Annotated in this window: 30 protein-coding genes and 1 tRNA gene (1 of these 31 running past the window's edge); 12 read left to right on the top strand and 19 right to left on the bottom strand. The window is 35.3% G+C overall.

The window, feature by feature from the left end:
- Positions 1-777, bottom strand: the 5' portion of a protein-coding gene (locus BMZ76_RS05485; RefSeq protein ID WP_091203709.1) for an acyl-CoA dehydrogenase family protein. The gene continues 363 nt to the left of window position 1, outside the view; only the first 777 of its 1,140 coding nucleotides appear in the window; it begins with the start codon at positions 775-777; its stop codon lies beyond the left edge, outside the window.
- A gap of 88 nt (positions 778-865) precedes the next feature.
- Here BMZ76_RS05485 and BMZ76_RS05490 point away from each other — a divergent pair, with 88 nt between their 5' ends.
- The 3 genes from BMZ76_RS05490 to BMZ76_RS05500 all read left to right on the top strand — a co-directional run bounded on the left by BMZ76_RS05490 (position 866) and on the right by BMZ76_RS05500 (position 4,546).
- Positions 866-1,936, top strand: coding sequence for an anhydro-N-acetylmuramic acid kinase (locus BMZ76_RS05490; RefSeq protein ID WP_091203710.1), 1,071 nt, complete (start codon positions 866-868; stop codon positions 1,934-1,936).
- A gap of 67 nt (positions 1,937-2,003) precedes the next feature.
- A complete protein-coding gene (locus BMZ76_RS05495; RefSeq protein ID WP_091203711.1) occupies positions 2,004-3,230 on the top strand; it encodes a Glu/Leu/Phe/Val dehydrogenase dimerization domain-containing protein in 1,227 nt (408 codons plus the stop codon).
- Positions 3,231-3,646: 416 nt separating this feature from the next.
- Entirely contained in the window at positions 3,647-4,546 is a 900-nt protein-coding gene (locus BMZ76_RS05500; protein ID WP_091203712.1) for a hypothetical protein, read from the top strand.
- Positions 4,547-4,845: 299 nt separating this feature from the next.
- Here the strand turns inward: BMZ76_RS05500 and BMZ76_RS05505 are convergent, their stop codons facing one another.
- Together BMZ76_RS05505 and BMZ76_RS05510 are read right to left on the bottom strand one after the other, a co-directional pair.
- Complete coding sequence (locus BMZ76_RS05505) at positions 4,846-5,241, bottom strand: ExbD/TolR family protein (RefSeq protein ID WP_091203713.1); 396 nt, start codon at positions 5,239-5,241, stop codon at positions 4,846-4,848.
- A gap of 1 nt (position 5,242) precedes the next feature.
- Complete coding sequence (locus tag BMZ76_RS05510; RefSeq protein WP_091203714.1) at positions 5,243-5,938, bottom strand: MotA/TolQ/ExbB proton channel family protein; 696 nt, start codon at positions 5,936-5,938, stop codon at positions 5,243-5,245.
- A gap of 129 nt (positions 5,939-6,067) precedes the next feature.
- Between BMZ76_RS05510 and BMZ76_RS05515 the strand changes: the two genes are divergently transcribed.
- Together BMZ76_RS05515 and BMZ76_RS05520 are read left to right on the top strand one after the other, a co-directional pair.
- Positions 6,068-7,288 (top strand): bifunctional folylpolyglutamate synthase/dihydrofolate synthase, encoded by a 1,221-nt coding sequence (locus BMZ76_RS05515; RefSeq protein ID WP_091203715.1) that lies wholly within the window; start codon positions 6,068-6,070, stop codon positions 7,286-7,288.
- Between the two features lie 87 nt (positions 7,289-7,375).
- A tRNA-Val gene (locus BMZ76_RS05520) sits at positions 7,376-7,450 on the top strand.
- 182 nt (positions 7,451-7,632) lie between these two features.
- Here the strand turns inward: BMZ76_RS05520 and BMZ76_RS05525 are convergent.
- The 10 genes from BMZ76_RS05525 to BMZ76_RS05570 form a co-directional block, all read right to left on the bottom strand.
- A complete protein-coding gene (locus BMZ76_RS05525; RefSeq protein WP_091203716.1) occupies positions 7,633-8,388 on the bottom strand; it encodes an NUDIX hydrolase in 756 nt (251 codons plus the stop codon).
- A gap of 742 nt (positions 8,389-9,130) precedes the next feature.
- Complete coding sequence (gene bglX, locus BMZ76_RS05530) at positions 9,131-11,374, bottom strand: beta-glucosidase BglX (RefSeq protein ID WP_091203717.1); 2,244 nt, start codon at positions 11,372-11,374, stop codon at positions 9,131-9,133.
- A 68-nt stretch (positions 11,375-11,442) separates the two neighbouring features.
- Positions 11,443-13,191 (bottom strand): cellulase family glycosylhydrolase, encoded by a 1,749-nt coding sequence (locus tag BMZ76_RS05535; protein WP_091203718.1) that lies wholly within the window; start codon positions 13,189-13,191, stop codon positions 11,443-11,445.
- A 181-nt stretch (positions 13,192-13,372) separates the two neighbouring features.
- Positions 13,373-14,830, bottom strand: coding sequence for a glycoside hydrolase family 30 protein (locus BMZ76_RS05540; protein ID WP_091203719.1), 1,458 nt, complete (start codon positions 14,828-14,830; stop codon positions 13,373-13,375).
- A gap of 27 nt (positions 14,831-14,857) precedes the next feature.
- On the bottom strand, positions 14,858-16,315 hold the full coding sequence (locus BMZ76_RS05545; RefSeq protein ID WP_244281755.1) for a glycoside hydrolase family 30 protein: 1,458 nt from the start codon (positions 16,313-16,315) through the stop codon (positions 14,858-14,860).
- Positions 16,316-16,817: 502 nt separating this feature from the next.
- The gene (locus tag BMZ76_RS05550) at positions 16,818-17,906 is read right to left on the bottom strand and encodes a family 16 glycosylhydrolase (RefSeq protein ID WP_244281756.1); all 1,089 of its coding nucleotides are present in this window, start codon (positions 17,904-17,906) and stop codon (positions 16,818-16,820) included.
- Between the two features lie 79 nt (positions 17,907-17,985).
- Positions 17,986-18,942 (bottom strand): hypothetical protein, encoded by a 957-nt coding sequence (locus BMZ76_RS05555; protein ID WP_091203721.1) that lies wholly within the window; start codon positions 18,940-18,942, stop codon positions 17,986-17,988.
- Positions 18,943-18,949: 7 nt separating this feature from the next.
- The gene (locus BMZ76_RS05560) at positions 18,950-20,047 is read right to left on the bottom strand and encodes a hypothetical protein (protein ID WP_143071052.1); all 1,098 of its coding nucleotides are present in this window, start codon (positions 20,045-20,047) and stop codon (positions 18,950-18,952) included.
- Positions 20,048-20,061: 14 nt separating this feature from the next.
- Positions 20,062-21,570, bottom strand: a complete 1,509-nt coding sequence (locus BMZ76_RS05565) for a RagB/SusD family nutrient uptake outer membrane protein (RefSeq protein ID WP_091203723.1) — start codon at positions 21,568-21,570, stop codon at positions 20,062-20,064.
- 14 nt (positions 21,571-21,584) lie between these two features.
- Positions 21,585-24,695: a SusC/RagA family TonB-linked outer membrane protein gene (locus tag BMZ76_RS05570; RefSeq protein WP_091203724.1), complete on the bottom strand. Its 3,111-nt coding sequence runs from the start codon at positions 24,693-24,695 to the stop codon at positions 21,585-21,587.
- 348 nt (positions 24,696-25,043) lie between these two features.
- On the opposite strand from BMZ76_RS05570, the gene BMZ76_RS05575 reads away from it, so the two are divergent.
- The gene (locus BMZ76_RS05575) at positions 25,044-27,914 is read left to right on the top strand and encodes a triple tyrosine motif-containing protein (protein WP_091203725.1); all 2,871 of its coding nucleotides are present in this window, start codon (positions 25,044-25,046) and stop codon (positions 27,912-27,914) included.
- Positions 27,915-27,978: 64 nt separating this feature from the next.
- Here the strand turns inward: BMZ76_RS05575 and BMZ76_RS05580 are convergent, their stop codons facing one another.
- Positions 27,979-29,265 (bottom strand): UDP-N-acetylmuramoyl-tripeptide--D-alanyl-D-alanine ligase, encoded by a 1,287-nt coding sequence (locus BMZ76_RS05580; RefSeq protein ID WP_091203726.1) that lies wholly within the window; start codon positions 29,263-29,265, stop codon positions 27,979-27,981.
- 67 nt (positions 29,266-29,332) lie between these two features.
- On the bottom strand, positions 29,333-31,018 hold the full coding sequence (gldJ, locus tag BMZ76_RS05585) for a gliding motility lipoprotein GldJ (RefSeq protein WP_091203727.1): 1,686 nt from the start codon (positions 31,016-31,018) through the stop codon (positions 29,333-29,335).
- A 208-nt stretch (positions 31,019-31,226) separates the two neighbouring features.
- On the opposite strand from gldJ, the gene porU reads away from it, so the two are divergent.
- From porU to BMZ76_RS05610, 5 genes are all read left to right on the top strand, one after another.
- Positions 31,227-35,057, top strand: a complete 3,831-nt coding sequence (gene porU, locus BMZ76_RS05590) for a type IX secretion system sortase PorU (protein WP_091203728.1) — start codon at positions 31,227-31,229, stop codon at positions 35,055-35,057.
- A 38-nt stretch (positions 35,058-35,095) separates the two neighbouring features.
- On the top strand, positions 35,096-36,265 hold the full coding sequence (gene porV / locus BMZ76_RS05595) for a type IX secretion system outer membrane channel protein PorV (RefSeq protein WP_091203729.1): 1,170 nt from the start codon (positions 35,096-35,098) through the stop codon (positions 36,263-36,265).
- A gap of 82 nt (positions 36,266-36,347) precedes the next feature.
- Positions 36,348-36,830 (top strand): cytidine deaminase, encoded by a 483-nt coding sequence (gene cdd / locus BMZ76_RS05600; protein ID WP_091203730.1) that lies wholly within the window; start codon positions 36,348-36,350, stop codon positions 36,828-36,830.
- Between the two features lie 156 nt (positions 36,831-36,986).
- Positions 36,987-37,985 carry a pyruvate dehydrogenase (acetyl-transferring) E1 component subunit alpha gene (pdhA, locus tag BMZ76_RS05605; protein WP_091203731.1) on the top strand — a complete coding sequence of 333 codons (999 nt, stop codon included), beginning with the start codon at positions 36,987-36,989 and terminating at the stop codon, positions 37,983-37,985.
- A gap of 7 nt (positions 37,986-37,992) precedes the next feature.
- Positions 37,993-39,648 (top strand): pyruvate dehydrogenase complex dihydrolipoamide acetyltransferase, encoded by a 1,656-nt coding sequence (locus BMZ76_RS05610; protein ID WP_091203732.1) that lies wholly within the window; start codon positions 37,993-37,995, stop codon positions 39,646-39,648.
- Positions 39,649-40,013: 365 nt separating this feature from the next.
- Here BMZ76_RS05610 and BMZ76_RS05620 read toward each other — a convergent pair whose 3' ends face one another.
- The gene (locus BMZ76_RS05620) at positions 40,014-41,261 is read right to left on the bottom strand and encodes a glycosyltransferase (protein WP_091203734.1); all 1,248 of its coding nucleotides are present in this window, start codon (positions 41,259-41,261) and stop codon (positions 40,014-40,016) included.
- 110 nt (positions 41,262-41,371) lie between these two features.
- Between BMZ76_RS05620 and miaE the strand changes: the two genes are divergently transcribed.
- Positions 41,372-41,953 (top strand): MiaE family protein, encoded by a 582-nt coding sequence (gene miaE / locus BMZ76_RS05625; RefSeq protein WP_091203735.1) that lies wholly within the window; start codon positions 41,372-41,374, stop codon positions 41,951-41,953.
- Positions 41,954-42,032: 79 nt separating this feature from the next.
- Here miaE and BMZ76_RS05630 read toward each other — a convergent pair whose 3' ends face one another.
- The 3 genes from BMZ76_RS05630 to BMZ76_RS05640 form a co-directional block, all read right to left on the bottom strand.
- Entirely contained in the window at positions 42,033-43,895 is a 1,863-nt protein-coding gene (locus BMZ76_RS05630; protein WP_091203736.1) for an OmpA family protein, read from the bottom strand.
- A gap of 19 nt (positions 43,896-43,914) precedes the next feature.
- Complete coding sequence (locus BMZ76_RS05635) at positions 43,915-44,832, bottom strand: PorP/SprF family type IX secretion system membrane protein (protein ID WP_091203737.1); 918 nt, start codon at positions 44,830-44,832, stop codon at positions 43,915-43,917.
- Between the two features lie 61 nt (positions 44,833-44,893).
- Positions 44,894-46,339 (bottom strand): T9SS type B sorting domain-containing protein (locus BMZ76_RS05640; RefSeq protein ID WP_143071053.1); only part of this gene is annotated, 1,446 nt, incomplete at its 5' end.

Raw genomic sequence — 46,339 nt, forward strand, 5'->3', positions numbered from 1 at the left:
TTCATAAGCACCAGTTGCAATTCCTAACGCTTGTGAGGCAATTCCTATTCTTCCGCCGTTTAAAACATTCATTGCAAAAGCAAATCCAAATCCGTCGGCACCAATTCTATTTTCTTTAGGAACCTTTACATCCGTAAACATTAAAGAATGCGTATCGCTTCCACGAATTCCCATTTTTTTCTCTTTTGGACCAATATCAAATCCAGCCCAACCTTTCTCTACGATAAAAGCATTAATTCCTTTGTGTCCTTTTTCAATATCCGTTTGGGCAATTACTAAATAAGTGGATGCAGTTGACCCATTAGTGATCCAGTTTTTAGTTCCATTCAACAAATAATGATCGCCTTTGTCAATAGCTGTAGTTTTTTGCGAAGTCGCATCGCTTCCCGCTTCTGGCTCTGACAAACAAAAAGCACCAATCACTTCTCCTTTGGCAAGCGGCACTAAATATTTCATTTTTTGCTCTTCACTGCAATATTTTTCAAGACCAGCACAAACTAAAGAGTTATTTACTGACATGATTACAGCTGCCGAAGCATCAACTTTTGCGATTTCTGTCATTGCCAAAACATAAGAGATGCTGTCCAAACCAGATCCACCATATTTAGGATCTACCATCATTCCCATAAAACCTAAATCCGCCATCATTTTCACCTGCTCAGTTGGGAATTTTGAATGTTCATCACGTTCAATTACGCCTGGTAATAATTCTGATACTGCAAAATCTTTAGCGGCTTGCTGAATCATTAAATGCTCTTCAGTTAGATTAAAATCCATATTTTTATTGTAAATTAATTGTTCTTAAATTTGTCATCAAAAGTAATTATTAAATATCAGATTTCAAACGATTTCGTAAATTTAGCCTATGTTTAAAGAAAACTATACTATAATAGGAGTCATGTCCGGAACTTCGCTGGACGGCGTAGATTTGGCACACATTGTCTTTACTGTAAAAAATAATAAGTGGGAATTTGAAATCTTGGAATCTGAAACTATTTCTTATACAACCGATTGGTTAAACAAATTAAAAATAGCCGTCGATTTTTCTAAAACTCAACTAGAGCAATTGAACCGAGATTATACGCAACTTTTGGGTACGATTATTTCAAGTTTTATTAAAAAATACGAAATAAAAAATCTCAACGCCGTTTGTTCCCACGGACACACTATTTTACACCAACCACAAAACGGATTTACTTTACAAATTGGCAACTTGCCTGAAATTGCGGACTTAATTATCCAAACGGTAGTTTGTGATTTTAGGGTTCAGGATGTACAACTGGGCGGTCAAGGCGCGCCTTTGGTTCCTATTGGTGATCGAATTTTATTTCCTGAGTATGACTACTGCATGAATTTAGGTGGTTTTTCGAATATATCTTTTGAACAAAATAACAAAAGAATCGCCTTTGATATTTCACCTGTGAACACTGTTTTAAATTTTTATGCCAATCAATTGGGATTGGATTATGATGACAAAGGCAGTATTTCAAGAACCGGAATTTGTAACGAAGATTTATTAAATGGATTAAATGCTTTGGAATACTACCAAAAAAAACATCCTAAATCATTGGGTTTCGAATTTGTAAAAGAAATTATTTTGCCTATTTTCGAAAGTTATTCCATTCCAATTAAAGACAAATTATACACCTTTACGGAACACGTGGCTTTGCAAATTACTTTGGCTTTGCCAAATAAAAACGGCAGTCTTTTTATAACTGGCGGTGGCGCTTACAATGATTTTCTCATCGAGAGAATTCAATATCATTTACCAGAAATGAAAATCATAATTCCTTCAGGTAAAATATTGGAATTCAAAGAAGCGTTGATTTTTGCATTACTCGGTGTTTTAAAATTACGCGGAGAAATCAATGTTTTGAATAGCGTTACAGGAGCAAAAAAAGATCACAGTTCTGGAACTATTTATTCTCCTAAATAAAATTAAAAATAGATAATTCACATTATTCTATTTTTTATATTTGCCAAAATTAAACATATCGCAACAAATGAAAGATTTATTAAAGAAATTCGAAAATAAAGAACCTGAAATAGTTTTCCATTGGAAAGATACAGAAACGGAAGCTGAAGGATGGACCGTCATTAATTCGCTACGTGGTGGCGCTGCCGGTGGTGGTACTCGTATGAGAAAAGGGTTGGATATGAATGAAGTTTTGTCTTTGGCAAAAACCATGGAAGTGAAATTTTCGGTTTCTGGACCTGCAATTGGAGGCGCTAAATCTGGAATTAATTTTGATCCGAATGATCCAAGAAAAAAAGGCGTTTTACAACGTTGGTATAAAGCCGTTTCTCCTTTATTAAAGAGTTACTACGGAACTGGCGGCGATTTGAATGTAGATGAAATTCACGAAGTAATTCCTATGACGGAGGAATGTGGAGTTTGGCATCCCCAAGAAGGTGTTTTTAACGGACATTTCAAACCGACCGAAGCAGATAAAATCAACAGAATTGGGCAGTTACGTCAAGGTGTGGTGAAGGTGATTGAAAATCCAAAATTCTCACCTGATGTTTCCAAAAAATATACTGTTGCCGATATGATTACCGGTTATGGTGTTGCTGAAGCCGTTCGTAATTATTACACGATTTATGGTGGAGATGTGAAAGGAAAGAAAGCAATCGTTCAAGGTTTTGGAAACGTAGGGTCAGCTGCCGCATTTTACTTAGCCGAAATGGGTGCTAAAGTAATTGGTATCATCGACAGAGATGGTGGAATAATAAACGACGAAGGATTCTCTTTCGAAGAAATTAGAGCTTTATTTTTAGCCAAAGACGGAAACAAACTAGTTGCTGAGAACATGATTCCGTTTGAAGAAATCAATCAAAAAATATGGACAATCGGTGCTGAAATATTCACTCCGTGTGCCGCTTCCCGATTGGTCACTCAATCACAAATTGACAGCTTAATTGCAAATGGTCTTGAAGTAATTTCCTGTGGTGCGAATGTACCTTTTGCCGATGCAGCAATATTTTTCGGTCCAATTATGGAAGATGTAGATCATAAAGTGAGTTTGATTCCTGACTTTATTTCTAATTGTGGGATGGCGCGTGTTTTTGCCTATTTCATGGAAAAGAAAGTACAAATGACGGATGAAGCTATTTTCCAAGACACCTCAGAAATCATCAAAAAAGCAATCGAAAAAGCGCATGCTTTAAATCCAAGTAAAACAAATATTAGTGCCACTGCTTTTGAAATTGCACTAAAGCAGCTTACTTAAATTAAAATAGTATTCTTTAAGCCGATGGGTGTAATTCAATTTGTTTAATTTTTTAACCACATAGAAACATAGATTTTTACATTAAGGAAGGCGTTTCACTTTTTTAGTAAAAACCATAGCTAGGTGAACCCAAGAATTGGGCTATCTGACTCTTTTTTTCTATGTTTCTATGTGGTTCAATTTTTTTATTTAAAATTAATTTAAATTTTTATTACTATTATCCAACGGATTATTCTTTAATATTTATCGGAACTGGGATGAAGAAGATTTTATAATCTTTTTAGTCCCTTTTCTTTTTTTTTAGTTTTAAGCGAAAGCGATCTTATTTATATTCCAGCAGTAGCTTTTTACTCTTAACAATTTTTAGTACTTTTCAACGTTTTTTAGTAGTACACTTTTTAAAATTTAAAATACAAATGAGTTCCACCATTTCATCAGATCAAAAGAAATCCTTAGCAATATCCATTCTTTTGTATGCGACAATGTTGCTGATTTTATTTTTCATCCGATTTTGGCCTCCCGCAAACATGGATGAACTTGCCGGTGGCGGCGGTGGCGGTGGCGTTACGGTGAATTTTGGCGACAGCGATTTCGGTTCTGGAGCAGATTATAAGAGTGAAATTTTAGAAGTAAAAAACCTAACCAGACAAACGCCTGCAAAATCAACTCCGGACGAAGCTATTTTATCGCAAGAAAACAGCACCGAGGAAAGTGTTGTGATTCCGACGAAAGAAAAAACTAAAAAACCAACAGTAGTTGTAAAAGAAGAAACAAAACCCGTGGTTGTAAAACCTAAAGTTTCCAACAATACAAATGATGCTTTATCGAGCATCATGAAGGGCTCCAATAAAGGCGGTGATGGGGATGATAAAACAGCTGGAAACAAAGGAAAATCTAACGGAAGCTTAAGTTCTAACGGTTATTATGGAACAGGTGGTTCTGGTGGAGGAACAGGTGGAGGAAACGGCAGTGGAACTGGAATAGGCACTGGCAGTGGCTATGGCTCCGGAAGCGGCGGCGGAACAGGGAGTGGTTCTGGCGGCGGAGTTGGATATTCGTTAGGAAACAGAAAAGCAGTTTCTAAACCCGCACCAAAATACACGTGTAATGAACAAGGAAAAGTTGTTGTTGAAGTATCGGTAGATCGAACCGGAAGGACTGTGAATGCTGTTGCCGGTGTAAAAGGAACCACTAATACCGCAAAATGTTTACTAGATCAAGCCCGAATTGCTGCTATGAATACGAGATGGGATGCCAGCAGCGATGCTCCGGAAAAACAAGTAGGTAAGATTGTTTACAATTTCAATTTGAATTAAAACAATTAGGAGCAGTACTTTTTCGTTTTTTAAACAATACATTTTCTCGTCATCGCGAGGAACGGGCGCCATCGCTTAACGAGAGCAACAAGAAAGATTGCTTCGTTCCTCGCGATGAAAGCAAAAATAATCTGGCAGATCACGAATCTGCGTGAGGGATAGCAGCAAGTACCGAAGTACTGCGGATAGCCCGACCGCAATATGAAAAGGGGCTAATCAGCATAAAGTTGATTAGCCCCTTTTCATATTGTGGTCACGCCCAAATGAAACAATTGCTTCTTAAAAACGCTCAATAAAGCTTACTTGGGACTGGTAGCAATCACAAACTTCAGATTGTTTTTTACTCCTATTTGCAGTACATCGACTAAGTCTTGTACTTGCAAATTGAATGGAATACGAACAATAACCGTTTGATCCTTCGTTGAGCTCATTTTAGACATCAGCGTAGTTTCCAGTTCTTCAAATGAAACAGGCTGTTTGTCGATGTAGAATTTTTTATCCTCAGTAACGGATAAGCTAATGTATTGCTTGTTCGTCTTCTCGTTAGATTGTGCTTTTGGCAACGTCATCTTGATAACATTAGGATTAGCCAAGGTTGATATAATCAAGAAAAACAACAACAGAAAAAACATAATATCACTTAATGAAGAAGTCGCGACCTCGGCATGAAATCTTCTTTTACGTTTTATAGACATGTTACGATCTTTGAATAATATTTACAAACTCTAATATTTGTTTTTGAATTTTTAAAGCAAAATTATCAATCTTGCCGTTTAATAAATGATACCCGCTGTAGGCGATAATACCAACGATTAATCCAGCACCACTACTGATCATTTTTTCATACAATCCTCCGGAAATATTACCGATACTAATATTTTCAGTTACCGAAATGCTGTAAAATATTTTTATAACTCCTGAGATCGTTCCAATAAACCCTAACGTGGGCGCAATTCCGGCAATAAGTCCCAGATGGCCTAAATGCTTTTCCATTTCTCCGATTTCGATATCGGCAGCACGATCCATATTGGATTCAATCTCAACAATAGGTCTTCCTATTACCAGAATTCCTTCTTTGATAATATTTCCTGACGCAGTATTATTTCGTTCGGCAATAGATCGAGCCAAATCAAGATTTCCTGAATTTAAATTATCGCGTACATCACGCATCAAAAGAGTATCAATTTTGGATGCTTTACTGACAAACAAATAGCGTTCAATAATCAAATAAAAAGTGTAAAATAAGAGAATCCCAATTGGGATAAGCCACACACCGCCTTTTAAAAGAAATCCTAAAGTAGATATTTCGGTATTTGGAGCAATTTTTTCGATAACTACGTTTGAAGCAGCGTTGGTAATTGTGTCGGCCTGTAATTGTATAAAACTAAACATATAATATTACTGTATTTTAATCATTAATTCTAAAAATTATTTCAATTTTGCACTAAAGATACTTTTCGATGTACTATTAAACTAAAAAAATCGAAAAATATTTTAAACAACCCCTATTTTATTACAAAAATGAATTATCAGGAAACCACAAATTGGATGTTTAATCAGCTCCCGATGTACCAGCTTCAGGGCGCTTCGGCCTACAAAAAAGATTTAACCAACACGTATTTACTCTTAACTCATCTTGATAATCCACAGGAAAAAATAAAGTGCATTCATGTTGGGGGGACTAATGGAAAAGGCTCCACATCACACATGTTGGCATCCATACTTCAAGAAGCCGGGTATAAAGTTGGATTGTACACTTCCCCACATTTAAAAGATTTTCGGGAACGCATAAAAATTAACGGAAAAGATATTTCTGAAGAATTTGTCACTGATTTCATCAATAAACACAAAAGTTTTTTTGAATCCAATGACATGAGTTTTTTTGAAATGACCGTTGGATTGGCTTTTGATTATTTCTCCAAAGAAAAAGTAGACATCGCCGTTATTGAAGTGGGAATGGGCGGAAGACTGGATGCAACCAATATCATTACCCCTCTCGTTTCAGTAATAACAAATATAGGACTGGATCACATCCAGTTTTTGGGCAACACGCTGGAAGCTATCGCATTTGAAAAAGCGGGCATCATAAAACCTAATATTCCAATAGTAATTGGCGAATACTCACTTAATACCAAACCCGTTTTTCTGGCTAAAGCCAAAGAATGCACTTCAGAAATCTATTTTGCTTCTGATTTGATTTTAGAAACCTATCCTTCTGATTTAATTGGTGATTATCAGATGCAAAACAAGAAAACAGTTTTACAGACTATTGCTGTTTTAAATGCCCAAAAGGAATTTATAATTACTCCAGAAAACATAAAATCCGGATTATTACAAGTTGTACGAAACACAGACCTTCAAGGCAGATGGCAACAGATCAATGAATTTCCAAAAGTTATTTGCGATACCGCACACAACAAAAACGGATTGGAAATTGTTTTAAAACAAATACAAAAAGAAGAATTTGATGATCTACATATCGTTTTGGGAGTCGTAAACGACAAAGATTTAGATGAAATTCTACCTTTATTTCCAAAAAAAGCCAAGTATTACTTTTGCAAACCAAATATTCCTCGCGGACTAGATGCTGTAATTCTAAAACAAAAAGCAGCAACTTTTGAATTAGTAGGAGAAGTATACTATTCTGTTTCAGAGGCTTATCAAAAAGCAATTGAAAACGCTGGGAAATCTGATTTTATATACATTGGCGGCAGCACCTTTGTAGTTGCAGAAATTTTATAATTTTTTTGGTTTTTACTTGCAAATCTAGAAAAGTGGCGTATATTTGCACACGCAATAACGGAAACGAAAGTAACTAACATTGCATTAGGGCGATTAGCTCAGCTGGTTCAGAGCACCTCGTTTACACCGAGGGGGTCGGGGGTTCGAACCCCTCATCGCCCACAAAAAACTCCATTAGAAATAATGGAGTTTTTTTATGTCTAATATTGTCCACTCCTAAAATAGGATCAAGTTCAAAAGTTGGGGGTTGTACAAAAAGATTAGATAACCTCAACAAGAAAAAAATAGCGATATACAAAAAACTCCATTAGAAATAATGGAGTTTTTTATGTTTTTTTTTTAAATTACCAACCTTGGGTCAATCCGTTTTTAACGACTTCTTCGTATTTTTTTTTATCGAAACTGTATAAATTTGGGGCTTTGTGGGCTACATTACTTTTCTTCTCGTCCAGCTTTATTAAAATCCCGATTGCCGTTATCTTACGTAGAAAATTTCTACGGTCGAGTTTTCTACCTAAGATGGTTTCATATAATTTTTGTAATTCTGGAATCGTAAATTTTTCGGGTAGTAAATTATATCCTACCGGCATTAAATTTAATTCCATACGAAGGGTTTCCAATGCTGTATCCAGAATTTGTCTGTGATCTAAAATCAATTCTGGCACCGCATTATGGTCAATCCACTCTACAATTTCGTTGTTATCTAAAGGCTGCGGAATTGTTTGCAAGAAATCGACTAACGCATAATAACCAACCGTTACAAAACGGCTAGCATACCATTTTCCTTCTCCTAAAGGTATCCCGTAAAATTCCAGTACTGAATTACTGACAACAACACTAGTCCTTCTGGCTGCGCCAAATGTCGAAAACTGCCTCAGAAAAATTCCTTTCAATCCAGTTCTACCATGTAAAACAGTTACTGCAGCCTGATCAATATCTTCATTTACAGGCACAAACCCTCCCGGCAACGCCCATTTATCACTGTACTTTGTTTTTATTAACAACACTTTGAGCTGATTGTCATGAAATCCAAAAATCACACAATCTATCGACAAACCCGGTTGATACTTTTCCTTATTATCTAAAATGGCTTTTAACATGTGATTTATTCTAGCAATTAAATTATACCCTTCGAAAGACGCAATTTAGTTCATTTTTTTTAAGCAATTGAAGGACGTAACAATTTTAAAAACTTATCATTCTTTATTTTTATCTTAAAACAAAAAGATAGGACAAAGAAACAAATCCATTCGATGAAAAAACTTATTTATAGTGAATAACAGCTAAAAAATTCATTTCATTAATTATTGGACCAAGACTGGAATCACAATCGTACACCCACGCATGGACTATCAAGTAATTCATCATTGTTTTCCAACAACATTATCAGTTGCCGCTTCTTAAAATACTGTTACGGCACAAAAAATGGATAAACCTTTCGGAATTGAATTTAAATCCAATAATGTTCAAATAGTGTACTATTCAGATTAGGTATGAAGTGCGCCCTTATTGGTGGAAGAAACTGGCAATATATTTCTGAAGTTTTAGTTTTGAGAGAAGAAATTGCTAATGGTTTTATTAATGGAGTTACACGTTTCACAAGTGCCAATAAAATACCAAAACGGACGAGGAAAAAAAAGCAGCTACTTTTTTAAAAGCAATGTTAGCCAATAGGCCAAAAAATAAATTCTTTTTTTTATCAGGAGGGAAATTTGCAGACGCAGCTCTTGATGGCATTTTGACCGCTATCAACCAAAATTAAAAAGTATTAATAAATGTTGTTATAAAAGTATTTAAAACTCAATCGACAGGACTTATAGGTAAACTGTCGATTGAGGTTTTTTATTTTACTAATTCAAAAGTGTTTTTCAAACGAATATCTGTCGAAGATGAGCCAATCATTAAATCAAAATCTCCTGGTTCAGTAATCCATTGTAAAGCTGCATTGTAAAAAGATAATTTTTCCTTGTCTATGATAAATTCCAACACTTTAGTTTCACCCGCATTCAATTGTATCTTTTGAAAATCTTTCAACTCAATAATTGGCCGAACCACAGATCCTACTTTGTCTCTTAAATACAGCTGTACCACCTCTTCTCCAGCTACATTTCCTGAATTTTTCACGTGTAATGAAACCGTGATTTTTTCCGTACTCTTTATCTTATTTTTAGATAGTTTTAAATCTGAATATTCAAAAGTAGTATAACTTAATCCATAACCAAAAGGAAATTTAGGGCTGTTGTTTAAATCCGTATACGCTGAAACATAATTAAAAGCGGTGTCATTTGGAGCGGGTCTTCCTGTATTAAAATGATTGTAATAAATAGGAATTTGTCCTTCTGCTCTTGGAAAAGTCATTGGCAATTTCCCCGAGGGATTGTAATCACCAAACAAAACATCCGCGATAGCATTTCCTGCTTCGCTACCCAACCACCAAGTATACAGGATTGCGGGAACATTATCAGCAGTCCAATTGAAAACAAGCGGTCTTCCTGCGTTAATTAAAACCACAACCGGTTTCCCGGTCGCTTGAATTGCTTTTACCAATTCTTCCTGAACGCCTGGCAAATGTATATTACTACGACTTTTAGCCTCGCCACTCATATCCGCTCTTTCACCAATACTTAAAATTACGATATCCGCTTGATTGGCAATGGCGACTGCTTCTGCAAAACCATCTTTGTTATCCCCATCGATCTCACACCCTTTGGCGTAAAGCAATTTACTGGAGCTACCTACCTTATTTTTCACCCCTTCCCACTGCGAAACAACTTGTGTATTATAATCCAACTCTGGTAATTCTACCGCCCAAAAACCCATATTTTGTTTGTGTTCTTTTACCAAAGGGCCAATAAAAGCAATTGTTTTCGTGTCTTTGGAAAGGGGTAAAATATTTTTCTCCCTCGCCGACGGGATAACGTTTTTTAACAATACGATGCTTTTTGCTGCAATAATTCTTGCTGCTTTTCTGTGCTCCGGATTATTCATTGCGGCTTGTTCTCTTTCAAGATTGGAGTATTTATACGGATTGTCAAAAAGTCCTAATTCGAATTTCTTCCGTAAAATTCTTTTTACAGCGTCATCAATCAAGGTAATTGGCACCTTGTTTTCTTGAACCAATTCCGCTAAATGGTATCGATAAGCATTGCTTTCCATATCCATATCACTTCCAGCTGTTATGGCTTGTAATGCAGCTTCTTTAGTGTCTTTTGAGTATCCGTGATTGACCATTTCCCCGATCGAACCCCAATCAGAAACTACAAAACCTTGAAAGTTCCATTTCTCTTTTAGAATGTCGCGTTGTAAATATTTATTTCCGGTTGCAGGAATTCCGTTAAGGTCATTAAATGAATTCATAAAAGTGGCCGCACCAGCATCCAAAGCAGATTTGAAAGGCGGCAAATACGTTTCCCAAAGCATTCTTTCGCTCATATCAACTGAGTTGTAATCTCTCCCGCCAATTGCAGCGCCATAAGCCGCAAAATGTTTCACGCAAGCCATTACCGAATTGACATTGCCTAATTTTTCTTGAAAACCTTTCACTCTGGCATAAGCAATTTTAGAACCTAAATAGGTATCTTCTCCCGCGCCTTCCATTACGCGTCCCCAACGCGGATCACGAGCAATATCAACCATGGGCGCAAATGTCCAATGAATTCCACTTGCCGATGCTTCGACAGCAGCAATTCTAGCCGAAAGTTCCATTGCGGCTAAATCCCAACTTGCGGCTTCCGCCAAAGGAATTGGAAAAGTAGTTTTGTAACCATGAACGACATCCTGACCAAACAACAAAGGAATTTTCAATCTCGACTGCATCGCTAATTCCTGATATTGGCGGGTATATTTAGTACCAATAACATTCAACATCGAGCCTATTAAACCTTTTTTGATTTCGGTTTCCTTATTTGGATTTATCGTTATGGGTCCTGTCGCCTGATTATTTCCCGTATATTGATTGAGTTGCCCAATTTTCTCTTCAAGTGTCATTTGCTTCAACAACGCATTCACTTTTTCGTCAATTGTTTTTTGTTGTGACAACGCAATAAAGCAAGTCAATAAAAGAGTTATAGTTCCTATTTTTTTCATTTCTAAATACTATTATTTTTATAATCAAATTCATTTATTCCATAATCCAAAGAGTAGGAAATGGCCTTTCATTTTTTTAACTCGACTGGAATTTTGAATTCTAAAAAGTTTAAATTGAAATTTCCTTTTTCAAAATGCACTTTAACTTTATTCATTCCTTGTTTTAAAACCACATTTTTTAATGTCACCGTTTTCCAATTATTTATTTCACCTGAAGATGGAATTGTTATTGTTTCAGAAATTCTCCCATTTTCATCTTCTAAATAAAGTTTCCCACCAGCGACATCACTTGCATACCGAATAGCAACATCAAAAGTAGTTTTGGCGTTCACCTCAACGGTGTATTGCAGCCATTCGCCATCTTCAATAAACGCAACATGAAATCCATTTGTCATTGCATCGTTACAAGACTGAATATCAACCCCATCATTTCGCATCATTCCGCCTTTGTTCCATTTGGTAAATTTAGTACCATCATAATTAGCGACATCTTTATCCAAATACGCGAATCCGTTTTGTCCTAAATCATATTCTGTTGCGAATATTCTCCCCGGCAACGAATGATTTTTATAATTCTTTGTTTCGGTTGTTTGAACTTGTCTGAACATTGCATCAATCACATCATGCCTAATAGTCAGTTTATTCATTTTGAAGTTTTCAGCAATTTGCAGTAAGGCGTTTTTAGCAAAATCCACTGTTGGCTTTTTTCCTCCGTTTTGCCAATATTCCAGCAATTGATCGTATTTTGGAGTTTTTGTTACTGACGTAACTCCAGCTAAGCTTTCAATTTTTTTCATTGGCCAAAAAGCCCAACCAATGTTATTAGACTCCATTAAAGAGATGGCTTCCTTGAACCAAACATTTGAGTTTTCGCCACTTTCTCCCAACCAAATTGGCACATTGTATTGGGTTCTGTAGTCCAACATTTTTTGGATCGACGCGGTGTTATTTTGATTCCAATATTTGTGAAAACTCAGCGCCATATTTTCATCCCAAAGCGGAAACATACCATTGTAATTATTCCCCCAGCAATTTCCTTCAATGAAAATTAAATGATTTGTATCAATGGCTCGAATCGCATTTGTAACTCGAACTTGCAACGCTTTTAAAGGCGCATTCGACGTTTCATCACAACCATTTTGATTCGTTCCCGTAAAATTCCAATTGGGCTCGTTGATAATATCATAAGCTCCAATCCAAGGATTGTCTTTGTAACGCACTGCTAACTTTTCCCAAAGTGCCACCATTTTATCCTGATTTGCTGTACTTTCCCAAAGTGATGGTTTTTCGGGGTCATAATCTGAGATATTGGCATCTTTTCCCTGACCGCCGGGAGCTGCATGCAAATCTAGAATCAAATAAATTTTATTCGCAGCACACCATTTCAATAAATCATCGGTCATTTTAAAACCCTCTTCCAGCCACGTATTTTGACCTGAAACCACTTCTTGTTCAATAGGCAAGGTATATAAATTATAATGCATCGGCAAGCGAACGGAATTAAATCCCCAAGCCGCTAACGAATCAATATCTCTCTTAGTTATTCCGTTTGCTTTGTAAGCATCATAAAATTTTTCGGTATTTTTGGCACCAATTAAATCCGTTATTTTTTGCTTAATCACATGTTGAGGACCAGCAAACGAACCGGTTTGAAGCATATAACCTTCCTGCACCATCCATCCGCCCAATCCCAAACCTCGCAAGATCACTTTTTGGTCATTCCCATCGACAATTTCTTGTCCATTTCTATGCAAAAAACCTTGTCCAAACGAGGCAACTGAAAAAGAAATAAAGGCTATTAAAACTATTTTTTTCATAAAGTTCTTTTTTTAAAATATATACCTGTTTACAATGTTACCTAGCAACAAAAAATAGCACACAGATTGAATGCCATATCACCGATTACTTTTTTTTAAAATCAGTGACAATTTGTGTAATTCGCGACGTCTATTTAGATATTACTACTGCGGATACTAGTAAAATAAGCAGTTTTGGAATTTAGTAAACCAATGTTTGAATCCCATGAGCCGGAATTATCACGACCGTTTTCTCCGTTGCAATGATTAAATTATATGTGACTTTTTTATCGCTTTGATTCATTACCACCGTAACCATTTTTCCATCTGTATTAAGGAATGACGTACTTATCAAACTGCTTCGACTTACTGCTGTGCTGATTCTCTTCGCATCTGGTCGAATAAATTTTGAGAAATGCCCAATGTAATAATAAGACGGGGTATAGATTAATTCTCCTGAATTAGTATCGGCATGAATAGGTGCAAAACAAAAATTCCCTACGTGATTGGGTCCGCCATTTTGGTCCAAAAGAATGTTCCAATCCGTCCAACCCACAGTTCCATTATTAAAATCGTTAATCATAGAAGTGCCGTATCGTTCTCCGTTTGCCCATAATTGGTATTTCTTAGCATCAAATCTTTCGACGCAACCTTCGGTAAATAATAAATTTTTCGAGGGGTAAGCTTCGTGTACTTTTCGAACATTATCAAACATTGGGGCTCCTCCTGCCCAAGTTTCATACCAATGAAATCCCATTCCCCAAGCATATTTTGAAGCTTCCGGGTCAGAGAAAATAACATTGGCTCTATGGTTCATCAAATCTCGATTATGATCCCAAACCACAATTTTTTTATCTCCTAAACCTTGTTTTTTCATTGTTGGACCAAGGAAATTCTTCAGGAAATCTCTTTCTGCTTCCGCCGAATACACGCAAGATTCCCAAGTTTGCGTTGCCATAGGTTCGTTTTGAACGGTTATTCCCCAAATTGGCATTCCTTCTTTCTCATAAGCTTTGATGAACTTCGTATAATAATTTGCCCACGACTGGTAATATTCAGGAAGTAAAGCACCCCCTTTCAGCATGTTGCCATTACTTTTCATGAAAGCAGGAGGACTCCATGGCGATACATAAAGCAATAATTTCCCGCCCGCCGTTTTTATGGCTTCTTTAATCATGGGTATGCGATATTGTTTGTCATGATCAATATTGAATGTCTTTAAATCCGTGTCACCCTCTTTGATATACGTATAACTACCGCTACTAAAATCCGAACTATGAATGGTGGTCCGCAACAAGGAATATCCAATTCCTTTTTCTTTATCATAGTAGGCGTTTAAAAATTCTTGTTGTTTCTCTTTGCTTAATTTTGCAAAAACCTCACCACTGGCATCTGTAATTGCGCCACCAATTCCCATAAATTTTTGAAACATTTTTGTTGGTTCCACAAAAACAGAAATCTCGGTTTCCAAAGGTTGTTTTGAAGTACCAAAGTTCAATTTATCGGTTTGTGTTAATCGTAAATCTGTATTTTCAGCTGTGGTATAAACGGTAATCGTTTTGTCTTTTGTAGAAAAATATTTAAGTTTAGCTTGGTTTTTTTGCTGCGAAAAAGCTAAAAAAGACGTTGCTAAAAGTACTACTGCGGTTATTTTTTTCATGATATTCATTGTTATGCGATTGCTATTTTACCAGATATACGTTGCTACTGATCCTGCTTCCAGTGAAGTAGTAATCCAATTTCCATTGTATTTAACATTAAAAATTTCAGAAGTGCTTCCATCATTTTCAACGATTAAAACTTTTTTCCCATCAGGCGTTTTAAATGCCACATTATTCAAATTTCCACTAAAGTTACTCAAAATTCGCACTGAACCAGCAGGAACAAATTTGGAAGCATGAGCAATTATATAATAGGCTACATTTCTTGTAAAACTATCACTGCTGTTGATCGTCAATGCACCTTTACAAGTAGTGCAACCACCGGGAGTATTTGGTCCAAAAGAAGCATTATTTGCTAAGTTCCATTCCAATGCTGTTTTACTCCAATTTCGCATGGAACCAATAATTACATTTTTTACATGCCATTTTAAATCCCCTTCAAAACTGCCTGTCGAAGACGTGTATTGCTCCGTAAAATAGATATTTTTATTAGGGAAAGCATTGTGAACTGCAGATAAAGCGCTTATATCTCCTTCATACAAATGAAAGGCAGAGCCGTCAATATAAGGATTCGCGCCCGGATCATTCAGCACCGCAATAGGATATTCCGGTTTGTTGCAATTATGGTCATACGCTACAATTTTAGTGGACAAATTTGCAGCCTTGAAAGCGGGACCTAAATGATTTTTTATAAAATCAGCCTGATGCAACGCAATCATCAACATGCTAGGATTATTGCCCGGATGCAACGGTTCGTTTTGTGGCGTAATGGCATCTATGGTGATTCCTTCGGCTTTCATTGTTTGAATGTATTTCACAAAATATTTTGCATAAACGGCGTAAAATTCCGGCTTCAAGCTTCCGCCTACAAATCCATTATTATCTTTCATCCAAACTGGTGGCGACCATGGAGCTGCCATAATTTTAATATTTGGATTGATTGCCACGATTTCTTTTAGCATTGGAATTAAATCCGTTTTATCTGGTGCCAAACTAAAATTATCCAAATTTACATCCGTTTGTCCGCTTGGCAAATCATCATAGGTAAATGGCGCTGCATTCAAATCTGAGGCGCCAATACTGACTCTCAAATAGCTAATTGCAATTGAATTATCATTATTTCCAAACAATTCTTTTAATAATTCTTGTCTCTTTTGCGCGTTTAATTGATTAATAACCTGTGCGCTGCCTCCCGTTAAAGTATATCCAAAACCATCGATTGTTTGAAACGTTTTAGTATCGTCAACTTCAATATTTGCATAATTATTATAAGCTGTGCCAAATGCTAAAATTGAGGTTTGCTTTTGAAGTGCCACACTTTGATTTCCTCTGGTCAACCAAAAATCCATTTGATTTGTTACTGCCACTGGCGGAGTTGGCGTTGGCTGTGGATCAACAGGCTCTCCTGACGGAGAACATTTTGACATAAGCAGCGTAAGGGTTAATACAGCTAAAAATTTCATACTATTTTTTATAGTGTTCATAATTTATTTAAAGTTTATTTCAACATAAACCAGTAAATGATGTGATGGATATTTCAAGTCTTTTGCATCGCATAAAACGGCATTTTTGTCTACATTCAAAATATTATTTTTCGAATGAAAAAAAATCTAGCAATTTAATTACGGATTCGTTGTGTTTAAAACTAGTGACTATTCCAAAAGACCCTAAAAATTTTATTTGTGTAGCATCGCGGCGCTCATCCATTTCTTTTTTAAGTATTATTATTCTGTCTACTCTAAACTTCAGGTGTATATCGCCATCAAAATAACAGGGCGATTTTTTGGAGTTGAGTTTTTTAATTTTCGAAAGAATAATTTAAATTTCTTATGCAAACAAACCACCGAGACAGTTATTTTTTCACCTGAATCATTTATACAGTTTTGATGAATTTATAGTTGTTGTTGCATACAACACTCCACTTGAGCTTCTGTCCAACTTACAAGCAGAAGCTCTTTATGAAGTCCTAACTAAACAAAAATATAATTAATTATAAACCCTAATGTAATCTACCTCAAAAGTGGAAGCCACGAAATTAGGATCTATTGCTCCGCCAAAATTTCCTCCCATTGCACAATTTATGATTAAGAAAAATTTTTGATTAAAAGGAAAACTAGCCGAATTTACAAACGTATAAAACAGTTGACTATCAACGTAAAACTTGATTGATTTTGCTGACCAATCTATAGAATAAACGTGAAATTCTGTGGCAGCATTTGAAATTAGCAAGTTTCCTGAATCGGGTGAATTTCCCGAACGTCCGGTAGAATGTAAGGTTCCATGAATCTTATTCAGATCGTTGCCAACATGTTCCATCATATCAATTTCTCCACAAGCCGGCCAACCCGCTGTACTTAAATTACTTCCTAACATCCATAAAGCGGACCAAGTTCCCGCACCCAACGCCAGTTTCGCTCTAATTTCTACTCTTCCGTATTTGAACGAAAATTTATCTTTTGTAAGGATTCGAGCCGAAGTATAATTGCTTCCACTGAAACTTTCTTTTAGCGTTTTAATTTTTAACAAACCATCTTGAACAATTATGTTTTCTGGTCGTTTAGTGTAATATTGGGATTCATTATTCCCCCAACCACCTGCGCCTAAATCATATCCCCATTTTGAGCTATCGGGTGCTCCATTAGCATTAAACTCATCTGACCACACTAAAACAGAACCTACGAAAACCGTTACTGAAACAGTGGAAGAAACAAATTGTCCTGAATTATATGCTGACACATATATAACATAAGTATTTGTACCCGCTGTTGTATAAGTGTAAGTAAAACTTCCGTTTGTTAACTCTTTGGTTTCTCCGTTACCAAGTAAAATTTTATAGGAAGAGGCATTAGTTGCACTGATGTTGAAATTAACGGTCCCGCTACCATCGCCGTTTGGATTTTGTGCTGTTGCACCAGCTACAGTTGCTGACACCATAAGATTTGAAGGTGCAGTCACAGTTCCGTCTTCCGTATTATTGCTTCCACTGCAAGAAAACAACAGGAAAAAATTAGTTAAAGCCAATAAAAATAAACAATTCGTATTTTTTGAAAATTGAAATGGCATATTATTTCCCATCCTTTAAAAATTTTATAAGATTAATTCTTACAATTAAGCTCAGACTTTTGACAGATCTGAGCTTACATTTTATTATTTATTATAGTGCCGGTTTCAATTTTAGATACCAAGCATTTCCAGTTTCGGTTCCTTGTACACGGAGAAACAAATACGTTGGTGTTATAACCAAAATCTCATATTCCTTTTGAACTGCACCATATCCTATGAAAGTATTCGCGCCAGACAATAAAATACTGGTTTGAGTAGAAGTGGAATTATCTTTATTAGTAGGTACTTTTGGCGCTCCTGATGACGCTGGGATGAAACTAAAAACAGAAGTTCCACCACCGTAACTATAACATCCTTCATCTCCTGAACCTGGAATACCCGGAAGTGTCGTCAGTGAACCTGTTTTTGTGAACGCACCGTCCGGAGTAGCAACTTTCAGTGAGAACGTTCCAGAAACGGCAACTGTGGCAAAAGTAAAAGTAGCTGTGTAAAAACAATTTGCTGAAGCTACTTTTTCATTAACACCACCGGCCCACCATTCTGGTCTGATAGAAGCAATGTTCCAAGGACCAACACCAATATGTCCTGCAACACTTTTATCTACTACCCATGTTTTTGAAGCATTATTCGTTAAAGCAGTAACAATTTCTGGAACAACAGTAAAATCACTTCTTACCGTTATATCTTTAGTAAGATTAGTCGAAGTCCCTCCTTTGCCAAAAGCAATAACAGTGATTCTATACGTGTTTATCCCAACAGACGTATATTTTTTAGTAGTCTTACCCGTTGGTAAATAAACTAAATCCATTGGAGTATTGGCATCATAATCTATTTTATACGAAAGAGCATTGTCTCCAGTTACAGAAATTTTTACGTTTCCTGAACCGTCACCATTTGGATGCGCTGCATTAACTCCGACAACCTCAGTATTGATTACAACATTTGCAGGTGCCGATAAATCGCCCAAAGTATATTCTTCTTCGTTGCAGCTACTAAATATTAGTGCTATTATGAAAAGCCCTAAAATGTATTTGATATTTGTTTTCATATTTTTTTTAATTAGTTAATCTAATATTGTCTATATAAATTACTTCTCCTGATCCTTTCGCTGAATCATCGTATCTAAATACAAGTTGAGTGAATTTGGCATTAGCAGGAATTGCTGCAATTGTACTGAAATCAAAAACTAATTCTTCCCAAGAATTGGCTACAGTATTCGCTACTTTTAAAACAGCAACACCATTTGCAGGCGTTCCACCTACAGCCCATTCCAATTCTACATTTAGACTTTTACCAACTTCGGTTGCGTACAGCAATAATTTGATTTTCTTTCCTATTGCAAAATCTATTGGAGTATCTAATGGAGAATAGGTTCCGCTCCAAGATTCTGCCCCTAAAGATTTAGTATATCTCCACACCTTGGCGCTAGTGTTTAACCCTGTTGGAAAAGGATTGGCTAATACGGCTGTTGAAACCCCTCCAAAAGTTCCGCCAACTCCATAATTTTGAGTCGCTAATTCATAGGTGATTGGTAACCCATAAGCATTGTATATAATTGTTGGTGTCATTTTTTCCGTTTTGGCGGCACCACCGCTTAACGCAACAACTTTTACATTATAAGTTCCGGCAACTGCATAATCATGAGAAAGTTCTCCGTCATTAGATAATGGCGTTCCAACTTCATTAGTAACATCCCCAAAATAAACTAAGTATGATTTTGCATAATCTGCTTTGGCTTTTACTTTTAAATTGTGAATGCTTTTATTTAAAGTAACAGTTACGTTTTCAGGTGCTCTATAGACAACATCTAATGGAAATGTTTGCTCAGTTGTGGCTCCAGAAATTGATTTGGCACTAATTTTTACCGTATACTTCCCTTCCGGATAAATATGGGTTGTACTAGCTCCAGGAACTACCGTCACTGGCGATACCGTTCCATGACCATAGTCTACTTTAAACGAAACAGCACCATTTGCGGTAGGAGTGATTATTACTTTTCCTGAGTTATCAGAGCTGATATCAAATATTTTATTAAGATTAGCAGATGATTCTGTGCCTAAAAGAGCCGTATCATTGTTAATTCCCTCAACGGTACAACTTGTGGCTACAACTAGCATTAGTATAAAGCTGAAAATTAATTTTATCTTTTTCATAATTTTATCTTTTATTAATTATAGCCTGGATTTTGTTTCAATTTAGTTCCCTGCAGTTCTCTGAGTGGTATAGGGAAAATTTCATCTTTACCGGCAACAAAACCTCTGTTTGATAATTTAGAAGCTGCATCACCCCATCGAACAAGATCAAAAAATCGGTGTCCTTCCCCTGCAAGCTCCACTCTTCTTTCATTTTTAATGGCCGCAAGTGTAACGGGAACAGAAGGCAAACCAACTCTTGATCTAACTGCATCAAGCAAAGCTTGTGCTCTTGCTCCTGAACCTAATGCTTCGGCTTCCATTAAATAAGTATCCGCTAATCTGATGATATAAGAATTTTGTTTGTAATTCAATTCTGCAGCTCCACCACCCGTTCTTACATCTTCTTTGCGAGGAAGAAATTTGTTTAAAAAATATCCTGTATCTTGATATCCTCCAATATAATCCGCTTTACCAGCAGCTTTTAAAGCTTTCAAATCTAATATTGTAGCACCAAACCTTGGATCCAACTTTATGGCATCATATAAATCTTGTGTAATAACATTAAAACTCCATCCAGAAGGTAAATTTGGCGCTGTAGAACCTGAAGTTCTTGAATAACTTCTAGGACCTACCATAACATTCAACGAATTTCCTTCGTCGCGACCAGAACCCCAGAATCCCCAGTCAGAATTACCGGCACTGGTATGAGAAACCTCAATAAGTGACTCTTTATTGAACTTATTAGAAACTATCCATAAATCATTAAAATTGGTCAACAATTTATTCCCATATTGATTTGTTCCACCTGGCGTACCATTTACTAATGCTAGAACAGCTGCTGCTTCCGTTTTTTTACCCTCTTGTAAATACACTTTTCCAAGCAAAGCTTGTGCAGCACCTTTTGTAAGACGTCCAGATTCTGTATCAGCAGGAACAGTTGAGGGTAAAGTGGCGATTGCATCGATCAAATCTTTTTCTATTTGAGCATAGACTGCATCGGGTGCTGCTTGCTCAACTTCATACATATTAGTAGCTGTCAAAGGATCTAATAATAATGGAACATTCTTAAATATTCTAACCAAGTTGAAATAATACATCGCTCTTAAAGCCTTTGATTCTCCAGAAAATCGAGCTTTCACATCATCGGGCATAGCAACACCCGGTAATTTTAATAATAAAGTGTTGGCCCTAAAAACTCCTTGGTAATGATCATTCCAAAAACTTTCAGGAACAGTTGTACTTGTGAGAGTATGTGTAGAAAAACCTTGAATTCCTGCTCCATCCGAAGCGCCACCACCACCAGCAAAATGATCATCTGAACCAGCATTCATCATGCCTACCATGTTTTCGAAACCACTTGTGTTTTTTCTAATTGGGTCATAAACGCCCACCAAAGCTGCGGTAGCTTGGCCTTGATTTGCATAATAATTATCCGAAAGAAATGACCCCTTTGGCGTTACCTCTACAAATTCTTCAGAACAGGAACCGAATGAAACTACAGCTGCTGCAATAAATAAATATTTAAATTTTATCGTTTTCATAATTCTTAATTTTATTAAAATTGTAAATTAGCTCCAAGCATAAATGTTCTTGCTTGTGGGTAAATCCCTTTGTCTATTCCAAAAACACCTCCGCCAATTTCAGGATCATATCCTGTATATTTAGTCAAAGTCAACAAGTTTTCAGCGGTTACATAAAAGCGTACTTTACTGGCGCCTATTTTGCTCACAGCATCAGTTGGCAATGTATACCCTAATTGAACTAATTTCAGTCTCAAATAATCTCCGTTTTCAAGATAAAAATCGGACATTTTACCAAAGTTACCATTGGTATCGTTATTTGTAAGTCTAGGAAAATCATTTGAAGTTCCTTCACCAGTCCATCGGTTCAAGGCGATTGTTTGATAGTTGGCATTTCCAACATCCAATCTGCGCAATCCTTGAAAAATTTTATTTCCTGCCGCACCTTGGGTAAACACCATGAAATCGAAGTTTTTATAATCTAAGTTCAAGGTCAAACCAAATGTGTATTTTGGAATATTGCTTCCCAAAAATTGCTTGTCATTATCTCCTATTGAACCATTACCGTCTGTATCAACCCAACGGAAATCGCCAGGACGTGCATTTGGCTGAATTAAACCATCTGATGAATTCTTATATGCATCAATTTCTGCTTGATTTTGAAAAATACCTGCTGTCCTGAATCCGTAAAATGAATTGTACGACTGCCCTACTTGAGTTCTTGTTACTGCTCCCATTGCCTGAAAAGAAGCATCACCCACCAAATAATTAGAATCTGAAGCCACATAAGTGACTTTATTTTCTAAGTACGCTACATTCCCATTGGCAGAGAAATTAAAATCCCCAAAAGCCTTTTTATATCCTAGCTCAACCTCAATCCCTTTATTATCCATATCAGCTACGTTTCCTGTAGGATTTGAAGCAACCCCAACATAACCTGGGATATTTATAGGACGCAAAATTCCGCTGGTTGTTTTCTTGTATAAATCTACCGTAAGGTTTACATTAGTAAAAAATTTCGATTCAAAACCAATATTTGTTTGAGATGTTTCCTCCCATCTCAAATCAGGATTATCAAGTGTAAGGTTCGCATAACCTGTAGTTATTGCTCCTGTATTTCCAAAAGAATAATTATAACCCCCTGCTACTAAAGAAAGATACCTGAAATTTGGTATTGCATCATTTCCAACCACTCCATAACCACCTCTAATTTTCAACGTATTAAGCACATTGCTTTCTTTCCAAAAATCTTCTTTGGTCACTACCCATCCTAAATTAAACGATGGAAATACCCCAAATTTATTATTTGCTCCAAAACGACTTGAACCATCGCGACGAATAATTCCTGTAAACAAGTACTTTTCTTTAAAATCGTAATTTACGCGTGAGAATAAAGAAGTCAGTTTATGTTCTACCAAATCGTATGTGCCGCTACTTCTGTCTGATTGTGGAATGTCAAAGTTGAAAGAAGCATCACGATAATCTAAAATCGGCAATCCAAATAATGTAGAACCAGATCCTCCTCCAATATTATCTACATAAGAACCTTGCCCAAATAAAACCGTTAGATTATGGCTTCCGAATTGATTTGCATACGTTAATATGTTTTCAACATTCCAAGCAAAACTTTTATTTTCATTTTTACTATAGCTGTTTTTAAGCACATTTGAAGTGGCACTTAAATAAAAAACAGGGGTAAAACCTTGTCCACCCCAAGAAGATAATTTCCCACCAACAGTTGATCTAACTTTAATATGTTTTGTAATAGCCGCTTCTAAATAGGCATTTCCTACAATATCATCCGACATACCATAACCACCTAATCTAGTTTTTGCATAAGCCAAAGGATTCGTCATCTCTTGACCTACTATACTTGAAATTCCATAAGGATTTCCATTTGCATCACGGATTACAGGATTTGTACTGTAAGGCGCAGCATTCACTTTTACTGGATCTGTTTCTATCAAAGGAGTGGTTGGATCCAAGTTGATTGCCGAACTTAATGGCCCTCCAAACTCACTATTTGTATTACCGATACCAACTGTTTTTTGTCTTGAAAATCCAAAAGTTTGACCAAAAGTAAATACTTTAGATAATTTGTGAGTCGAGTTCAAACGGAAATTCTTTTTAGTATAGTTTGAAATTTCAGTAGAAACAATTCCTTCTTGATCTTGAATTCCAAAAGAAGCATAAAAATTAGAAACATCACTTCCTCCACTGATACTTAACTCATGAGAGTAACGAAAAGCATTCGTATTGAAAATCGCTTTTTGCCAATCTGTACCAACACCTAAAGCAGCTAAATTAGGAAATAGAGCAGATCCTCCAGCCGCAACCGATTTTTCATTTAATAAAGCCCCATATTGAGTAGCGTTTAGTAAATTTAAAGTCTTCTCTGGTGATGAAATTCCTGTAAACCCATTGTAGTTTACAGAGATCTTTCCAGATTTTCCTTTTTTGGTTGTAACCAAAATAACACCTGTAGCAGCACGTGTTCCGTAAATTGCCGCAGAAGCAGCATCTTTCAACACTTCAATAGATTCTATATCCGATTGATTCAGAAATCCAATTCCTCCTGCATCTACAACAACACCATCTACAACCCAAAGAGGATTATTACCTCCATCTCCAAAAGTAGTTACCCCCCTTATTCGAATTGTAGAAGATGAACCTGGTTGACCAGAACTGGCAGCAATGGTGACACCTGAAACTCTACCTTGCAAAGCCTGTTCAATACGACCATTAGGGACTTTCTCAAGATCTTTAGCTCTTACACTAGATATCGCACCAGTAACAACGCTTTTCTTTTGCGTACCATAACCTACTACAACTACTTCCTGTAAGGTTTCAGTTGTTGGTTTCAGTTTTACATCAATTCGATTTCTTCCATTAATAGGTTCTTGAACTGTTTTGTACCCTACATAACTAAACTCTAAAGAGCCTTTTAATGCGGCCTTTATTTGATAATTCCCATCAAAATCCGAAGCCGTGGCTTTGAGAGTTCCTTTAATTAAAATGGATACTCCTGGAATAGGTAGTCCGTTTTCATCATAAACTTTTCCATTTACTGTAATATCTTGTGCTTGTGAGTAAACTGAGAATAGAACAGATAAAAGACAAAAAACAAACAATTTTGTAAATTTCATATTTCTAAAAATTTTGGTTAATTAATTGGTAATTTAGAGCAATAGTAGGATTATTTTTTCTATATTCATTTTAATTTTTTATTACAAAAACACATCAAACTCTTTTTTATTACCTAACAAAAACACATCAAATAAATCATAAATACACATTTTTACAACATCTTATATATATTTTATCATTGTTATTTAAATGTTAATTTAAATTAAAACCACTACATTTATAAAATAAATAAATATTATGCTTTATTTATAGAATTTATTTAAATACAACGTAATAGCTGTGTTTTTACAAATATTATTTATCATCTTTTTTAAATAATTATCAACTCATTACATTAAGACTTAAGCATGAGATTTTCTAAACTGCATATTCTAATTTTTCTGATTTTATCCTCCTTAACAATTTATGGACAGATAAAAAATATTGGCTTACCAGAAATCAGAAATTACAAAAGAACTGATTATAAAGGCGGCACCCAAAACTGGAATATTGACCAAGACAAAAATGGCAATATGTATTTTGCCAATAATAATGGCCTATTTCAATTTGACGGTTCTACTTGGAGAAAATACTCTTTACCAAATTCATCCGCTATTAGATGTTTAAAAATTGGTGACTCCGGGAAAATTTTTGTGGGTGGTTATGATGAATTTGGTTATTTCAAAGCAGATTCAAAAGGAAAATTAATTTATTTCTCCATTTCAAAATTAGTAAACCGTGATAACATTAATACAATCGACTTCATTTGGAAAATACACATTTATGGTGATGAAGTTATTTTCCAGTCTTTTGCAAGAGCATATATTTTTAAAAAAAATAGTCTCAAATTATTGGAAGCACCTGATAGATTCCAATTTTCATTTCAAGTGAAAAACCAACTGTATTTTCAGGATGTTTCTAAAGGCATAATGAAATATGAAAACGGACAATTACAACCTCTGAAAGGCTCAACAACTTTAAACAATACCGAAATTTGGGGAATGTTTTCTATGCCTGAAAATAAAATACTCATAGCCACTTTAGACAAAGGATTGTACTTGTATGACGGAGAAAAAATGACTTCATGGGATACCGAAGCCAATATTTTCATCAAAAAGAATAGTTCTCTGGGAGGTGTAACAATAAAGGATAAGTTCATCGTTCTGAATTCTGTTTTAGACGGTATAATTATTTGTGATTTAAACGGTAAAATAATTCAACAGATAAATCATCAAAAAGGACTTCAAAACAACACGATTCTTACCTCTTTCCTCGACAATAAAAACAATCTATGGCTGGGACTGGACAACGGAATTGCCTTTGTAAATGAGAATTCTCCGTTTACCTATTTTGGTTTTAGTTTTGGTTTAAGTACTGTTTACGCCTCAGTTGTTCATAAAGGGAATCTTTATGTGGCAACCAATCAAGGTCTTTTCTATCATTCTTGGAACAATACTATTAAAGAAAATAAATTCACACTTGTCGAAGGAACAACTGGACAGGCATGGAACATCCAGGTGATTGACGACCAGTTATTGTGCGCGCACAATAGAGGCGCTTTACTGATATTGGGTGAAAAAGTGGTTAAAACATTAAATAAAAAAGGGCATTTTGGATTTAAGTCAATCCCAAATCGTCCAAATTACATTATAGGTTCTAATTATAATGGCTTTACTATATTTGAAAAATCAGCAAATGGCTTGGAATACAAAAACCAAATTGACGGGTTTGATAAATCAGCTAGTACATTTGAATTAGATGAAAATAATTTATGGTTAAAAAAAGATGATTTACTATATCAAATGAGGGTTTCCGAAGATTTAAAAAAATTTAAATCAATCAAAACACATAAGAATTTGTCAAATTCAGCTCAAGGAATTGGAAGTATTCAGCGAATAAAAAACACAGTTTACTTTCAGACAAAGAACCGTTTCTTTAAATACTCACAAGAACAAGATTTGTTTTTTGAGGATACAAAAATTAGCGCACTATTCAAGGAAATTCCTAAAATCTATTCCTTGTCAGAGGATAATTATGGTAATATTTGGTATATATTCAATGAATCCTTAGGAGTTTTGATGAAACGCCCGAATGGAAAATACAAAAACACATTAACTCCATTTTCAAATTTAACGGGTAATTTAGTTAACAATTACCTATCCATAAACACCATAAATCTCGAAAACATTTTTATCGGTTTAACCGATGGTTTAGCACATTATAATCCTGCACTATCCAATTATTTAGTTACAAAACCCAAGGCGTTCATAAGAAGCTTTTCCTATCCTGGAGACATATTGCTTTTAGGAAACGTGCAAAATAAAATTGAACAACTACAAATTCCGTATGCTTCAAATCAAGTGAAATTTACATTCTCATCTCCGACTTATGAAAATCTTGAAAATGTGGAATTCTCTTATCAGCTGGAAGGTTTTGATACCCGATGGAGTAATTGGTCAACAACTGCCATAAAAGAGTACACCAATTTAAGAGAAGGTAATTATAAAATGAAGTTAAAAGTAAGAAACAGTCACGGCATTCAATCGGAAGAAGCTGTTGCCTCTTTTACCGTTTCACCACCTTGGTACAGACATTTTGTAGCGTATTTATTTTATCTTTTACTAATTGTAGCTTCTGTATTTTTCATTCAAAACAAAGTTAAAATGAAGATACGAAAAAACAAATATTACGAAACAATTGAACAAAGACGGCTTTATTTAGAGAAAGAATCTAAAATAAGGCAGGAGCAATACGAACTGGAAAAAGAAATTGAAAAATTAAAAAGCGACAAGTTGCAAATTAAGATTTTAGCAAAAGATAAAGAATTAGTCAATAACTCGCTGCAAGTCGTTAAGAAAAACAAAATCCTTAATGGAATCATTTACAAATTAAAAGACATCAATGTTGAATCCTTTGATGATTCTATCAAATTTCAATTTACAAAATTGAACAAAAGCATTACTAAAGAAGTTAATGCGGACAAAAGCTGGAAAGACTTAGAAAAACACATTAAGAATGTCCATTTTGATTTTCTCAAGAGATTGAAAGAAAAATATCCAACAATATCTCCCCGAGAATTGGATTTATCGACCTATTTATTAATGAATATGTCAACGAAAGAAATTGCAGAAATCATGAATATTTCAAGTGGCGGAGTAGAATTAGCACGTTACCGGTTAAGAAAAAAACTAGAACTTAATAAAAAAGAAAATCTTACTGGTTTTTTAATGAGTATTTAATTCAACTAAAAAGTCCATCAACTTAAATTTTGATGGACTTTTTAGTTGAATTATTTCATAATAACTACTCAATAAATTCCAAGGTTCGCTCTAATGCCATTCCTCGAGATCCTTTGATTAAAATTGTAGCGTTATTTAATTTCGTTTTTGAAAAATCATTTGAAAAACTTTCAAAAGTATCGTAGAACCAAAAATTATCTTTCTCTATTTTATTTTCGTAAAATGCTAGGCCAACAAAGTAACACTTTACATTTTCATCATTGCACAACATGGCAACAATTGCTTCATGCTCTTGCAAACTTTCCTTTCCAAGCTCAAACATGTCTCCCAAAATCATAACCTTATTAGAATTTTCTAATTGTAGAAAATTCTCAATTGCTACTTTCATACTACTTGGATTTGCATTATAAGCATCCAGTATAATTTGATTTGAACCTTTTTGCACTAATTGTGACCTATTATTTTCAGGAATATAACTTTCCAAGGCCACTTTTATTTCACTGTCCGCAACTCCAAAATGTTTTCCTATAGTAAGTGCTGCGTTAATGTTATTTGCATTATACAACCCTATTAAATGGGATTGTATTGTAAGTCCGGAATAGCCTATCTCAACAAACGGATTCGCTTTAATTGATAAAATATTTACATCAACATTTGTTTTATTTATACCAAAAGAATAAGTTTTTAACGACATTGACTTTTCAACTTGAATTGGGTCTTCCAAATTAATGAAAGCACTCTTATCATGGGCCGAAAGGTATCGATACATTTCACTTTTTCCTTCAATCACTCCTTCAACTCCACCAAAACCCTCTAAATGAGCTTTACCAAAATTAGTAATATAACCGTAATCCGGCTCTGCTAATTCACACAGAAATTCAATTTCTTTTTTGTGATTCGCTCCCATTTCAACTATTCCAATTTCAGTTTCTGAAGTAAAAGAAAGCAATGTTAATGGAACTCCAATATGGTTATTGAGGTTCCCGATGGTTGCTTTAGTTTTATATTTTCTAGAAAGCACGGCATTAATAAGCTCTTTGGTAGTCGTTTTTCCGTTACTTCCCGTAAGAGCAATTATAGGCAATTTTAGATAATCACGATGAAATTTTGCTAATTCCTGAAGTGCAACCAAACTGTCTTCAACTAAAATTGTCCTTTGATCAATGCAATACGCTTCATCATCAATTATAATATATGAAGCACCTTTTTCTAATGCTTCTTTTGTAAATGTATTAGCATCAAACCGCTCTCCTTTTATAGCAACAAATAATGAGTTTGGCTCAATTTTACGTGTATCGATCGAAACTGAACTACATTTTAAAAACAAATCATGAATGTACTTGATATCCATTTATAATGATTTTAAAAAAATAAAAGCCCTAATCAAAGGGCTTTTATTTTTATTATATATTAAAAATTTAATTTCTTGGTGATCTTTTCTTATCTGCTTTTGGTCCTACTCTTGACATAGCACATCTAAAACCAATATAATCCGTAGCCATATCTTGTGGAAAATATCTTCTTTGTGCAGGATCTAACCAATATGCCCTGTCTCTCCAAGAACCACCTTTATACACTCGAGATTCATCATTTATCAATGTAGTTCTTTTGCTAGATCTGTCGTATTTTCTAACCATTTTACCTAAACTGTCTGTTGTAACGTTGTGTTTAGGAGAATTATACATTGTTTTCTCTGATTTTGTTTTTTCATCATCAGATTCAGCATCACCAAAATTATAATATCTGGTAGATTGTTTGTCACCATCTCTATAATTTACGTTGTCGCTTTTATCAAAATTCTGTCTCAAATACGTTTCTTGTTCATCAACTGGAACTTGAGCAATCTGACCTGGAAAGTTTCTGGCAACAATTCTACCATTACTTAAAGTATCATACTTCATGTTGTCTTTAGTAACAATCTCCACTTTTCCATCCGAACCAATTTTGTTCTTAGTGTATTGATTTCCTCTAAAATAATTAAAATCATTGGCTTCATTATCAACAATAGGTCTGTAAACATCTTGTACCCATTCTGCTACGTTTCCTGCCATGTCATACAATCCAAAATCATTAGCCGGATATTTTTTAACTTCATTTGTTATATCAGCACCATCATCAGACCAACCTGCGATTCCACCATAATCACCATTTCCTTGTTTGAAATTTGCCAATTGATCTCCTTGACTTTGTCTTTTACCTGAACGGGTGTACCCACCTGACCAAGGATATTTTTTCTGCCCTTTATAAATGTTATATTCTCTTTGACCTACATCTGCAGCAGCTGCGTACTCCCATTCTGCTTCAGTTGGCAGTCTATATTCTGGCAAAAGAATTCCTGAAGAACGTTGTGCATATACATTTTTTGCTTCAGCAACTGTTCCGTCTTTTCCAGCTTTAGGAGTTTTCTTTGCTCCTTTTCCTCCTTTTAATACAATCTCTTCATTTCCTCCATAAGCTGAAGTAGGTGAATTTAAATAGGTTTCAGTATCAAAATTACTCTCAGCAGTTACATCAAGCGTTTTTGCGTTCTTTTTCAAGTATCCGTTTTTTTCTAAAAGCGCTTCATTTACACGTTGCGTTCTCCAATTACTAAATTCAACCGCTTGAATCCAATTTACCCCAACAACTGGATATTCAGCGTACGATGGGTGTCTTAAGTAATTATTAGTCATCGTTTCATTATAACCCAATCTGTTTCTCCAAACCAAAGTATCTGGCGAAGCACCTTCATATATATTTTTGTAAATTTCCTCTGTTGGCGGATAAACACTTTTCAACCAATCTAAATAATCCAAATACATTGAATTAGTCACCTCAGTTTCATCCATATAAAATGACTGAACGTGTTGTTGTGTTGGTGTATTATTCCAATCATGCATAACATCATCCTGCACTTTACCCATAGTAAACGTTCCACCTTCAACAAAAACCAAACCCGGTCCTGCTTCTTGCTTTTTCTTACTTGAGCCTTTTTTACTGTCCATGTTCCAACCCGTTGCTCTTGAAGTGTTCTTTGAGCTGGATTTTTTACTGCAACTGGAGAAACCCACAATCAAAATGATTGATAGTAACGCCTGTAAGCCCATAATTCTGTTTGCTTTCATACTCTTTAGTGGGTAATAATTTTAGTGCCGCAATATAATAATTAACAATTAATCAGCATCTAACTTTTTTAATAAATTTATAAATATAACTTTAACATTAAATTATCTATGCTAACGCAAATTTATAATATTTATTATTTACAATTACACGAAATGATTTATTTTTACTGATTAATAATAACTCACTATTAATCACGTTAAAAAAACAATGAGAAAAATACTTTTGGCTTTTTTAGCCCTAATTCCGTTAGTTTCTTTGGCTCAAATAAAAGGTGATGTTACCCTTGAATGGCTTGAAAAAAAAGAAATGTCTTATGGTGATTTTAAGGTTATTATTCCTCAATTTACAGGAAATAGTTTTCATTATGATGCTTCCATTAAAGCGCTTATTTTTACTCTAAATACAAAACAGTCTGTAACTTTTGACGAAGCAAAGGTGCAGATTACAAACGTCATTTACGAGCCAATGACCCTTTCTCAGCTTGGCGACTTATCTTCCGAAAACATTCCTAAAACAATAAATGCAAGTCTGATCGTTTCTAATACAAGAGATTTTAAAGAAGCATTTGTTACCCTTTCACCTATAATTAAGGACGATTTTGGATTTAAACGAATCAAATCCTTTTCGTATGAAATCGAAAACAATACCTCCAGAATCAGGCAATCCAGCAAAATTGCTAACACCATTTCTAATTCAGTATTAGCAACTGGCAATTGGTTTCAATTTTATATCGAAAAATCAGGAGTTTACAAACTCTCCAAAAGCTTTTTACAACAACTGGGACTTGATGTTAGTGTTGTTGATCCAAGGAAAATAAAAATATACGGTAATGGCGGTCGAATGCTACCATTGTCAAATAACATTTTCTACCCAAATGATTTGACCGAAAATGCTATTCAAATTAACGGTGAAAGTGACGGTGTTTTCAACAATGAAGATTACATCCTTTTTTATGGCGAAGGAGTTGACAATTGGAATCAGGAAAGCAGAACTCACCTGAATTTGTATGATAAAAAATCTTATTACTATATAACCGTACAAGGCTCTGATGGAAAAAGAATCGCTACTTTGACACAACCTACCGGAAACAGTACTGTGAATTTAACTTCTTTTGACGATTATCAGTTCCATGAAGCGGATCTTGTAAATATCGCCCGTTTGGGTCGTCAATGGTTTGGCGAATCATTTGAGGTAAAGAATGAGCAGGAATTTGATTTTGTTTTTCCAAATTTTGATTCCGCAGCTCCTGTAAAAATCATGCTGACAGCAGCAGCAGCCGCTTTTACGCCAACCTCTTTTAATGTTACCGCAAATGGAAATGCAGCTGGCACCATTTCATTTCCGGCGTTAAAAAGCAATTCAGGAACCGAATTTATCGTTGGATTTTTACCGAATAATACCAATTTCAGCGGAGCGGAAAACATCAAAATAAAATTAAAATACAATAATAATGGCGTTCCGGGCTCCAAAGGTTTTTTGGACAATATTAGGCTTATCGCCAAAAGAAAACTTTTAGGCTACGGAAAACAATTTCATTTTCAATACGATCAATCTGTTTCTAATATTGGAATTGTAAATTATGAGATTTCAAATGCAACGGGAATTTCTCAAATTTGGGATGTTACCGATATTCATAGTATCAGTAATGTGGCGAATTCTAACCAGAACACTTTTAGTTTTAAAGCAAATCTTGGTGAACTGAGAAAATACATCGCAGTAGATCCAGCGGATTATTATACACCATTAAAAGACAGCAAATCAAAAATTGCGAATCAAAACCTCAAAGGCACACTTTTTAAAAACAGCCAAGCTCAATTTCAAGATATTGATTATGTAATTATTTCACCTTCATTTTTAACCTCACAAGCGGAGAAATTAGCCAATTTTCATCGTACGTATTCTAATTTAAACGTAAAAGTAATTCCATTAGAATTGATCTATCAAGAGTTTTCTTCCGGAAAACAAGACGTTGCCGCCATAAGAAACTGTATCAAGTACATTTATGAAAATGCTTCAACACCGGATAAAAGAGTACGATTTATCAACCTATTTGGCGACGCCTCCTACGATTTCAAAAACCGAATCATAAACAATACAAATGTTGTACCTATATACCATTCCTTAAACAGTAACACTACAGGCGAATCCTCTTTTGCCTCCGATGATTTTTTTGGGTTAATGGATCCATCGGAAGGAAATGTGGTTTCTTATTTTGGCGGAATCGATATTGCGGTGGGAAGAATGCTGGTTAATGACACCAAACAGGCTGATGAAATGGTCAATAAAGTAATTGAATACCATGATTTAAAATCTTACGGCAGCTGGAGAAATAACTTTGTACTCGTTTCTGATGATTCCGATATTCCTTCAGATGCCAGTTTGCAAAGCAGACAAAATAGTCTTGCAAACACAATTGCTTCGCAAAAACAGTTCTTGAATGTAAATAAAATTTTTTTAGATTCCTACGCTCAAGAAGCCTCTGCAGGAGGTTCCAGATATCCGAAAGCTCGAACTGATTTTTTTAATGCTTTCGAAAAAGGTGCTCTAGTATTTAATTATTTGGGACATGGTGGTGAAGACGGCTTATCTGCAGAACGAATTTGGGAAAAATTAGATGGACAAAACTTGAGTAATCAATTCAAATATCCTTTGTTTATAACCATTACGTGTGAGTTCTCGCGTTTTGACAATCCGTTTAGACCAACAGCCGGCGAATATACCTATTGGAATCCAAAAGGCGGAGCAATTTCAATGATTACCACAATACGCTCTATTGGTCAGTTTAGCGCAGAAAATTTCAACGATGCTTTCACCAAAAATCTGTTGTCGTATGGTTCAAACCAATACACATCAATCGCAGAAGCGCTGAGAATCTCTAAAAACAGTAATCCAAATTCAGCGACCAATGTTGTTTTTTATATTGGCGACCCAGCCATAATGCTTGCAGTAGCCAAACCAAAAATCAGACTGACAAAGGTAAATGACGTTCCCGTTACCCAAACTATGGACGACTTCAAATCATTGGCAAAAATCAAACTGACAGGAGAAGTTACGGACGAAAATAATAATCCATTGACCAATTATAATGGCGAAATTTCCACCACTATTTTTGACAAAACAGTCTCCAGAGCTACCTATAATAATGATGGCAACAGTCCAGTAATTAACTTTAATGTTTTAGGAGAAACAATATTCAGGGGAAACGCATCAGTTACTAATGGAAAATTTGAATTTAGTTTTGTTGTACCAAGAGATATTAGAGTCCCATTGGCAAACGGAAGAATTAGTTTTTATGCTAAAAAAAATCAATCATTGCAAAATGAAACTGGTTTCGACTCCAGCATAAAAATAGGCGGAATAAACGAAAACGCTACAGCAGACAATATTAGCCCAAGAGTTAAGTTATATATGAACGACGAGACTTTTGTTTCGGGAGGCATAACAAATAAATCTCCCTTTCTGGTTGCGCATCTCGAAGATGAAAACGGCATCAATACAGCCAGTGGAATAGGTCATGATATTGTTGCCGTTTTAGATGGAGATGTGACCAATCCTTTTGTTTTAAATGATTATTATCAAACAAATCTGGATGATTTTACAAGTGGAACACTTCGGTTTCCGTTGCGCAATTTAGCTCCTGGATTACACACTATAACATTCAAAGCATGGGATGTTTACAACAACCCCATAACTGCGGAAATACAATTTATTGTAGTGGGCGATGAAACGATAACATTGTCACATGTTCTAAATTATCCCAATCCTTTCGTTAGTTACACTGAGTTTTGGTTTACCCACAACAGACCTTATGAACCATTAGAAGTTCAGGTGCAAGTAATGACAATAACAGGGAAAATAGTTTGGACAAAAAATCAAATTATCACAACAGAAGGCTTTTTATCCAAAGAAATAACTTGGAACGGTAAAGATGATTTTGGTGACAGGATAGGAAAAGGCGTTTATGTGTATAAACTCACTGTAAAATCAAGCTTGACCAATAAGAAATCTGAAAAATTTGAAAAACTTGTAATACTTTAATATTATACTATATTTGTTTAATAAATATTTGCATCAAAATGAGAAAAATAATACCACTTTTTATCCTTTTATTTATAATTACTTCTGCTAACGCACAAGAAAGGGTAATAAATCCAGGGGTTCCTTTTTTATTAGTCACAGCTGATGCAAGAGCAGCAGGTATGGCTGATATTGGGGTTGCCACTTCTGCAGATGCTTTTTCTCAACAATGGAATCCAGCAAAATATGCTTTTGCAACTGATGCACAAGGATTTTCCATCAGCTATACGCCTTATCTTACTGATATAGCAAATGATATTTCATTAGGACAATTAACCTATTATCAAAAATTGAATGACCGAAGTGCATTTGCAGGAAGCCTTCGCTACTTTGGTTTTGGAGATATTGAATTACGTCAAACAGGCGATCCTCTAGAAGACTTTCCAACAGTTTCTCCAAACGAATTTGCTATTGACGGATCTTATTCCTTAAAATTGAGCGAGAAATTTTCTATGGCGATCGCGGGACGTTTTATAAATTCAAATTTAAAAGTAGCTTCTGATAATAACGACGCCTCATCAGCAAGTACATTTGCGGTTGATGTTGCCGGTTTTTACCAGTCCGAAGAAATAGCGTATAACGAATTCAACGGAAGATGGAGAGCGGGGTTTAATATTCAAAATTTAGGTCCAAAGATTAGTTATGACAATGATGATTTCAACAATAACTTCATTCCTGCAAATTTAAAAATAGGAACTGGTTTTGATTTTATTTTAGATGACTATAATAAGGTTGCCTTAAATGTTGAATTTAATAAGTTATTAGTTCCAACACCACAAGATCCAGATTTAAACGGCGATGGAACAGTAACATCCGAAGAACGCAATCAAAACAATGATGATTACCGATCTATCGGCTGGACATCCGGTGTTTTCAGGTCATTTGGTGATGCTCCTGATGGATTTGGTGAAGAAGCCAAAGAAGTTACCTACGCTGTAGGAGCAGAATATTTGTACCAAGAGTCCTTTGCAATGCGTTTGGGTTATTTTCACGAAAGTCCTGTGAAAGGTGCTCGACAATTTTTCTCCCTTGGTGCAGGTTTCAAATACAACGTAGTCAAAGTAGATGTTTCTTATTTATTTTCAGCCTCTAAAGTGAAAAATCCATTAGAAAATACCCTTCGTTTTTCACTAACATTCAATTTTGGCGAAAAGTATGATGAATATTAAATTTAAATTAAATCATAATTAACAATCCAAATTTCAATCCGAGGCTTCGAGACGAAATTTGGATTTTTTTTCCTTTAAAAGCATGAAAGAAATAACAATTACAACAAAATTTAAAGTATTTGATTCCACCACTGATTTACCAAATGATGTTCAGAATTTAATGGAACAAGCAGTGGCAATAAGAAAAAATGCGTATGCACCTTATTCAAAATTCAGAGTTGGCGTTGCATTAGTTTTAGACAACGGTAAAATTGTTACAGGTTCCAACCAAGAAAATGCAGCATATCCTTCCGGACTTTGTGCAGAACGTGTCGCAATATTTTATGCCGGCTCCATTTACCCTGATGCCAAGGTTTTAAAAATGGCAATTACCGCTGCTTCGGACACAAACCAAACTACAGCTCCAATTCCACCTTGCGGTTCTTGCAGACAATCAATTGCCGAATATGAAATTCGACAAGAGACCCCAATAGAAATTTATTTTATGGGAGAAATAGGTACAATTTACAAATCGGAATCCCTGAAAAATTTACTCCCATTTATGTTTGATAAAAAATTCTTGTAAAAAATCCAAAAATTGCCTATTAAATTTTAGTTCTTACTTGGAATGTCTTATTTTTGCATCCCGACCCTTCGGGGCGCAAATTTGTGGGAGGAAACTGTTTTGCGTTATAGGTACAAATTGATAATACAATAACACTTTAGCAAAAGAAAAATTCAGATGAAAGAAGTTACAAAAGAAGTATATTTAAAGTGGTATGAAGATATGCTGCTTTGGAGAAAGTTTGAGGACAAACTTGCAGCATTATACATCCAACAAAAAGTTAGAGGTTTTCTACATTTATACAATGGTCAAGAGGCAGTATTAGCTGGCGCATTGCACGCAATGGACTTGACAAAAGACAAAATGATTACTGCTTACAGAAACCACGTTCAACCAATAGGTATGGGAGTTGATCCTAGACGCGTAATGGCAGAACTTTTAGGAAAAGTTACCGGAACTTCAAAAGGGATGGGTGGTTCCATGCACATCTTTTCAAAAGAGCACCGTTTTTATGGCGGTCACGGAATTGTAGGAGGACAAATTCCTGTAGGTGCAGGATTAGCTTTTGCCGATAAATATTTTGAAACTGGCGGTGTTACTATGACTTATTTTGGTGATGGAGCAGCACGTCAAGGATCTTTACATGAAGCTTTTAATATGGCTATGTTGTGGAAACTTCCAGTTGTTTTTATTGTTGAAAATAATGGATATGCAATGGGAACTTCTGTAGAAAGAACAGCCAATCATACTGATATCTGGAAATTAGGTTTAGGTTACGAAATGCCTTGCGGACCTGTTGACGGAATGAATCCTGTAAAAGTTGCTGAAGCAATGACTGAAGCAATTGACAGAGCACGTCGTGGAGACGGACCAACTTTCCTTGAAATGAAAACATACCGTTACAGAGGTCACTCTATGTCGGATGCGCAGTTATACCGTTCGAAAGAAGAAGTAGAAGAATACAAAAAAATAGATCCAATTACTCAAGTTTTAGATGTAATTAAAGATCAAAAGTATGCTACAGAAGAGGAAATCGAAGCTATTGATCAAAGGGTAAAAGATTTAGTGGAAGAATGTGTAAAATTTGCCGAAGAATCTGAATACCCACCTATTCAACAACTTTACGATGTAGTATACGAACAAGAGAACTATCCATTTTTACCTCATAAACTATAAATCAATTATGGCAACAATAATTACAATGCCTCGTTTGAGCGATACGATGACGGAAGGAACGGTAGCGACTTGGCTAAAAAAAGTAGGTGATAAAATAAGCGAAGGAGATATCCTTGCAGAAATTGAAACTGACAAAGCAACAATGGAATTTGAGTCTTTCAACGAAGGAACACTTTTACATATAGGAATACCTGCAGGTGAAACTGCACCGGTAGACTCTTTATTAGCAATTATAGGAACTGAAGGCGAGGATATTTCGGCATTACTAGCAGGAAAACCAGCTGATACAGCTCCAGCTAAAGAAGAAACAAAAGTTAATGAAGAAACAGCAACTATTCCTGAAGTTACAAAAGCTGCAGCACCCGCAACAACTTCATTACCAAAAGGAGTTGTAGTTATTACCATGCCTCGTTTAAGCGATACGATGACCGAAGGAACTGTAGCAACTTGGTTAAAAAAAGTAGGTGATGCTGTTGCTGAAGGCGACATTCTTGCTGAAATCGAAACCGATAAAGCAACAATGGAATTCGAATCTTTCAACGAAGGAACTTTATTATACGTAGGAATCGAAGAAGGCAATACTGCACCTGTTGATAGCCTTTTGGCAATCATTGGGCCTGCAGGAACTGATATCAGTGGAATTGCTGAAAACTATAAAACTGGTGGAGCACCACAAGCGGCTCCTGATGCAGTAGAAGAAAAAGAAGCTGCTTCAACAGAAAAAGCTTCGGAACCAATCGTTCAAGAACCATCAACTGACGGTCAACGAATTTTAGCATCACCATTGGCAAAGAAAATTGCAAGTGATAAAGGAATTCAATTGACACAAGTAAAAGGTTCTGGTGAAAACGGACGTATTGTAAAAAGCGATATCGAAAACTTTACCCCACAAACTACAGCTGCTCCGGCAGCGGCATCTGAAACTGCATCGACGAAAACAGAAACTGTAGACGCTGCAAAACCATTTGTTCCAGCAGGAGAAGTTTTCACAGAAGAAATCAAGAATTCGCAAATGCGAAAAATCATTGCGAAACGTTTAGCAGAATCTTTATTCACGGCACCACATTACAACTTAGTAATTGAAGTGACTATGGATGAAGCAATGAAATCAAGAGCTATCATTAACAGCGTTCCAGATACAAAAGTATCTTTTAACGATATGGTGATAAAAGCTTGCGCAATGGCTTTGAAAAAACATCCAAAAATAAATTCTCAATGGAGAGAAGATTCAATTCTAATTAATCATCACGTAAATATTGGAGTTGCTGTAGCTGTTGAAGATGGATTAGTGGTTCCTGTATTACGATTTTCAGATGCTATGAGTTTATCTCAAATTGGCGGAAGCGTAAGAGATCTTGCAGGAAGAGCAAAAAACAAGAAATTATTACCTACAGAAATGGAAGGAAGTACTTTTACAGTTTCTAATCTTGGAATGTTTGGTATTACCGAATTTAATTCAATCATTAACCAACCCAATTCTGCTATCCTGTCTGTAGGAGCTATTGTAGAAAAACCGATTGTAAAAGACGGTCAAATTGTAGTAGGAAATACAATGATGTTATCTTTAGCTTGCGACCACAGAACAATTGATGGCGCAACTGGAGCTCAATTTTTACAAACATTGAAACAATTTATAGAAAATCCAGTTACGATGCTTGCTTAATAACTCGGTTTTAAAATAGTAATCCCGTCTTGTTTCTAAAACTTGACGGGATTTTTTTTATTTTTCTAAATTAAAATCTTTTCAAAAGCCAGAAACAATCTTAAATAATAAACTAAGAAAAAATAAACGAGAATATCTATAAGTAAAAAACATAGATAAATTGTTTTACCCAAGTTTATTCTATTCAAAATAGTTCCAAACAGTGAAATAGTATTTAAAATTAGCATTGGAACTATAATAATATCCATCTTCTCCCAAACAAAATCGCTAAACAACAAAGCTACCCAAAGAAAAACTGTCAATGTAACAGTCAACCCTTTTGTCGTCCTAAACAAAATATGTTTTTTCATAAACCAATCATTTATTTAAATATTCTTGTTTTTCTCCTCAATCCAGCGCGACATATATTTAGTGCTTTTTAAAGTATGGTGTTGCAACATGGCTCCCATAAAATTATGCAGTCGATGTTGCTGTAAATTAGAGCGTAAAAATTCTATTTTAGTTCTAAAATTATATTCGAACAAATCTTTCAGATATCGCTGATTAATAATTTTCACGCCATTTTGTTGGGCTTGCAGCCAAATTGTTTGGTCTTGATATAATTGTACTGCCAGATCCACAAAATCAACAACATCATCTGTGATGAAACCGTTCCACGGTAACTCACCGTGCATGGACTCCGAACCAATTACAGTCGTTACACTTGGTGTACCACACTGCATCGCTTCTAATAATTTTCCTTTAATACCAGCTCCAAAACGCAAGGGAGCCAAAACAACTCGTGCTTCCTTCACTACTTCTTGCGCATCAGTAGCGCGTCCGCTAATTAAAAATCCATCTTTCTTATTATGTAATTGCAGTACTTTCTGCGAAGGATAAGCGCCATACACATTTAAAACAGCTTCGGGAACTTGTTTTTTAATTAAAGGCCAAATGGTTTCCTTTAAATACTGAACGGCATTCCAATTGGGTTCATGCAGAAAATTTCCGATAAAAATAAAGTCTTTCCTATCTTCAAAAGAAGGCAAATCTTGTATTACAGTATCGTCAATTGGTTCCAATAAAAAAGGCAAATAATACAATAAGGCTTGATCTATCTTAAATGTAGATTCTAAAAGATCCATTTCAAATTCAGAAATCATCAAAGACAAATCACAACGCAAAATACTGGCAATTTCACGTTTTGCTACCTCTTCAACAAACAAATCAGCTGTATTAAAAGAACGGTTTTCTTTGAACGCTTTCTGACGAGCCAATCTCAGACAATGTAAATCTTCAGTATCCAATAATCGTAACGCATTCGGACAATTTTCGGCAACGCGCCAACCAAATTGTTCTTCCATCATAAAACGATCAAACAAAACTACTGAGGGATTTAATTCCTCTATAAAAACATCAAAACTGGAATTATTAAGGGCTATAGATTTTTTCTCAACTTTGTACTCTTGTAAATCAACCATAAAATCACTGTCTTGTGCAGGACTAGCAAAAGTAATGCTAAAACCTTGCGCTTTAAAAAGTGAAATCAGTTGCATCATCCTTCCTCCCGCTGCAGACGAATTAGGTTCTGGCCAAACAAAACCAATAATTAAAAGCTTTTGAGCTTGATTCATAGTATTATAAAATTTCAATTGCAAAATAATGCTATTTTGAGTTCAATCCGCTCATTTGAACCAAAAATAGATTTAAAACACTAATTTTGTACCAAATAAATTCCATTATTATGTTAGGATTAAAATTAGCCACAGACCCGCGTTGGGTAAATATAGTTGAATCAAATATTGAAGAAATCTTGACGGATCACGCTTGGTGTGAGCAAAAGGCTGCTTCAAATGCGATAAGTTTAGTTACTTATAACTCTGAATTAGAAGAATTAGTAACGGAGATGTTAATCATTGCAAAAGAAGAATTAGATCATTTGCAATTGGTTCATAATTTAATAAAAAGCAAAGGATTGACTTTAGGCAGGGAAAGAAAAGACCATTATGTAAATGAACTTTTCAAATTCATGAAAAAAGACGGCAGCCGTAAAGATGCTCTTTGTGACCGATTGCTGTTTTCAGCAATGATTGAAGCCAGAAGTTGTGAGCGGTTTAAAGTTTTATCAGAAAACATAAAAGATGTTGAATTGGCGACTTTTTACAGGGATTTAATGATTTCTGAAGCTGGACATTACACTACTTTTCTAGGATTTGCACGAAAATATGCTGACAATATAAATGTAGACAAACGTTGGAAGGAATGGATTGAATTTGAAACTTCGATTATCACTAATTATGGCAAACAAGAAACAATCCACGGTTAGATAAAAACGAAATATCAGATTAAACAAAAACAGGATGCTTAACGGCATCCTGTTTTTTTATTATTCGCTACTAAGTAATTTATTTTACAATCATAAACTCAGAACGCCTGTTCAAGGCATATTCTAATTCTGTACAATTATCATGACAATCAAATTTAGGCTCAGATTCTCCATATCCCTTTCCTGATATCCTGTTTACATTAATTCCTTTTGAAATAATATACTCAACTGTTGATTTAGCTCTTCTCCCGGATAAATCCAAATTGTAATCATCGGTTCCTCTAGAATCAGTGTGCGCTTTAACATTAATCTTTAGCTCATTATTTTGCGACATCACATAAACTAATTTATCAAGTTCTGTAGCACCACCCACTGTTATGTCACTTTTATTAGAATGAAAATAAATAGGATTTAATAGAATTTCTGTTTCTGTAACAATAACATCGATTGGCTCAATTGCAGCTTCAAAACTTATTTTTCCTTGCTTACTTAAAGTTGAAAATGATTTAGTAACATAACCATCTTTAAAAACTTCTATCGTGTATGGCTTTTTACATTCTGCGTTATAAAGAACTTCACCATTCCTATCAGACATTTTTGTCTCTAAAATAGTTTTGGTAGCATCTAAAATTACAACTCTGGAATTGGCTAATAATTCCCCTGTTTTAGCATTTTTGACCGCAACGAAAATTTGAGCATAGCACATTGGACTTGCAGTGTAAATATGATCTTTCCCTGAACGGTTACTGGACACATATCCTAAATTTTTATCTGTATTGAAACTAAAAGCAAAATCATCTTTCTCTGTATTTACAGGTTTTCCAACATTGTATGGTTCCGCATCTTTATTTAAATCAACAAAAAAAACATCTAAACCTCCAAAACCTAACAATCCATTTGATGAAAAGTACAAAATGGAATCATCAGTTACAAAAGGAAAATTTTCATCACCAACTGTGTTAATTTTAGTTCCTAAATTTTCTGGTGTTCCAAATGTTCCATCATCGTTCACCATTACTTTCCAAATATCAGTTCCTCCTAAAGAACCAGGCATATTGGAAGCAAAATAAAGCACTTTTCCATCCTTATCTATGGATGGATTGCCGGTAGAATAACTTTTACTGTTGAAAGGCAGCGGATTTATAGTACTCCATTTTCCGATTTCTTTAACTGCTTTATACAAATTAACCTGACCAAACTTTAGCTTGTGTGTTTTATCTTTCTCGAATAATTTATCTTTGAAACTTTCACTTGAAAAGTAAATAACAGTACCATCTTTGGTCATTGTCAACGGGCCTTCATGAAACCTGCTATTTAATTCATTAACAGAAATTGGCTCAGCATAACTTCCATCTGCATTATATGTAGACTGGTAAATATCCAAATACGGCTCATTATTCCAGCCGTACATTTTGCTGCTTTCATTTCTGGCACTGGCAAAATAAAGCACATCTCCATAAAGAACGGCACCAAAATCCGATTGTTCTGAATTTACTGAAATTCTATTGACCTCAAATCGCTTTTCTATAGTATTTAAATCCGAAAGGTAATTTGGATTTTTAGTAAATGTTATCCCACGTTGGTCATTGGGCATCAAATTGGCAAACGTTTTCATTTGAGTATTTGATTCCGCATATTTGCCATTAGATTTTAGCATTTGAGCAAATCTGTAATAGGTTTCTGCATCTTGCTGAGATTGTATTGCTTTAGCATACCACTTTTCAGATTCTATAGTATTGTGCGTATAAAAATAACTATCTCCGAGTTGCTTGCTCACATACGTGTCGGAATTCCCATTTTCGACTAATGCGATATATTCTTGGGCAGCTTCAACATAATCATAGCTTTCAAATAATTTATCAGCATTTTTAGTCTCTTTGTTTTGTGCGCTAAGTGAAAAACTAGCTAACACAAAAAACAGTAATATTGTATTTTTTTTCATTACGTTGAGTAATTAAATTTTAGAAAAATCTAGGGGAACGGGACACTTTTTTCGATTCAAATAAATCATATAACAATATGAATTCATGTGACGAAGGAGCAGTTACTTTTAAATCTGAAACGATATGATCATAAGCATATCCGATTCTTAACTCAGGAGTCACTGCAAAATTTATCATTCCGCCAAAACTGTCTTGCAACCTGTAAGTTGCTCCAATCTCGAATTTTTCCTGATATAAAAAATTAGCTGACAGATCTAAAGAAGGAGTTACATTAAAGGCTGACTTCAGCATTAAAGAAGGCTTGAATTTGAGTTCATAATTAACATCGAAAACATAACCTGCAGTAAGGAAATAATGTGACACATCTGAACCATATTCTCGTCCATTATAATCTAAATGCGCTGATTTGATCATATTGGGAAGCGATAATGCTACATAATATTTGTCTGTATAGTAAAACAAACCTGTTCCTAAATTTAATGAAGTATCATTGATATCTTCTCCAAAGATACCTTCCGATGGGTCCGGCAGGCTCGATTGAATGTCTCGAAGTCCTACTTTGTGAAAAGAAACTCCCCCTTTTACACCAAATGCCAATCGTTGTGTATCTCCTAGTTTCAACGTATAAGAGAAATCTCCAAATACATTTTGCTCTGTTACGGGTCCAATCTTATCTGATATAAAAGAGATACCAATACCAACATTTTTTCCTGCAGGCGAATGTCCTGAAAAAGTAAAAGAAGCAGGTGAATCTTCAATATTGACCCATTGTTTTCTGTATAAAAGACCTAAAGAAACACTCTCTTTTGAACCTGCATAGGCCGGATTGATAACATTCATATTATACATGTACTGTGTATAATGTGGATTTTGTTGCGCTTTTACATCTATACATGTGAAGAGAGTTAAAAGAGACATCAATATTATTTTGTTCATATCTGTATTTTTTCTGTTTATAAGTCAACTATAAATAGTTGTGGACTAATAAATATATTAATTACTGTTTTTCTCTGATCAGATAAATCCAACCTGTTTTGGGCTCACCACTATTGAATTCTATCACATAATAATAGGTAGCACTTGGAAGATCTTCTCCTTTGCTTGACTGACCATTCCATTGGTCGGAATAATTATTCTGGCTGTAAACCTTAATGCCATATCTGTTAAAGATTTCCAGTTTCTTGACATCCATCAATCTTAAATCGAAGAAGTCATTCGAACCATTTCCATCGGGAGAAATTCCTTTTTGGATGTTACAATAAACAGACTCAACAATTACATCACTTGATGTTTCACAACCGGTGTTTAAAGAAGTGACAGTAAGCGTATATGTTACTGGAAAAACTACTTGTCCGCTTGGATTCGACGCAATCACATCAGTTACATTTAGCACATTTGAATTAGTACCCACTATATTTCCTACTTTATCTTTCCATTGATAAGACACATTGTTTGGATCATATGAACGTAATAATGCATTAGCAGTTAAAGTATATTCTTTGTTTTCGCAGTCTGCTGTGGTTTCAAATTGAATTTGTGGAGGAATAGCGTTTATAGTTGTTTCAGAACCTAGAGTTATACACGCAATACTATTTGTAAATCGTACGCTTATTGTATATTTTCCAGGAGCCAAATTATTAAAAACAGCACTGTTTTGATAACCACTACCTATACTGTACTGAACATTTGCTTGGGTAGCAATCTCGATACTTCCCGAAGGTATAAAACAAGTTGGTTGCGTAACCCGCACCAGAGTTGGTGTTGATGGCAATAAAGGAAGTGGATTAACAGTTACACTTCCTGTACTTTGTACGGAACATGTATTGTCAGCACTATTTCTCACATACAATATATAGTTATTTGGAGCCAAACCTGTAAAGGTATTTGATGTTTGATACGTTGTACCATTCAAGCTATACTGTACTCCAGATTGAGGAGTTATCGAAATTGTTCCCGACGGTATTGCACACGTTGGCTGAACTACACTTGCCGTTGTTGCAACAACCGGAGGAGTTGGAGCTGCATTTATTGTTATCATTGTTGCCGATGATTTTAAACAAGTACTATCTGCTGTACTTCTTACATACAAAGTATAATTATTTGGTGCCAATCCTGAAAATGCATTCGAAGATTGATACGTTGTTCCATTCAAACTGTATTCTACTCCTGTTTGTGTGGCGATTGAAATGCTTCCCGATGGTTTCGCACATGTAGGATGAACTACACTTGTAGCAGTTGGTATAAGAATTACTTGTATTGCATTAATCGTGATTGCACCCGAAGATGGTGTTGCACATGTGTTATCCGCTGTATTTCTTACATACAAAGTATAATTATTTGGTGCCAACCCTGAAAATGTATTCGAAGATTGATACGTTGTTCCATTCAAACTGTATTCTACTCCTGTTTGTGTGGCGATTGAAATGCTTCCCGATGGAGTCGC

The sequence above is a fragment of the Flavobacterium xueshanense genome (assembly GCF_900112975.1).
Classification (GTDB): Bacteria; Bacteroidota; Bacteroidia; order Flavobacteriales; family Flavobacteriaceae; genus Flavobacterium; species Flavobacterium xueshanense.

Coding starts and splice junctions, on each gene's coding strand:
- BMZ76_RS05490 (WP_091203710.1), top strand. CDS start 866: ATGTTTAAAGAAAACTATACTATAATAGGAGTCATGTCCGGAACTTCG.
- BMZ76_RS05495 (WP_091203711.1), top strand. CDS start 2,004: ATGAAAGATTTATTAAAGAAATTCGAAAATAAAGAACCTGAAATAGTT.
- BMZ76_RS05500 (WP_091203712.1), top strand. CDS start 3,647: ATGAGTTCCACCATTTCATCAGATCAAAAGAAATCCTTAGCAATATCC.
- BMZ76_RS05505 (WP_091203713.1), bottom strand. CDS start 5,241: ATGTCTATAAAACGTAAAAGAAGATTTCATGCCGAGGTCGCGACTTCT.
- BMZ76_RS05510 (WP_091203714.1), bottom strand. CDS start 5,938: ATGTTTAGTTTTATACAATTACAGGCCGACACAATTACCAACGCTGCT.
- BMZ76_RS05515 (WP_091203715.1), top strand. CDS start 6,068: ATGAATTATCAGGAAACCACAAATTGGATGTTTAATCAGCTCCCGATG.
- BMZ76_RS05525 (WP_091203716.1), bottom strand. CDS start 8,388: ATGTTAAAAGCCATTTTAGATAATAAGGAAAAGTATCAACCGGGTTTG.
- bglX (WP_091203717.1), bottom strand. CDS start 11,374: ATGAAAAAAATAGGAACTATAACTCTTTTATTGACTTGCTTTATTGCG.
- BMZ76_RS05535 (WP_091203718.1), bottom strand. CDS start 13,191: ATGAAAAAAATAGTTTTAATAGCCTTTATTTCTTTTTCAGTTGCCTCG.
- BMZ76_RS05540 (WP_091203719.1), bottom strand. CDS start 14,830: ATGAAAAAAATAACCGCAGTAGTACTTTTAGCAACGTCTTTTTTAGCT.
- BMZ76_RS05545 (WP_244281755.1), bottom strand. CDS start 16,315: ATGAACACTATAAAAAATAGTATGAAATTTTTAGCTGTATTAACCCTT.
- BMZ76_RS05550 (WP_244281756.1), bottom strand. CDS start 17,906: ATGGGAAATAATATGCCATTTCAATTTTCAAAAAATACGAATTGTTTA.
- BMZ76_RS05555 (WP_091203721.1), bottom strand. CDS start 18,942: ATGAAAACAAATATCAAATACATTTTAGGGCTTTTCATAATAGCACTA.
- BMZ76_RS05560 (WP_143071052.1), bottom strand. CDS start 20,047: ATGAAAAAGATAAAATTAATTTTCAGCTTTATACTAATGCTAGTTGTA.
- BMZ76_RS05565 (WP_091203723.1), bottom strand. CDS start 21,570: ATGAAAACGATAAAATTTAAATATTTATTTATTGCAGCAGCTGTAGTT.
- BMZ76_RS05570 (WP_091203724.1), bottom strand. CDS start 24,695: ATGAAATTTACAAAATTGTTTGTTTTTTGTCTTTTATCTGTTCTATTC.
- BMZ76_RS05575 (WP_091203725.1), top strand. CDS start 25,044: ATGAGATTTTCTAAACTGCATATTCTAATTTTTCTGATTTTATCCTCC.
- BMZ76_RS05580 (WP_091203726.1), bottom strand. CDS start 29,265: ATGGATATCAAGTACATTCATGATTTGTTTTTAAAATGTAGTTCAGTT.
- gldJ (WP_091203727.1), bottom strand. CDS start 31,018: ATGAAAGCAAACAGAATTATGGGCTTACAGGCGTTACTATCAATCATT.
- porU (WP_091203728.1), top strand. CDS start 31,227: ATGAGAAAAATACTTTTGGCTTTTTTAGCCCTAATTCCGTTAGTTTCT.
- porV (WP_091203729.1), top strand. CDS start 35,096: ATGAGAAAAATAATACCACTTTTTATCCTTTTATTTATAATTACTTCT.
- cdd (WP_091203730.1), top strand. CDS start 36,348: ATGAAAGAAATAACAATTACAACAAAATTTAAAGTATTTGATTCCACC.
- pdhA (WP_091203731.1), top strand. CDS start 36,987: ATGAAAGAAGTTACAAAAGAAGTATATTTAAAGTGGTATGAAGATATG.
- BMZ76_RS05610 (WP_091203732.1), top strand. CDS start 37,993: ATGGCAACAATAATTACAATGCCTCGTTTGAGCGATACGATGACGGAA.
- BMZ76_RS05620 (WP_091203734.1), bottom strand. CDS start 41,261: ATGAATCAAGCTCAAAAGCTTTTAATTATTGGTTTTGTTTGGCCAGAA.
- miaE (WP_091203735.1), top strand. CDS start 41,372: ATGTTAGGATTAAAATTAGCCACAGACCCGCGTTGGGTAAATATAGTT.
- BMZ76_RS05630 (WP_091203736.1), bottom strand. CDS start 43,895: ATGAAAAAAAATACAATATTACTGTTTTTTGTGTTAGCTAGTTTTTCA.
- BMZ76_RS05635 (WP_091203737.1), bottom strand. CDS start 44,832: ATGAACAAAATAATATTGATGTCTCTTTTAACTCTCTTCACATGTATA.